The following is a 54802-nucleotide window of genomic DNA, read 5'->3' on the forward strand; positions in this document are numbered from 1 at the left end:
GCGTTGCCGTGAGCGATCTTCTCCCGATCGCCCGCATCTACCGGAGCCGAGCGCAGGTAGCTGGTCGCCCGCGCGCTGTCTCCGAACGGGTGGTCGACCGAGAACATGATGTGGTCGACGCCGAAGGCGGAGAGGGCGCAGAGCAGCGGAGCATCCGTGTTGTAGCCGGATGTCGTGAGGTACAGGTTTCGCCGCAATGTCTCGGCGATGCTGAGCGTGTGCCCGGTGACGACGGGGTTCAGCATGCTCTCGATGCGGTCGAGGTGGAACGGCAGGCCCTCCCCCATGTGGCCGACGATGACCTTGAGATCGGGCAGCTCCTCGAACACTCCGGCCGCCACCATCCGCAGCACGTGCATGCCGCATTCCGCGTGCCAGCCCCATCCGGAGGTCGACAGGCAGGCGGCGACCTCGGGCGCGAGGCCGGAGAAGTACGCCTCCTGCACGACGAGCGGCGCCGGCGCCGGGTGGAGGTAGATCGGAACGTCGAGTCGTGCTGCGGCCGCCAGGATGGGGCGTACGGATCGATCGTCGAGGAAGACCCCGTTGGTCTGACCGTGGATCATGGCGCCGACGAAGCCGAGCTCGTCGACGCAGCGCGTGAGCTCGTCGACGGCTTTGGCGGTGTCGGTCATGGGCAGGGCGGCGAACGCGCGAAACCGATACGGATGCTCGGCGACCGCGCTCGCCAATCGATCGTTCAGCCCGCGGTGAAGCGGCACGGACTGCTCCGGCTCGAGATCCTGCACGAAGTAGCTGAGTGCCGACAGCACCTGCACGTCGATGCCGGCTTCGTCCATGATCCGCAGGCGTCCCTCGCCGACGTCATCGAGCTGCGCCGCTCGTTTCCCAGCGCGGAGCCCGAGGTCGATTCCGGCGGATGCGAGGATGTCGCGTGGCAGCATGTGCTCCTCGATGGCGATGACCTTCACAGAGAACCTTCCCGTCATTGGGCGGCTGGATGGAGCGTGCGACCGAACTTCCGAATCACCGCGCCCGGTGCGACCAGCACCACCGGCTGCGCGCCGTATGCTATATCCTATAGACCTGCCGCAGACGGCGCTCATGCTGGTCGCACTAGGCGACATCGAGTGCTGCGGGAGGTTCGGATCAGCCGAACGAGGGGCGGCGGCAACGATGCGCGCGATCCTCCCCGCATCCCGACCGCGAGTCTGCTGCATGGAGCGGGCATTGGTGCCCCTGGAGGGACTCGAACCCCCAACCCTTTCCTTAGGACGGAACTGCTCTTCCATTGAGCTACAGAGGCCGGCAACCGTCACGAGTTTAGCCGGTGCCGAGTGCTGGCCGAGTCAGCGGCAGGTGGCTGCCGTCGCGATGAGGGAGTCGGCAGGGCGGCCGTAAGCCTGGGTGCCGTTCGCGTCGCTGGTGTGGCCCCAGCTGATCGACCACGCCGTCGCCCAGAGCTCCTCGGTCGCTTCGTCGTCGGGGTAGATGCCGAAGCATTTGGGATGGATCGCGTGGCCGACCTCGTGAGCGACCAGCGACTGCGAACGATCGCTGCCGTCGTTCCACAGCGCGGCGACACTGTTGGTCAGGGTGATGGTCGAGTACACCTCGTCCGGCGTGTACCACGTGTCCTGCGCGGTGCCGGCCATGCTGTCGCCGTCGCCGTACCCGATCACGATGTCGGCCCAGTCGAAGTCGAGCATCACACCGCCTGAGATCGAGCGGGCGAACTCTTCGGCCGCCTGACGATTGGCGAGGAGCGGCCCTTGCTTCTCGGCGAGCTCCGCCTCCTGCGTCGAGCGCAGGTCGTCGACGGCGTGCAGGTAGGACGCGACATCCGTGTCGGCGCTGTCCCAGTACGGAACGCGCAGCACGTCGGATGCGCGATGGAGCTCGTCTCGCGCGGTGTTGCGGGCGGACGGATACGCACCCAGCACCGACGGCAGGCTCTTGCCCACCTCCGTCGCCACGGCGAGGCCGGACTTCTCCACCTCCTTGGCGGAGTCGCGCAACCCCGTGATGGTCCGGCGGCTCTCGGCGGCGTCCGCGTTCGTGCTGGCCAGTCCCCGCTTCATCCGCTCGGAGTCGACCAGGATGTCCCACGGCCAGAACAAGCTCGCCTGCGCAACGTCGACGGCCGTGTGCTTCTGCCTGGCCGCGGCGGTCAGCCGAGTGTCAGCAGCGGCGGTCGCCTTTCCGAGCGCGGCTAGGGAGTTCGCATCCGCAAACGACGAGAGGTCGAGCGATGTCAGGCCGGCGGCGATCTTCTGGGTGTCGGATGCGGCCGTCGTACCGCTCAGCACACCCCGATCGACGACCGCGAGCCGCTGCTCGGCCGTCGCCAGGTCGGCGCCGATGCGCCGATGCGCGTCGGACAGCCCGGTCCAGCCCGTGACGACGAGCGCCACGACTCCCGCCACCGCGGCCGCCGTGCCCACGATGACGAGCGGAGTCTTCCAGCTGCGCCGAGAACGATCGACGGATGGCTGCGCCGATTCCACGGGCGGCGCTGACTCGACGGACGGCGTGTCGGCCGCGACGACGTCGGAGGCAGGCTTGTTCGTCGTGCTCTCCGAGTCAACCGGATCGAGAAGCGGGTCGGAACTCGTCACGCGGCATCCCCCTGATTCAGTGCGTCGGGCAATCCTGCCACACCCGGCCTCCGACGGTCGCGACCCCCGCCCGCGCACCGCCTCCCGTGTCGGCGGGTGGTGAGACGATCTCACCATGAACCCCACGACTGCCTACGTGCCCGCCGGTTCGCTCCGCGCGGGCGATGTGATGGTCAATGCCCACGGAACCGACTTCACCGTCACCAAGGTCACCCGCATCCGCGACGGCCGCAAGGTGTTCGTCGAGCGTCCCGATGGCGCGGCGAGCACCTTCACCGCTCGTTTCGACGCACGCACCCGCGTCACGTTGCCACGGCCGACCCTCGACGAGACGGATGCCGACACGCTCCGTGTGGCGCGCGCCACACCGGGTCGCTGACGTCGATCACCGAGATCGCTGGCAGCAGCTCTTCTCGAGCGCGTCCGCGAGCGGGAGACCTGCGAGTGCCGGTCGGGCGCCGCCGATCAGGTGGGCGGCGGGTAGAGGTAGAGGTCCGCGCCACCAACTGGGATGGTGCGGCGGTGGTAATTGTGATCGGAGTTCTGGTTGTACTCCTCGATCGTGACCGTTCCGTCGCTGTTGACCGACTGCACGTACGCGACGTGGTTGTAGGTGAACCAGGCGACGGCTCCGACGATGGGAGCGTGGCTGACCTGCCAACCGTGCGAGTACCACGCGTCGGGCCACTCCCACGCACTTCCCCCGCCCGGCGTGAGGTTCGACCAGACCCAGCGGAACGGAGAGGTGGCTCCGAGATCGCGGTTCAGGCGCCAGGCGACGAAGTCGACGCACTCGCGGTACTCGTAGTTGAGCGGGGAGAGGCTGCCCACCGAGCCGCCGGGCCACGGGTAGTCGTCGCCCTCCTGACGCGGGCCTGGGGCGGAGTACGCTCCGGCTGCCGCGGACTTCTCCGCAGCGGCCTGGGCTCGGGCAGCTGCTTCAGCCTGCGCGACCTTCTCGCGGATTTCGGCGCCGCTCACCGCGGTGTAGCCGTCACGCGCCACCGTCACGTTGGCCGCGACGCTGGGGACGTCGACGCCCTGCGAATCCTTCTCCGCGACCAGGTGCGACGACGACTCGGCGAACTGCGTCTCGCCGGTGCCGGGAGCGAACGCATAGGCAGGAAGGGCGACCGTCAGGAACAGTCCGGGAACGACGGCCAGGGTGAGGACTCCGCTGAGCAGGCTCTTCTTCTTACGAGCCGGCTTCTTCGAGGCGGGGTGGGTGTTCGGCGCGGTCGCACCGAGCTGCTTGGGCGACGTCGGTTGCGGCTTCGCCGAAGCCGCGGGAGGCGTAGGCCCGACTGGCACCTGCGGCGCCGCACCCGCCGGTACACGGCGAACGGGCACGACATCCGACGATTTCTCGGTGGGAGCGTTCGCGGCAGCCTCACGCTGAGCGCGCAGTTCGCGGCGGGTCGGCAACGACTCCGCGGCACTGCCGCCGGTGGACTCCTGGGGGCCGCTGACGGGCCGCTCGGGGGTACCGGGTTCTGTCACAGCTGTTCCTCCGAGGCACACGAGGTGCGCCGCGTCGTCTGGCAGGGGGTGGTCGTACTGGCTGTTCCGGTGACGCGAGAGGGGGACCCGGGCCGGACAACTCGCCCAAGACTACGTGAGACCGGCCTGATTGTCACGGTGAGGTGACGGCCGGTCGCCGAAGACGATCCATCCACAGGTCAGGCGGCCAGCGCGAGGAATTCGTTCCAGGTCGGTTCCGACCGCTCGAACCCGCGCACCATCCACGCCGTCCCCTGCGGCATCTGCGGTCGCACGCGCAGTTCCCATCCCATCTCGCCCGGTGTCCTGTCGGCCTTCAGGTTGTTGCAACGCACGCAGCACGCCACCAGGTTCTCCCACGAATCCCGCCCTCCCCTGGATCGGGGGAACACGTGGTCGATCGTCGTGGCCGCCTTGCTGCAGTAGCCGCAACGATGATCGTCACGCCGCAGGACACCGCGTCGGCTCACCGGGATCTCCCGGCCGTACGGCACCCGCACGTAGCGCTTGAGGAGGATGACCGACGGTCTGTCCCAGGTTCCGGATGTCGCCCAGACGGGGTGCTCGGCATCCGTGTAGAGAGTGGTCGCCTTGCCGTTCATCACGAGCATGAGGCCCCTCTTGAACGACACGACGGCGAGCGGCTCGTAGCCGGCATTCAGAACCAATGTGCGCATGGTCTCCCTCTCTCCGACGAGACGAGCACTGCGGAAAAGGCGAGAAGGCAACAAAAAAGGGCACTGTCAGACAGACAGTGCCCCTTCACCATGCGGATGATGAAGATGTGCGCGACTCGATTGCCGACACGTGAACGCGCAGCGCTCATCCGTGATGCGGATGGACTGCTGCTCACTCATCGGTTCTCCCGAGGACTCGGATCGTCAGGGTTTCAGGCTAGACCTGTTCCGAGCAACACTCGGGTCGTGGCGCGCCGAGACACGTTTCGATCAGATGAACGATCAGATACCGAGCCGGACGATGTAGTAGTCGCTCGTCCAGATGGGCTGTACGCGAACGGATGACCCCTCGGATGGCGCGTGCAGGATGTTGCCGTTCCCCGCGTAGAACCCGTCGTGGCCCGACATGATGACGAGGTCGCCCGCCTGCGCGTCGGCAAGCGAGATGCGCGTGCCCGCAGCGCCCTGTGCGCTCGCGGAGTGCGCCAAAGAGACGCCGAACTGGGCGTAGACGTACTGCACGAGGCCCGAGCAGTCGAAGCCGGCCGGGGTGTTGCCGCCGTAGACGTAGGGCACACCCTGGTACTGCTGCGCCACGCTGTAGACGGAGGCGAGGTCGAAGCTCGGGTGCGGGGGGTTCGCGAGCAGGTCGCTCACCGAGGGGCCGGAGTACGAGGTGGCGTAGGACGCCATCTGCGTGCGGGCGGTGGCTGCAGCCGTCGCCGCTGCCGCCGCTGCGGCCGCCGCGTCGATGTCGGCCTTGGAGGTCGCGGCGTATCCGTCACGGGAGACCGTGATGGTGGCGGCCCGATCGTCGACCGTCACACTCTGGGCGTCGGCATTGATCTGGTCGGTGGTCGCGGTGCGTTGGTGCGCGGCCTCCTGAGACCCGGGCGCGACGGCGTAGGCCGGCAGGGCGATCGTCGCGACCAGTCCGGCAGCGATCCCCATGACCGTGAGGTTGGCCGCGATGCGGCGGCGTGGGGATCGACGCGATGTCGGGGTGCTCGAGCTCGGGACGGTTCGGGCGGGGGAAAGAGAAGCCAACGTTACCTCCGGCGCCTCCGGCAGCGATGCTGCCCCGTCCCACTGCGAAATCGCGTGCGTACCGGCCTTCAAGAGACGAGGATGGGAGGCGTCTTGATCCGGGTCCTTCGGCCACTTTCCGGCCTGTGGGACCCGATCGACGCTACGTGACGTGGTCGGCCAAGTCACATCGAGAGCATGCGATCGCATGGATTGGGAGCGCTTTCTCAGGGCACGTACCCCCGGCCGGGGTACACGTCACGGCGGCCACCGGATCCTAGGCTGTGGTGGATGATCATCCGAGACGCAACCGAACGGGACTGGCCGCAGGTCTACCCCTTTTTCCGCGACATCGTGGCGGCCGGCGAGACGTACGCCTACCCCGATGGCCTGTCGGAGGAGGAAGCCGCGGCGCTCTGGATGGAGAAGCCGCCCAGCAGCACAGTGGTTGCCGTCGACGGCGATCGAGTGCTCGGCTCAGCGAAGATGGGCCCCAACCGCCCCGGTCGCGGGTCGCACATCGCGACCGGTAGCTTCATGGTCAATCCGTCGGCTGCCGGGCGCGGCGTCGGCCGCGCTCTCGGTCTTTACCTGATCGAGTGGGCCCGACGGGAGGGCTATCACGGCATCCAGTTCAACGCCGTCGTCGCGACCAACGAGCGAGCCATGCACCTGTGGCGGTCGCTCGGATTTCGCCTCGTCGGCACCGTGCCGGGTGCCTTCGAGCATGCAACCCAGGGTCGCGTCGGGCTCAACATCCTGTACCGCGACGTCTGACCGGCGATCAGCGGAAGATCAGGCCTCGACGAAGATGTGGCCGGCCACCTCGCTGGGCAACTCGAGGCCGCCCTCGGCTCCGTCGACCTCGACGCGAACGTACGACCCGGCGGAGGAGAAGACCGCCTCGGCGCCGGGGAGGATGCCGAACTGCTTGAGCTGGCTGAGCAGCTCGGGGTCGAACTGCACGGGCTCCGCCAGACGACGGATGGTGGCCCGGGTCGGCTGCGCATCCGTTGCCACCAGCTGCACGACGTTGACGACGCCGTTCATGAAGGGAATCGCCGGCGCGGCGCCAAGCTCCTCGAGTCCGGGGATGGGGTTGCCGTACGGAGACTCGGTGGGGCTGCCGAGGATGTCGATGAGCTTGCGCTCGACCTGCTCGCTCATCACGTGCTCCCAGCGGCAGGCCTCCTCGTGCACGTACTCCCACTCGAGTCCGATCACGTCGGCGAGCAGACGTTCGGCGAGGCGGTGCTTGCGCATGACGTGCACGGCCTTGCTGCGGCCGGATGCGGTGAGCTCGAGGTGGCGATCGCCCGACACGACGACGAGCCCGTCCCGCTCCATGCGGGCGATGGTCTGCGACACCGTGGGACCGGAGTGGCCCAGGCGCTCCGAGATGCGGGCGCGGAGGGGAACAATGCCCTCTTCCTCGAGGTCGAGGATGGTGCGGAGGTACATCTCCGTGGTGTCGATGAGATCCGTCAACGCGCGCCTCCCCTTCTTCTCGAACGTGCCGCGCTCAGCCTACCCGTCCGGTGGTGACGCCCGACGTCACGCATCGGGCACCGCCTTTAGAATCAACGCATGCCTGAGCTGACCATTCCCTCGTCGCTGCTGCCTGCGGATGGACGGTTCGGCTGTGGGCCGTCCAAGGTCCGTGCCGAACAGCTCGCCTACCTCGCCGGACCCGGGGCCGCGATCCTCGGCACCTCCCACCGTCAGGCTCCCGTCAAGCAGCTCGTCGGCCGGGTGCGCGCGGGTCTCGCCGAGCTATTCCGCGCTCCGGACGGATACGAGGTCGTGCTCGGCAACGGCGGTTCAAGCGCCTTCTGGGATGCTGCGGCGTTCAGCCTCATCGATCAGCGCAGCCAGAACCTCGTGTTCGGCGAGTTCGGCGGAAAGTTCGCCGCTGCGGCTGCGGCACCGTGGCTGCAGGCACCGGATGTCCGCAGCGTCGCTCCGGGAACGCGCACCGAGGCGGAGGCCGTCGAAGGCGTTGACGTCTACGCGTGGACGCACAACGAGACCTCCACCGGCGTGGCCGCGCCGGTCGTGCGCGTCGCAGGCGACGACGGAGCGCTGACCGTGATCGACGCGACGAGTGCCGCGGGAGGAATCAACTTCGACGCGTCGGCCGTCGACGCCTACTACTTCGCTCCGCAGAAGAACTTCGCGTCGGACGGCGGACTGTGGATCGCCCTGCTCTCGCCCGCCGCCATCGAGCGCATCGAGCGCGTCGCGGCATCCGACCGTTACATCCCCGAGTTCCTCAGCCTCAAGAACGCCGTCGACAACTCCCGGCTCGACCAGACGCTCAACACGCCCGCCCTCTCCACGTTGCTCCTGCTCGAGAGCCAGGTCGAGTGGATGAACGGCAACGGCGGCCTGGCGTGGACGTCGGCACGAACAGCCGAGTCGTCGGGAGTGCTCTACGAATGGGCGGAGCGCGTCGATTACGCGACGCCGTTCGTGACGGAGGCATCCGATCGATCGCCCGTGGTGGTCACCGTCGACTTCGTCGATGACGTCAAGGCGGCGGACGTGGCAGCCGTGCTGCGGGCGAACGGGATCGTCGATACCGAGCCGTATCGCAAGCTCGGTCGCAACCAGTTGCGCTTCGCGACCTTCGCGGCGATCGAACCCGACGACGTGCGCGCCCTCGTCGCCTCGATCGAGTACGTGGTCGGCGCGCTACGCTGAGGCGATGCGGCTCTGGTTGAAGGACGACGAGCGTCTTCCCGACCCCGAACCGGCTCGGGCGGACGGGCGCAAGGCGGTCGCGGCCGGCACCGCCGCCTGGCTACTCGCTCTCGTCGTCGTGCTGAGCCTGGGCGACGCCATCGACCCCGACGGCTGGTGGTTGCTCACCTGCATCATCGGGTGCGTGATCGGCGTCATCGGCATCGTCGTCGTCCAGGTCATGCGGCGTCGCGCCTGAGCTGACGGCGTCGTCCTCTCCGTCGGCCGCCGGGGACTCGTCGCCGAACACGTCGATGTCCACGTCGTCGTCGTAGTCGTAGTCGGGTTCGTCGTCCGACTCGTCATCATCGTCATCCGATGCGTCGTCGTCATCGTCGTCCGAGTCGTCATCATCGTCGTCGGAATCTTCGTCATCGTCCGACTCGTCATCATCGGATTCCTGCGCCGCGAGGTCGGCGAGACGGTCCGACCACGGCACCCACTCGGGCGCGAGCAAGGCGTCATCGCCCGGCATGAGCTCGGCCTCGAGCACCGTGGGTTCCTCACCGGCGACGCGTCCGACGCTGACCGTCCAGAACCAACCCGGATAGCCGGTCATGGTCGCTTGGAACAGCAGCGACACGGCATTCTCACCCTCGACCAGATGGCCGGCGGGGTCGCCGATGGTGTCTGCGGTGGTGATCTCCAGCAGTGCGGCACGCGCGAGCTCGACGGCGCCGAGGAGCTCCTCGTCGGGCAGGGAGGCTTCGGTCGACAACGCGTCCGAAGACGCTTCGTCGGCCGTCGCCGCGTCGAAGTGCACCGCCGCGGGAGTCGTCTCGTCCTCGGGCTCAGGCATCCAGATCGTCGGCAACCCGGCGCAGCATCGCAGCGATCGTGCGACCCTTGCCCGACTCGGGGTAGCGGCCGCGACGGAGGTCTCCGCCGATGCCGTCGAGCACCTTCACGAGGTCCTCCACGATGATCGCCATGTCGTCGGCCTTCTTGCGGCTCATCTTCACGAGGCTCGGCGGTGCGTCGAGCACGCGCACCGAGAGCGCCTGGGCGCCGCGCTTGCCGTCGGCGATACCGAACTCCAAACGGGTGCCCGCCTTGACGATCGCACCAGCGGGCAGCGCGGAGGCATGCAGGAAGACCTCGGCGCCATCATCAGAGCTGATGAAGCCGAAACCCTTGTCGTCGTCGTAGAACTTGACTTTGCCGGTGGGCATGTTGCACCTCGATCGGTATGCGGGCGCGCCGAGTCGCGGCGCCGTCCACCGTCCAGTTTAGGGGAACGACGGTTCAAGGTAATCTTGATCAAGTGAGCAACCCCTCTCCCGTCGTGGGCCGCAACCGTTCCGAGCGAATCCTGGCGTTCATGATGGCCGGCGTCATCGGCCTGTCGATCCTCGCCTTCATCGCCGTGATCATCGGCACGGCCAGCGGCATGCAGGGTCCGGACTTCACGAGGGGTGTCTGGCCCGCGGTGCTGATCTTCCCGCTCATCGGCTTCCCGATCGGCATCATTCTGCTGATCGTGTTCCTCATCATGTCGAGTGTGCGGCGCAGCCGCGAGATCCGCCAGGAGCGCAGCTGAGCTCCGCCGTCGCATGATCGCGCTCGCGGCGGATGCGCAGGCGCTGAGCGACGAGGCGCTCGCAGACGCCCTGCGCGCCCGTGGAGTGTCTGGCGCCGGCATCCGCGACTTCTTCGACCTCGCCGACGCGCTCCTCACGCCCGAATCCGTACAAGCGGCCCTCGCGCCGTTCGACCGCACCCGGCTCGCGGTGCTCGCCGTCGCAGGCGAGCTGTCGGACGCCGAACGACCCACAGCGGGGCAGGATGTCGCAGCGGTTCCCGTCCATGCGGTGGCGCAGCGACTGAGCGAGCTGCGGAGGTCGACGATCTCCGAGCAGGAGGTTCGATCCCATGCCGAAGCGGCTGCCGCCCTGTTGCTCTGCGGCCTGACCCCGGACGGGATCGTCGCCTACCGCGGCGTGACCGATCAGCTCGGTCGCTGGCCGCAGCTCGGCCTGCCGGATACGGCCTCCCTAGCAGGACCGCTGCCGCCGTCGCCCGTCCAGGCCGCCGGCGTGGACACCCGCATCGTCGACCGGCTGGCTGCCGAGCAGGCCTTCCGGTCGCTCTCGGCGATCGTCGAACTCATCGGGGCCCTCGACGTCGACGGCGCCCGCGAACTCGGCAAGGGCGGCCTGTCACTTCCCGACTCCAAGCGGCTGGCGACCCGGATGGGAGTGCCGCTCGAGCGCGTACCCGACCTGCTGCGAGTTGCCTGGCGCGCCGGACTCGTCGACCGTTCCGGTGCGCTCTGGCTGCCGACGGCCACGGGAACCGACTGGGTCCTGCTGTCCACCCCCGAGCGCTGGGAGAGTCTCGCCGCCGCTTGGTACCGAGCGCTCCCCCTCGATGTGCACCGCATCCTCGCCGATGCCCGGGTGCCGTGGGGTGCGCTGCGGGCAACCGTCGCCTGGCTGTACCCGGCCGCCGGCGAATCGATCCAGACCCGCATCGACGAGTTCGCCGCCGACGCGGAGCTCCTTGGCGTGACCGCGGGTGGAACACCGAGCGCCATCGGTCACGCTCTGGTCACCGGACGCGTCGATGCTGCGCGCGAAGCCCTGGTGCCCCTGCTCCCGCCGGAGGTGTCGTCCGTCTATCTGCAGCACGACCTCACGGTCATCTCGCCGGGTCCCCTCGCGCCGGCCGTGGACGCCCGCCTGCGTACGTTCGCCGAGGTCGAGAGCAGGGAGCTCGCCTCGAGCTATCGCATCACGTCGGCATCACTCGGGCGAGCCTTGGCCGCCGGCGAGACCGCGGCGAGCCTGCTGGAGTTCCTGCGAGGCATCTCCTTGACCGGCATGCCCCAGCCGCTCGAATATCTCATCACCGAGACGGCCGCACGTCATGGCCGGGTGCGGGTGGGAGCCGGCGTCGACGGGGCGGATAAGCGCAGCTACGTGCGTTCCGACGATGAATCCCTCCTGGGGCAGATCCTCGTCGACACGTCTCTGTCCGTGCTCTCTCTGCGTCGCGACGCCGCTGACCGGTTGACCAGTCGCTTCGAGCCGAGCGTCGTCTACTGGGCCATCCACGACGCCCGCTACCCGGTGATCGCCGAGGATGCGGCCCGACAGGTCGTCCACCTCGCGCGCAAGGTCGCGCATCGCCCCGCACCCGATGAGCGGCCCGATCCAGTGCTCGCGCTCGTCGCCCGTCTGCGCGCGTTCGACGCCGACATGGGCGAGACCGGACAGGCGTGGCTCGCCCGTCAGATCGAGATCGCCATCCGCGAGAAGCGCTCGCTCGTCGTCACCGTGAGCATGCCCGGCGGCTCCACCGCGGACTACCTCCTGGAACCGACCGCGGTGGCCAACGGCCGAATGCGAGCCCGAGATCGGCGTGCCGACATCGAACGAACCCTGCCCCTGTCGGCCATTGCGGGAGTACGGGCAGAGTAAACTGGGCAGTCATGCCTGATGGACCTTTGATCGTTCAGAGCGATCGCACCGTTCTGCTCGAAGTGGCGCACCCGCTCGCGGAGGACGCCCGCCATGACCTGGCTGTCTTCGCCGAGCTCGAGCGGGCCCCCGAGCACATCCACACCTATCGCATCACGCGGCTGGGCCTGTGGAACGCACGCGCGGCCGGGCATGAGGCATCCGACATGCTCGGCACCCTCGAGCGTTACAGCAAGTTCCCCGTGCCGCAGACCGTCGCGGTCGACCTCGCCGAGACCGTGGGCCGCTACGGCCGGCTCGTGATCGAGCGGACGGATGACGGCGAGCTCGTGCTGCGATCGACCGACGCGCCCGTCCTGACCGAGGTGGCGAATGCCAAGCGCATCGCCCCCCTGCTCATCGGCCACCCCGCTCCCGACACCTTCCTCGTCGAGCCCTGGGCACGCGGGGCCCTCAAGCAGGAGCTTGTGAAGCTCGGCTGGCCGGCCGAGGACTTGGCCGGGTACACGCCGGGCACTCCGCATCCCATCGAACTCGACGAGAGCGGGTGGGGGCTGCGCGACTACCAGAAGAAGGCTGTCGCCAACTTCTTCGACGGCGGTTCGGGCGTCGTGGTGCTGCCGTGCGGCGCCGGGAAGACCCTCGTCGGCGCGGGTGCAATGGCCACGGCGAAGACCAACACCCTCATCCTCGTCACCAACACCGTCTCAGCGCGCCAGTGGCGCGACGAGCTCATCAAGCGGACGTCACTGACCGCCGACGAGGTAGGCGAGTACTCCGGACAGGTCAAGGAGATCAAGCCGGTCACCATCGCGACCTACCAGATCCTGACGGCCAAACGGAAGGGCGAGTACGCCCACCTCGCCCTGCTCGACGCCCTCGACTGGGGGCTCATCGTCTACGACGAGGTGCACCTGCTGCCAGCCCCGGTCTTCAAGCTCACCGCCGAGTTGCAGGCGCGTCGCCGCCTCGGACTCACCGCGACGCTCGTGCGCGAGGACGGACGCGAGGGAGACGTCTTCAGCCTCATCGGTCCGAAGCGCTTCGACGCACCGTGGAAGGAGATTGAGGCTCAGGGCTTCATCTCCCCCGCCGCCTGCTACGAGGTGCGCATCGACCTTCCTCAGAGCGACCGGCTCTCCTACGCCGCAGCCGCGGACGACGAGCGCTATCGCTTGGCCGCCACCGCTCCTGCCAAGCTGCGCGTGGTGCGCCAGCTGGTGGACAGGCACCCCGGCGAGCGCATCCTCGTCATCGGGCAGTACCTCGACCAGATCGACGAACTAGCCGAGGCGCTGAACGCCCCGCAGCTCACGGGAGCGACCCCCGTCGACGAGCGGGAGCGGCTCTACCAGGAGTTCCGCGAGGGCACGACCCCGGTGCTCGTCGTCTCCAAGGTCGCCAACTTCTCCGTCGACCTGCCCGAGGCGACCGTGGCCATCCAGGTGTCCGGCTCGTTCGGCTCGCGCCAGGAGGAGGCCCAAAGGCTCGGCCGTCTGCTGCGTCCGAAGGAGTCCGGGCTCACCGCCAACTTCTACACGCTCGTCTCACGCGACACGGTCGACCAGGACTTCGCGCAGAACCGCCAGCGCTTCCTCGCCGAACAGGGCTACAGCTACACCATCCTCGACGCTCACGCGCTCGACGCAGAAGCCGCCTGACCGTCCGGTCGGCCCCATCCCGAACAGCCCGAGAGGCCTGCCATGTACACCGTGCCCGATCAGTCCGGACGTCTCATCGTCATCACCGGAGCCAACAGCGGCACCGGCAAGGAGGCAGCTCGGCGCATCGCCGCGGCAGGCGGCGAGGTGATCATGGCCGTCCGCACCCTCGAGAAGGGTGAGACGGCTCGAGCCGAGATCCTGCGTCAGAACCCGGATGCCCGGCTCGACGTGCGCCGCATCGATCTCGCCGATCTCGCGAGTGTCCGCGAATTCGCCGACCGCCTCACGGCCGAGGGTCGTCCCGTCGACGTGCTGGTCAACAACGCCGGGGTGATGGCCCCGCCGACGCGCTTCGAGACCGTCGACGGATTCGAGCTGCAGTTCGGCTCCAACTTCCTCGGCCCGCTCGCCCTGACCAATCGACTGCTGCCGCTGCTGCTGCGCTCCGAGCGCCCCCGGGTGACCTGGATGAGCAGCGTCGCCGCCGTGCCCGGCCGCATCCATTTCGACGACCTGCAGTTCACGCGCTCCTACAGCCCATGGCGGGCGTACGCGCAGTCCAAGCTCGCCGACCTCCTGGCCGGTCTCCACTTGGGCGCGGTCTCCGACGAGCGCGGCTGGGGCCTGACGAGCACCATCGCCCACCCGGGCTTCACGCGCACCAACCTGCAGAGCGCCGGAGCCAACCTCGGTCGCGACAAGCCGCGCCGGTCGCTGTTCGCGGGCAAGAACCCCTTCATCCCGTCGCAGGGGGTCGAGCAGGGCGCCGAGCCGCTCCTGTTCGCGGCGACCTATCCGTATGCACCACAGGGTTCCTATTACGGCCCGAACGGATTCGGCGGCATGACCGGACCCACCACGAAGGTCGCCGTGCCACGCGCCGCACGCGGGGCGGACCTCGGCGCATCGCTGTGGACCGTTGCCGAGGCCCTCACGTCGACGAGCCTGCCGGCGGCCGCCGGCGCCGAGACGACCGACTAGGACAGCGCGACTACACCTCGGCGCGCGCGTAGCGCAGGAACAGCATGCCGGCCTCGCTCGGCAGGGCGTGGAGCAATCGCATCCGTCTCGCTGCCTCGGGCGCACCGCGCACGATGCGGCCCGCCGTCCCCCCGACGACCACCGGGCTGAGTGTGAGGCAGAGCTCGTCGACCAGGTCGGCGGACACGAGATCGCCGAACAGGTGCGGCCCGCCCTCGCAGAGCACCTGGGTCAGGCCGCGTTCCGCGAGCGCGACCAGCGCGCGATGCAGATCGACGGATGCGCTGCCGCACGAGATCACGTCGGCAACCGCGTCGAGAGCCTCTCGGCGAGCGCGGGGAACACCGTCGTGGGTGAGGATCATCACGGGCGCCTTGGCCTTCGTGAACAGTTCCGAGCGGGCGTCCAGGTCGAGGCTCGATGAGACGACGGCCAACGGACGGTCGAGGCCGGAGTACCCCTCGGCCCGCACGGTGCCCGCTCCGACGAGCACGACATCCGCGAGTTCACGCAGCACCCCCATGATGCGCTGATCGTCCTCGTCTCCGAGGCCGCCGCTGCGATCATGCAGGGTGGCCGAACCGTCGATGCTGCTGACGAAGTTCATCCGCACGCGCGGCGTCTCGCGGTCGGGGACGGCGTAGGCCGTCAGCAGGTCGTCACGCTCGAGCATCGACATCGTCATTCCTCTCGTCGGCCTGGGCGACCGGCATGTTGTGCGCGAGGTGGTGCGGTTCCCGCCAGCCCAGGATCGCCTCGGTCATGCGCACCGCGTCGACCGTCTCGCGCACGTTGTGCACCCGCAGGATGCGCGCTCCCTGAAGGACGCAGTAGACGGCGGCGGCCAGCGATCCGCTCAACCGGTCCTCCCGGTCACGATCGATCGCCTCGCCGACGAAGTCCTTGTTCGAGAGCGCCACGAGCGTGGGGTACCCGAGCGACGCGACCTCGCCGAGACGCCGGGTGAGTTCGAGCGAGTGCACCGTGTTCTTGTTGAGGTCGTGGCCCGGGTCGACGATGATCCGCTCCGCGGGCACTCCCCGTTCGAGAGCCAGCGAGACTCGATCGCGGAGAAAGTCGGCGACCTCCGCGACGACGTCGCCGTAGCGCGGGGCCGGATACGCCGTGCGGGGCTCCGCGAGCGAGTGCGTGATCACCAGGCTGACGTCACTGTCTGCGACCACGTCGGCCATGAGCGGGTCGTGGATGCCGGTGGTGTCGTTGATCACGTGGGCGCCGGCGGCGATGGCGGCGCGCGCCACGGCCGGCTCGAAGGTGTCGACCGAGATGACGGCGCCGCATCCGTCCAGTGCGCGCACGACGGGGACGACCCGATCGATCTCGTCCTCGACAGGCACCGCCGGCCCGGGCGCGAACTTGACGCCGCCCACGTCAATCCAGTCGGCACCCTCGCGGATGGCACCGCGTGCGGCGGCGACCGCCGCGTCCAACGCGAACGTGGCCCCGCGGTCGTAGAAGGAGTCGGGCGTGCGATTGACGATCGCCATCACCGCGACCTGGCGGTCGAAGTCGAAGATGCTCGGTCCGATGGCGCGCCTCATCCGCAGCGCGCTGCTGCGCGCGCTAGGCGGCAGCCCCCGACGATGACGATGCGTTCGGTCATGACGCGAGTCTCGCACGCCGAGGTGTTGGCAGCGCCACACCGCAGCGGGGGCTCGCGAGCGCCTCACAGTTGACATTCAGCGAATCTGCAGCAGACTGAGAACATGGCTGACGGACCTCGCATCCTCATCGTCGACGACGAACCCAACATCCGCGATCTGCTCACGACGAGCCTGCGCTTCGCCGGCTTCGCCGTCCGCGCAGTAGGCAACGGCGCGCAGGCCATCTCGGCCGTGCTCGAAGAGGAACCCGACCTCATCATCCTCGACGTCATGCTGCCCGACATGAACGGCTTCGGCGTCACCAAACGCCTCCGCACCGCCGGTTACACAGCGCCCATCCTGTTCCTCACCGCCAAGGACGACACCGAGGACAAGATCACCGGACTCACGGTCGGTGGCGACGACTACGTCACCAAGCCGTTCAGCCTCGACGAGATCGTCGCTCGCATCCGCGCCATCCTGCGCCGCACGATGCACGCCGACGAGGAGGCCGTCATCCGCACCGGCGAGCTCACCATGGACCAGGACACGCACGAGGTGCTCGTGGGCGACGTACCCATCGAGCTCTCGCCCACCGAGTTCAAGCTGCTCCGCTACCTCATGCTCAACCCGAACCGCGTGCTGTCGAAGGCGCAGATCCTCGATCACGTCTGGGAGTACGACTTCAATGGCGACGCTGGCATCGTCGAGAGTTACATCTCCTACCTCCGCCGCAAGCTCGACCAGCACTCGACCGAGCCGCTCATCCAGACCAAACGCGGATTCGGATACATGCTCAAGGCTTCCAAGGGCTGACGTTCAGGCAGGCTGCCTAGACTGGCGCGGTCATGCATGAGTCCGTCCCCGAGCGCCTGAATCGCGTCTCCCTCCGCACCAAGATCACCGGGGTCACGGTGCTCATGCTCACCCTCGGTCTGCTCGTCTCCGGCATCGGTACCGCCGCGATGCTGCGCAACTACGTCGAGCAGCAGGTGGACGGCCGGCTGCAGACCGTCGCGCAGGGCGACCTCAACCCGTTCTTCGACAGCGACAGCGCCTCGACGACGCCCGAGGTGCGGTCCGACGCCGCCAATTCAAATTACTTCGTCGCGGCATTCGATGGCGACGGAAAGTTGCTGACATCCAACTGGCAGTCCAAGAAGCACACGGAAGTGCCGATCATTCCGCGCATGTCGCTCGCGACGGCCTATGTCATCCGCGGCTCGATCCAGCACCTGCATGACGCGACGGGAACCGACTACCACGCGATGGTCGTGCCGATCTCCATCAGCGAGACCGGCGCGAACGGGACGGCGCTCGTGGCGATCTCGATGCGCGAGACCGACAACATCATGACGACCTACCTGTCGATCTTCTTCGGCTTCGGCGTCGGAGTCGTCATCCTCGGCGGTCTCATCACCCGGATGCTCGTGACCACGACCTTCGCGCCACTCCGCGAGGTCGAGCAGACCGCAGCGGCCATCGCCGACGGAGACTTCAGCCAGCGACTCGGCGGCGCGACACCCAATACCGAGGTCGGCCGGCTGAACCGGTCGCTCAACACCATGCTCAACCGCATCGACCGCGCGTTCAAGGATCGCGCTCGATCCATCGAGCAGATGCGCCGCTTCGTCGGCGACGCCAGCCACGAGCTGCGCACCCCGCTCGTCTCCGTTCGCGGATACGCGGAGCTCTACCGCATGGGCGCCCTGCAGACGCCGGAGGAGATCGGCCAGGCGATGGAGCGCATCGAGAAGGAGGCGATCCGGATGGGCGGGCTCGTCGAGGACCTGCTCTCCCTCGCCCGCCTCGACGAGGCGCAGCCGCTCGCCCTCACTCCGGTCGACCTGGTCCCGCTCGCACGCGATGCAGCGCTGGATGCCATGGCGTCATCGCCCGATCGAGCGGTCACCGTCGTCGTGCCTCCCACCGAGGACACCGATCTGTTCGGAGGCGAGCTCACGCCTCAGTTGACCACCAGCACGGTCGGCGCACAGAACTCGACCGGTCCGATCGCCTTCGCCGGCGCCACCCTCGCGCGACTGCGGGGACGCCGGTATCGTCGCGTCGACGCCGAGGCCGTCGCATCCGGCACCATCGTCGCCTCGGTGATGAGCACCATCGAGACGCAGCCGGCGATCGTCTCGGCCGACGAGAACAAGGTGCGCCAGATGCTCACCAACCTGCTCGGCAACGCCATGCGGTACTCGCCGTCCGGCACGCCCATCGAGATCGCCGTCCGCGTCGACGCAGACGGCGAGCGCGCCGTGCTGTCGATCATCGACCACGGCGAGGGCATCCCACCGCAGATCCGCGAGAAGATCTTCCAGCGGTTCTGGCGTGCCGACACCTCGCGCGCCCGCGAGACCGGCGGGAGCGGCCTGGGGCTCGCGATCGTCTCGTCCATCGTGGCCGCCCACAACGGCACCGTCGAGGTCGATGAGACTCCGGGCGGAGGAGCCACCTTCCGGGTGTCACTGCCGCTCGCCTCCTCACCGTCCGCGCCGCAGGCGATCAGCGCTCCCGCGTAGGGCCGCGCGACCTCGCGCATCAGACCCTCACGGATTAGCACCCGCCGGTTGCACGCTCGGTCTCCGCGCCACTTCACCGGCTTTCGCGCCAGTCGAGGTGGCGCGGAGGCCAGTGAGGTGGCGCGTTGCCGACGCTGCCGTGTACGGTACGGCGTGACGTTCGCGTCTTCTGCTCAGGCTGTGACGGGCGTGCGGAATGCACAGACCATCCGACTGAGGTGGGACCGGCGCCGGTCGTGATCTAGCGTCGGGCGTGACCCGATCGAAAGGCGCACCCATGACCAGTTTCCACGTCGACAGCGATGCCGTCATCAACACCACCACGGCGGCGAACGGCTCCATCGAACGCATCCGCAGCGAGGTGCAGGCCCTCCTCAGTCAACTCACCAGCCTCGAGGGATCGTGGAGCGGGCAGGCCGCCGTCGCGTTCCAGTCCGTGGTCTCGGACTGGCGGGCGACCCAGGCGCACGTCGAGCAGAGCCTCGTCGGCATCGCCGCAGCGCTCGGCAACGCGGGCCGACAATATGCCGAGACCGAGCAGGCCAACCTCCACCTGTTCAGCCGCTGAGGTCGACGACACATGCGAAGAAGGGCACCTCCCGCGTGGGAGGTGCCCTTCTTCGTCTACTGCTGAGGACTAGGTTTCGATCGAATCGGCCGGTAGGGCCGATTCACTCAACCTGATCGACTCGGAAGCGACGCTTCCTTCGACGATCAGAAGTCCATGCCACCCGTGGGGTCACCGGCCGGAACCGGGTTCTTCTCGGGCTTGTCGGCGACGACGGCCTCGGTAGTGAGGAACAGGCCCGCGATCGACGCTGCGTTGAGCAGCGCGGAGCGGGTGACCTTCACCGGGTCGTTGATGCCGGCAGCGAGCATGTCGACGTACTCGCCGGTTGCGGCGTTGAGGCCCTGGCCGACGGGGAGGTTGCGCACCTTGTCGACCACGACACCGGGCTCGAGACCCGCGTTGAGGGCGATCTGCTTGAGCGGGGCGTCGATGGCGACGCGCACGATGTTGGCGCCCGTTGCCTCGTCACCGGTGAGCTCGAGCTTCTCGAATGCCGTCTTGCCTGCCTGGATGAGGGCGACGCCACCACCGGCGACGATGCCCTCCTCGACGGCGGCCTTCGCGTTGCGGACGGCGTCCTCGATGCGGTGCTTGCGCTCCTTGAGCTCCACCTCGGTCGCGGCACCCGCCTTGATGACGGCGACGCCACCGGCGAGCTTGGCGAGGCGCTCCTGCAGCTTCTCGCGGTCGTAGTCCGAGTCGGTGTTCTCGATCTCGCCACGGATCTGCGCGACACGGCCGGCGATGGCGTCCTCGTCACCGGCACCCTCGACGATGGTCGTCTCGTCCTTGGTGATGATGACCTTGCGGGCCTGGCCGAGCAGGTCGAGGGTGGCGTTCTCGAGCTTGAGTCCGACCTCCTCGGAGATGACCTGGCCACCGGTGAGGATGGCGATGTCCTGCAGCTGCGCCTTGCGACGGTCGCCGAAGCCCGGAGCCTTGACGGCGACGGACTTGAAGATGCCGCGGATCTTGTTGACGACGAGGGTCGCGAGAGCCTCTCCGTCGACGTCCTCAGCGATGATGAGGAGCTGCTTGCCGGTCTGGATGACCTTGTCGACGACAGGCAGCAGGTCCTTGATGTTGGAGACCTTGCCGTTGACGATGAGGATGTACGGGTCCTCGAAGACCGCCTCCTGACGGTCCTGGTCGGTGACGAAGTACGCCGACAGGTAGCCCTTGTCGAAGCGCATTCCCTCGGTGAGCTCGAGCTCGGTGCCGAAGGTGTTCGACTCCTCGACGGTGACGACACCCTCCTTGCCGACCTTGTCGATCGCCTCGGCGATCAGGGCGCCGATGGTCTCGTCGGCAGCGGAGATGGATGCGGTGGCAGCGATCTCCTCCTTGGTCTCGACCTCCTTGGCGTTCGCGACCAGCTCGGCCTCGACGGCCGCGACGGCCTTCTCGATGCCACGCTTGAGGGAGATGGGGTCGGCGCCAGCGGCGACGTTGCGGAGGCCCTCGCGGACGAGCGCCTGGGCGAGCACCACCGACGTGGTGGTTCCGTCGCCGGCGACGTCATCCGTCTTCTTGGCGACCTCCTTGACGAGCTCCGCGCCGATCTTCTCGTACGGGTCGTCGAGCTCGATCTCCTTGGCGATGGAGACGCCGTCGTTCGTGATGGTGGGGGCGCCCCACTTCTTCTCGAGCACGACGTTGCGGCCACGCGGGCCGAGGGTCACCTTGACCGCGTCAGCCAGCGTGTTGAGTCCACGCTCGAGGCCGCGGCGGGCCTCCTCGTTGAAAGCAATGATCTTTGCCATGTGTGATTCTCGTCCCTTCCCGGACGTTCAAAGATGCGTCAGTTTTAGCACTCGAATCAGAGGAGTGCTAAAGCGATTCTGGCACTCTGGTGACCCGAGTGCAAGCCAGCTCGACCCGCTCGCGGCGAACGCCCCGTAGGCGCGCGACAACGCCGCCAGCATTCACGCTGACGGCGTTGCGCGGGTGACGCCGTTCAGGCCAGTCGCACGGACTCCGCCTGCGGACCCTTGTTGCCGGTGCCCACCTCGAACACGACCTGCTGGCCCTCTTCGAGCACCTTGTAGCCCGCCATGTCGATGGCGGAGTAGTGGACGAAGACGTCCTGCCCTCCATCGACGGTGATGAACCCGTAGCCCTTCTCCGCGTTGAACCACTTGACGGTTCCGTTCGCCATTGCTGCTCCCATTGCTGTGTAACTCTCGATGCCGGGTCGACACCCGGCGGTCGAAATGATCGACAGGAACGAGAATTACCGATCAGCGAGCCCGCTACAAGGGCTGGAACGCTGTTTCATGTCGCGGATTGGCAACGATTCGCAAGAATCAGGCGGCGGGCTTGTAGTCCGCGCCCAGCACGACGACGATCTGCGCTCCCGAGTCCGCGAAATCGGACGACAGCGCGACGGATGAGCCCGGCAGCGTCCCGGACACTCCGCGGGCCGCCCCCTCGAGGGTCGGATCGGCGTAGTACACGGTCGTGGTCTTCACGTCCGACGCGCTCGCGTTCGACGTGGCACCGACCGTCCAGCCCGCGCCCGTCAGGGCGGTTGCGGCCTTGGCGGCCAGTCCCGCGGTGTCCGTGCCGTTCAGGACCGTCACGCTGAGCGACGGGTCGACGGTGGGAGCGGCGGTGGGAACAGCGGATGCCGGCGGCGTCGCCGACGAGGAGGACGCGGGCCCCGCCGTGAAGTCGAGTCCGTTGTTGAGCACCATGATGCCGATGGCACCGGCGGCGATGAGCACGACGGTCGCGAGCGCGGCCCAGCCGAAGGCGATCCACCCGCGACCACGCTTGCGGGGCGCCCGGTGGGCACCCACCCGGTCGAGGTCGCCGGGGATCTCGTCGAAGCGGTCGGGCGGGAAGGAGGCTGGCATGGAAGTCCGGTCCGGTCGGTGGTCAGAGCGAGCGACGGGCTCGGGCAGCTGCCCTGGCCTCTCGCATGCGCTGCAGACGCTTGATCAGCATGGGGTCGTGCGCGAGCGCGACGGGCGAGTCGATGAGAGCGCCCAGCAACTGATAGTACCGGGCGCTCGAGAGGCCGAATTCATCGCGGATGGCCTGCTCCTTGGCCCCGGCATGCGACCACCACTGACGCTCGAAGGCGAGGATGGCGGCATCCCGTTCCGACAGGGGCGCTCCGTGCGCGGAGCCGTTGGGGCGGGCGGATGCTGCCATGACCCGATCCTAGGCTGGGGCTTCCGGGGAATCCTCGGAGGGCTCGGTGTGTTGGGTCCCCCGACCCTACGATGAGTGGGGACCGGCGAGAGAGAAGGACCGCGGATGGCCTACGAGGTTTCCAAGAGCGAGCAGGAGTGGCGCGACGAGCTCGGCGACGAGCAGTATGCGGTACTGCGCGAGGCTGCGACCGAGCGGCCGTGGACGGGCGAGCTGCTCGACGAGGATCGCGGCGGCATCTACGCGTGCGGCGCCTGCGGGGCCGAGCTCTTCCAGAGCGGCACGAAATTCGACTCCGGATGCGGCTGGCCGAGCTTCTACGAGTCGGTGCGTCCCGAGGCGGTCGAGCTCATCGAGGACGACAGCCTGGGCATGTCCCGCACCGAGGTGCGCTGCGCCAACTGCGGTTCGCACTTGGGGCACGTCTTTCCCGACGGCTTCGGCACCCCGACGGGCGACCGCTACTGCATGAACTCGCTCGCGCTGGACTTCACGCCCGAGTCCTGAGTCGCGGCGCGCTGGCCACCGCCACCGCGAGGAGCGCGAGCGCCGTTCCGACGATCGTCGATACGCTCAGCGCGGCCGCGTGGGGCAGTGTGGCGTCGAGCACGAGGGCGCAGACCAGTTGTCCGGCGATCATCCCCAGGCTCAGCACGAGTGCGCCCGTGATGCGCACCAGGACGGCGGATACCGCGATGAACACGCATCCGACCGCTCCCCCGGTGTAGAGCCACCACTGGCCCGGAAGGGCGGCGGGCGGCCCGGCGATGGCGAGATGCAGGAGGAATGCCACCAGGAGCACGACCGTGCCGACGCCGAAGTTGCCGATGGTCGCCGTGAGCGCACTACCAGCCTCATCCCGGACACGGCCGTTGACCGCCTGCTGCCACCCCAGGCCGAGCCCGGCCAAAAAGGGCAGAATCAGCATCCACGGCGGCACGTCCCCACGCAGTTGAGCGGCGACCGCCACCACGACCGCGACGACCGCCAGAGCCGACCCCATCACGCGCCGGACGGTGAGGGGACGCGGTCCGCCCGACACGATGCCGGATCGGTCGACGATGAGTCCGCCCAGCGTCTGACCCGCGACGGTGGCCACGCTGAACAGGGCGACGCCGAGCGTTGCAGCCACCAGCCCCTGCGTCAGGACGAGGAAGGCACCGGCGGTGCCCCCGAGCAGCATCCACCAGCGCAGCCGTCCAGCGCGTAGCGCGGCTGCGACGCGGGGGAATCCGGCGCGGCCGGGAGCGAACAGCGCGACCGCCACGAGCAGGATGACCAGGCCGCTCCCGAACGAGATGGCAGCCGCGGCGAACCCGTCGTGCAACTGCCGTCCGAGTTCACCGTTGATACGGGCCTGGACGGCGACCATCGCGCCCGCCACCACGGCGATCGCCAGCGCCGCCCACAACGGGAAGTGGCGGGTGCGCCGTCCATCCGTCGTCTCGGTCAAGGGCCGGCTGCGGGACTTGAACCCGCAACCCCCGCTTTACAAGAGCGGTGCGCTACCAATTGCGCCAAGCCGGCGTGGGGCCGGAGCCCCGTGAAGGATTCTAGCCTCAGCCCGCCGGCGTGGCCGTGGGGCTCGGAGTGGGCGTCGACGTCGAGTAGGTGTCACCGGCGGCCTGGATCACGAAGGCGCTGAACTCCTTGGGATCGGTGAGCGAACCCTTGTACTGCTTGCCGTTGACCAGGACGGTCGGCGTGCCACCGACGGCCTTGAGGTCCGAGTTGGGAAGGGGCTCGGTGAGCGCGCGATTGGTGGACGCGTTCACCCAGGTCTTGAAGTTCGTGCCGGTGATGCACGGCTCGATCTTGGACATGCTGCCGACGCCGGCGCCCTTGACCACCTTGACGATCTCGGGATCGCTGAGGCCGGCCGTGCCCTCCTCGGGCTGTGAGGCGAACATGGCCGAATTGAACTTCCAGAAGTCGTTCGGCGAGTAGTTCGCCACGCATGCCGCGGCGTTCGCGGCGCGCATGGAGTACTTCGTTCCGAGCGACTTGCCCTCGAGGAGGGCGATGGGGTGCGTCTCGACGGTTGCGGCTCCGGACGTGACCCATTGCTTCATCTGGTCGGCGTTGGTGGTCTCGAACTGGTCGCAGTAGGGGCACAGGTAGTCGAGGTAGACCCGGATGTTGGCGACGTTGCCCGTCTGGTCCGGCTTGGTGGGAGTCGGGTCGGCGCCGGCAGCGAGCGCGGGCGTCGGAACGACCTTCAGACCCTCACCGATGACGATGCCGTCACTGGCCATGTTCTTGGGGCCGGGACCGGCCGGCCGCACCGACTGCACGATGATGACGACGACGATCGCGATGACCGCGATGAGCGCGATGCCGATGCCGGCCTGGAGGAACACGCGGTTGCGCCGCTCCCGCTTCTTCTGCTCCTCGCGGAGCAGTCGAGCCTTCTCGCGTGCCGCATCGCGCCGCTGGTTCTTGCTGGGACGGGGGTCGTTCCCGTTCGTCATAGGTCCTCGCTCGACAGGTTGAAAAGGCGCAATCGCACGTGATCCCGTGGAGGCACACGCAAGGAAAGATAGTAGGCCGCGTGTCTGGGAAATGCCCAAACGAGCGCTGGATGCGCGCGGACGATCTTCCGATGCGAGCGCCCGGGCGTGTCATACTGACAGTCGGTCGCCGTCGATCGACGGCGACACATCCATTCACTACGGATCGTCCGGCACGTACCTGCCGGTGAAGGAGAAGATCAACCATGGCATCCGTCACTTTCGACAAAGCCACCCGCCTCTACCCCGGTGGCACCCGCCCCGCGGTGGACCAGCTCGACCTCCAGGTCGCCGACGGCGAGTTCCTCGTCCTCGTCGGACCCTCGGGATGCGGCAAGTCCACGTCCCTCCGCATGCTCGCCGGCCTCGAAGAGGTCAACGAGGGCAACATCTTCATCGGAGAGCGCAACGTCACCGACGTTCCCCCGAAGGACCGCGACATCGCCATGGTCTTCCAGAACTACGCGCTATACCCGCACATGACCGTCGCCGAGAACATGGGCTTCGCGCTCAAGATCGCCGGCGTCGGCAAGGACGAGCGTGCCGCTCGCGTTCTCGAGGCCGCCAAGCTGCTCGACCTCGAGCCCTACCTGGGCCGCAAGCCGAAGGCCCTCTCCGGTGGTCAGCGTCAGCGCGTCGCGATGGGTCGCGCGATCGTGCGTCAGCCCCAGGTCTTCCTCATGGACGAGCCGCTGTCGAACCTCGACGCCAAGCTGCGCGTGCAGACCCGCACCCAGATCGCATCGCTGCAGCGCCGCCTCGGCGTCACCACGGTCTACGTCACCCACGACCAGACCGAGGCGCTCACCATGGGCGACCGCATCGCGGTGCTCAAGGACGGCATCCTGCAGCAGGTCGGCACCCCCCGCGACCTGTACGAGTCCCCGAACAACGTGTTCGTCGCGGGCTTCATCGGCAGCCCTGCCATGAACCTGTTCGCGGCCGACGTCGTCGACGGCGGCATCCGGTTCGGAACCGCGACCGTGCCGGTCGAGCGTCAGGCGCTCGACAGCGCGAGCGGCAAGAGCGTCACCGTCGGCGTACGCCCTGAGGACATCACGGTCTCGACCACCGCGGGCGAGGGCCTGCAGGTCGACGTCGATCTCGTCGAGGAGCTCGGAGCCGACGGCTACCTCTACGGTCACTCCACCATCGAGGGCAAGCGCACCGACATCGTGGCTCGCGTCGACGGCCGCATCCACCCGAACGCCGGCGAGAAGGTCTACCTGACCCCGACGCCCGGTCACGTGCATGTCTTCGACTCCGAGAGCGGCGAGCGCATCATCCACGCCGCGATCGCGCACTGAGGACGAGCGAAGCGTCGCCCGAAGGTCGCGTAGCGCCCGAGCGCAGCGAGGACGCGACTCGCCCGAAGGTCGAGTAGCGCCTGAGCGCAGCGAGGACGCGAATCGAGACCATCGCATCCGACCGGCCGGCACCCCCGTGGTGCCGGCCGTTCGGCGTTCCACGCCGAGCGGTAGGCTCGTCACATCATGAGAGGCTCGCTCAACATCACCTCCGCGACCGCGGATCCGGCTCTGCTGGACCTGCCGTGGGACCAGCCGCTCGACGACTGGTCGAACGAGTACATCGCGGCCCTTCCCAAGGGAATCTCGCGTCACCTCGTGCGTTTCGCCCACCTCTCGGGTCGTGTCGTCGCCATCAAGGAGACCACCGAGGTGATGGCAAAGGGCGAGTACGAGATGCTGCGTACCCTGCAGCGCCTCGAGGTGCCCTGCGTCGAGCCGGTGGCCGTGGTGTCGAATCGCACGGACCCCGAGGGTGATCTGCTCGCCCCTGCTCTCGTCACGCGCCACCTGCGGTTCTCATTGCCCTACCGCGCCCTGTTCTCGCAGACCCTGCGCCCCGAGACGGCCACCCGCCTCGTCGATGCGCTGGCTGTGCTGCTCGTCCGGCTGCACATCATCGGCTTCTTCTGGGGCGACGTCTCGCTTTCCAACACCCTCTTCCGTCGCGACGCGGGAGCCTTCGCCGCGTACCTCGTGGACGCCGAGACCGGCCAGCTCTACTCCGGCGGACTCTCGAACGGGCAGCGTGAGAACGATCTCGAGATCGCCCGCGTCAACATCGCCGGCGAACTGATGGACCTCGAGGCCGGCGGCAAGGTCGCGGACGAGCTCGACCCCATCCGCATCTCGAACGGCATCGTCGACGCCTACCGCAGCCTGTGGACGGAGCTCACGGGCTCCGAGTCGTTCTCCTCCTCGGAGCGTTGGCGCATCAACGAGCGTGTCGACCGCCTCAATGCGCTCGGGTTCGACATCGACGAACTGGCCATCCGCACGACGGATGAGGGCTCGACCGTGCGCATCCAGCCCAAGGTCGTCGACGCCGGGCACCACCAGCGCCGCCTCCTGCGGCTGACCGGGCTCGACGCCGAGGAGAACCAGGCTCGGCGCCTGCTCAACGACCTGGACTCGTACAGTGCCAGCTACGGCAAGAGCGACCTCGACGAGGAGATGGTCGCCCATGAGTGGCAGGCCCGCGTGTTCGAGCCGGTGGTGCGCGCGATCCCCGTCGAACTCCGTGGCAAGCTCGAGCCCGCCGAGGTCTTCCACCAGCTGCTCGAGCACCGCTGGTATCTCGCCCAGAATGCGGGCCACGACATCCCGCTCGCCGAGGCGGTCACGAGCTACATCAACGATATCCTCCGTCACCGTCGCGACGAGGCCACCATGATCGACCCGCCGACCGGCACGTTCACGGTGCCCATCGACGTGATCGACGACCCTGAGACCGAGCCCGACGCCGACTGGAGACTGACCGTATGAGCGAGAACCACCGATTGATGCTGGTCGTCGGAAGCGTCCGCCCCGGACGCATCGGCCTTCCCATTGCGGAGTGGGTGCGCGGCGTCGTCGAGGAGCACGGCGGCTTCGACATCGACTTCGTCGACCTGGCCGAACTCGCCCTGCCCTTCATGGACGAGCCCCGGCATCCGCGGCTGCACGAGTACACGCAGCCGCACACCATCGCCTGGAGCGAGCGGGTCGCCGCTGCGGACGCCTTCCTGTTCGTGACGCCGGAGTACAACTACAGCTACTCCCCCGCACTCAAGAACGCCCTCGACTTCCTCAACCAGGAATGGTGGCGCAAGGCCGTCGGCTTCGTCAGCTACGGCGGTGTGTCATCGGGCACGCGTGGGGTCGCGGCGCTGCTGCCGGTGACCACCGTGCTCGGCCTCGTCCGTGTCGGCGCCAACGTCGAACTGAGCTTCGCCGGCCAGCGCGTCGATGACGAGGGCTTCCACCCCGACGACCGCGAGGTCGCGCTGCTGGGGCGGGAACTGGACGAGCTCGAGAACCTCTCGACCGCCCTGCGTCAGGCGAGGCTCAGCCCCCTGACCTGATCGTCAGCGCTCGGCGCGCAGCCTGGCGATCTCGTAGAGGGTGACGGATGCGGCGATGCCCGCGTTCAGCGACTCGGTCGCCGAGCTGATCGGAATCGACACGACGGCGTCGCAGGTCTCGGTGACCAGGCGCGAGAGGCCCTTGCCCTCGCTGCCGACCACCACCACGATCGGTCGGTCGGCCAGCTCGAGGCCGGGTAGTGACACGTCGCCCCCACCGTCGAGGCCCAGCACGAAGACACCGGCATCCTTGAATGCCTTCAGCGTCTGGGTGAGGTTGGCGGCCATCGCCACGGGCGTTCGGGCGGCGGCGCCGGCCGACGTCTTCCACGCGGAGGCGGTCAGTCCGACGGAGCGACGCTGCGGAACGATCACGCCCTGGCCGCCGAAGGCCGCCGTCGAACGGATGATGGCACCCAGGTTGCGCGGATCCGTGATGCCGTCGAGGGCGACGAACAGCGGAGTCTGGCCGCGCGAGACGACCGTTTCGAGCAGGTCGATCGGGTGGGCGTACTCGTAGGCCGGCACCTTGATGGCCACGCCCTGGTGGACGGCGTCGCGACCGGCGAGACGGTCGAGCTCAGGACGCATCACCTCGAGGATCGGGATGTCGCGGTGATTCGCGATCGAGATGATCTCCCTCATCCGCTCGTCCATCTCGACGCGCGCGGCGACGTACAGCGTCGTCGCCGGGATCTTCGCCCGCAGTGCCTCGACCACCGAGTTGCGCCCGGTGACGATCTCGAACTCGTCGTTCTTGGACTTGGTGCGCTGGGTGCCCCGGTTGTCGGGGCGCGAGCCACGGGGCTGGCCGCCCGCTGCGACGCGACGCTCCTCGGCCGCCTTGCGCTTTCCCGCAGGGTGGTACGGGCGATCCTCGGCCTTCGGGGTGGGCTTGCGACCCTCGAGCGCCTGAGCGCCCTGTCCGCCCGACCCGACCTGCTTCTGCTTGGTGCCCCGCGACTTGCGGACGGCACCGGCACGCGAGTTGCCGCCGACCTTCTTCATGATTCAAGACTCCAATGCGCACCCGTCGGGGTGTCTTCGATGGTGATGCCCGCGGCGGTGAGTTCGCCGCGCACGCGGTCAGCCCGCGCCCAGTCCTTCTCGGCCCTGGCTGCCGCCCGCTCGGAAATGAGGCGACCGACGAGCATATCAAGCGCGCGCCGGGCCGCGTGATCCTCGGTGCTGTTCCACAGGGGCGAGAGCGGGTTGATGCCGAGCACCTCGGTCATCGCCGTGACCGCCCCGCGCAAGGTGGCCACCTCGCCGAGGTCCTCGTGGTCGAGGGCGGCATTGCCCGCGCGGATGGCGTCGTGCAGCACAGCGAGCGCCTGGGGAACGGCGAGGTCGTCGTCCATCGCATCGATGAAGGCGTCGGGCACGACCTCGAGGCCGGTCGACGCGAACCGGGTGTCGGCCAGGCGTCGCGTCGCGCGCTCGAGAAATCCCTCGATGCGGTCGACGGCGGCCTGCGCCTCGGCGAGCGAACCCGGCGAGTAGTCGAGGGTGGACCGGTAGTGCGCAGCACTCAACAGGTACCGCACGGCGAGCGGGGAGGCCGACTCCAGCAGCTCCGAGGCGAACACCGAGTTGCCGAGCGACTTCGACATCTTCTGACCACCGATGTTGACCAGTCCGTTGTGCACCCAGTAGTCGGCGAAGGCTCGGCCGGCAGCGGTGGACTGCGCGAGTTCGTTCTCGTGATGGGGGAAGCGCAGGTCGAGGCCGCCGCCGTGGATGTCGAACTGCCTGCCGAGGTAACGCTCCGACATGGCCGAGCACTCGATGTGCCAACCCGGACGACCGGCGCCCCACGGAGACTCCCACTGGGCATCGGCCGGCTCGCTGGGCTTGGCACCCTTCCAGAGCGCGAAGTCGCGTGGGTCGCGTTTGCCGCGGGGATCGGCGTCCGTCGCGGCCTCCATGTTTTCCCGCCGCTGCCTCGTGAGGGAGCCGTAATCGGGCCAGCTGTCGGTGTCGAAGTAGACGTCGCCCGATCCGTCGTCGGCCGGATAGGCGTGGCCGCCGTCGATCAGCTCGGCGATGAGTCGCTGCATCTCGGTGACGGATGCCGTTGCTCGTGGCTCGTAGGTCGGCGCCAGGATGCCGAGGCGCTGGTAGCCGGCGGTGAACTCGAGCTCGACCCGGTAGGCGAGCGCCCACCACGGCTCGGAGCCGCCTTCCACGCCCGCCAGGATCTTGTCGTCGATGTCCGTGACGTTCCGGACGAAGGTGACGTCGTTGCCGCGGTAGGAGAGCCAGCGACGCAGGAGGTCGTAGACCAGGGCGCTGCGCAGGTGCCCGATATGCGGGCTCGACTGCACGGTCGGACCGCAGACGTAGATGCCGACCCGACCCGGTGTGATGGGGACGAATTCGCGCAGCGCCTGGGCCTTCGAGTCGTAGAGTCGCACGGACTCAGACTACCGGCGACCTGGTTGGCGGAGGCGGCGGATGACGCGCCGCACGGCCGCGCATCCACCCGGCGTGTCGGGCCTGGGCTCCGCGGACCGGTCGTCGTTCGGCCGGTCGCCTTTCGGCCGGACGCTAGTCGAGAGCCGGAAGCCGGGGGCGCCCTCCCGCGACGGGGACGAGCACCGCCGTCGCGATCGCCATGACGCCCTCACCGCGCCCCGTGAAGCCGAGACCGTCGGTCGTGGTGGCCGAGACGCTCACCGGCGCGCCGAGGGCCCGGGTCAGCGTCGCAACCGCCTCGTGACGTCGCGCGGAGAGTCGCGGGCGATTGCCGATGACCTGCACGGAGACGTGCTTCACGCGCCAACCGGCGCCGTCGGGGTCGTTCTGCCCGATGTGGTCGGCGGTCGCCCGAAGGAACACGTCGCCGTGTGCTCCGGCGAACCTCGGGTCATCGGTGCCGAACACGCTGCCGATGTCTCCCCTGCCCGCAGCCGAGAGGATCGCATCGCAGATGGCATGGCTCACCGCGTCTCCGTCGCTGTGGCCGGCCAGCCCACGCTCGCCCGGCCACAGTAGACCGGCCAACCAGAGCTCATCGGCGGGGTCGTCGCTGAAGGCGTGCACGTCCACGCCGATGCCCACGCGGGTGTCGAGGACGTCCCGGTCCGTCCCGAAGAGGAGCGCGGCGCGGTTGAGGTCCCAAGCGGTCGTGATCTTGAAGGCGAGTTCGTCGCCGGCGATCACTCGCACGGGATGACCGATCGCCGAGACCAGGCCGGCGTCATCCGTCGCCTCGTGCCCGGCCTCGGCGTATGCCCGCTCGAGAATCGCCCGCGGGAAGCCCTGCGGGGTCTGGACCGCGGTCAGGTGGGAGCGGTCCACCGTCTCCTGGACCACGTCGACGGTCACGCGCTTCACCGTGTCGGCCACCGGCAATCCGGGGATGACGCCGTCGCCGCTCGCCCGCACCTCGGCGATCACGCGGTCGAACTGGCTGCTGGGGGTGAGGGCTCGAGCCGCGTCGTGCACGAGGACGGTGCCCACAGACGGGGACAACGCGGCGAGACCGTTCTGCACGGATTGCTGCCGGGTGTCGCCTCCCGCGACCACGGCGACGAGTGCCTCCGACTGTCCGGCGGCCAACCCCAGCAGCTCTCGGGCGCTCTCGTCGTACTCCGGCGGTGCCACCACGACGACCTGCACGGGCTCGGCGATTCCGAACACGCGGGTCAGCGTATGCGCGAGCATCGGCCAGCCGGCAAGGTGCACGAAGGCCTTCGGTATGCCGGCGCCGAGGCGTGTCCCGCTGCCGGCCGCGACGACGATGACGGCGACATCCGGCTGCGATTCCATGCGTTCAGGCTATCGAAACGCCGACGAGGGCGGTGCCGCAACGGCACCGCCCTCGGCGTCAAGCAGTGACTAGGAGGCGAGGACCTCGTCGAGGACGGTCGACGCCTTCTCCTCGTCGGTCTTCTCGGCGAGCGCGAGCTCGGAGATGAGGATCTGACGTGCCTTGGCGAGCATGCGCTTCTCGCCGGCGGAGAGTCCGCGATCCTGGTCGCGGCGCCACAGGTCGCGGACGACCTCGGACACCTTGATGACGTCGCCGGATGCCAGCTTCTCGAGGTTCGCCTTGTAGCGGCGCGACCAGTTGGTCGGTTCCTCGGTGAACGGAGCACGCAGCACCTCGAACACGCGGTCGAGGCCCTCCTTGCCGATGACGTCGCGAACGCCGACCAGGTCGACATTCTCAGCAGGGACCTCGATCGTCAGATCACCCTGGGTGACGTTCAGCTTGAGGTAGACCTTCTCTTCGCCCTTGATGATCCTGGTCTTGACTTCGGTGATGGTTGCCGCACCATGATGCGGGTAAACGACGGTTTCGCCGACCTCGAAAAGCATGAATAGTTGTCCCTTCAGCAGCGTCCAGTTTACCACAGCGGATCGCGTGGTAAGGTTCGCCTCCGCCCGGCCGGCCACGGGGGCCCGCGATGCATGCAGTAGGCTTTCAGCGGGTTTTCGAGTGATCTGTGGAGGGCACTGTGAGAGGGCGTATCGCGTCATCGGTCGTCATTGCGGCGGCCATTCTGGTCGGTACGGCCGGCTGCAACATGCTGGCCCCGCAGACCACCACCAAGCAGTACACCGCGAGCGACGGGATCAACACGAACGTCGGCTCGCTCGACGTCCGCAATGTCGTGATCATCTCCGACGATGGAGAGCGCGGCAACCTCGTCTTCACGGTCATCAACAACTCCGACCAGAAGGCCGCGCTGCGGGTGCAGTACGAGTCCCATGGGTCGAAGGACGCGATGACGGTCGCCGTCGACGCCCACGAGACCAAGCAGGTCGGCACCCCCGATGCGACGCGCACCCTCACGCTCGAGGGCATGGGCTCGCAGCCGGGATCGCTGTTCTCCGTCTACTTCCAGACGGGCCAGAAGCCGGGGAGCCAGATCCTCGTCCCCGTGCTCGACGGCGGCCTGCCGGAGTACGCCGACCTGGTCCCCGCCGGCTGAGCCTCTACTCCTCGAACCGGTAGCCGAGACCCCGCACGGTCACGAGCATCTGCGGCTCCGACGGGGTCCGTTCGATGCGCGACCGGATGCGCTTGATGTGCACGTCGAGCGTCTTGGTGTCGCCGAAGTAGTCGCTGCCCCAGACCCGGTCGATGAGCTGGCCGCGGGTGAGGACGCGCCCGGCGTTCCGGAGCAGGAACTCGAGCAACTCGTATTCCTTGAGGGGCATGGGGGTGTCGACGCCGTCCACGGCGACGGTGTGGCGTTCGACGTCCATGCGCACCGTACCGGCCTCGAGGACGTTGTCCTCGTCCTGACCGGTGTCTACCTGTCGGCGGAGGACGGCCCGGATTCGGGCGAGCAGCTCGCGGGTCGAGTACGGCTTCGTCACGTAGTCGTCCGCTCCGAGCTCGAGGCCGACGACGATGTCGACCTCGGAGTCCTTGGCGGTGAGCATGATGATCGGCACGCCGGAACGCTGCCGGATCTCACGGCAGACCTCGGTGCCCGAGAGTCCCGGGAGCATGAGGTCGAGGAGGATCAGGTCGCTGCCGACGCGGTCGAACTCCGCCAGGGCGGCAGGTCCATCTGCGGCGATGGTGACGTCGTAGCCCTCGCGTTCCAGTAGGAAGGCCAGCGGCTCGCTGAGCGCGGTCTCGTCCTCGACGAGCAGGATGCGGGTCATCGTGATTCCTTTCCGGATGCGGTGCTGCTGGACTCGGCTTCTGGCAGACGGATGGTGAACGTCGATCCGCGGCCCGCCTGGGACCACACGCGAACGTCGCCGCCGTGGTTCTGCACGGCGTGCTTGACGATGCTGAGGCCGAGGCCGGTGCCGCCCGTGTTGCGGGCTCGGGCCTCGTCGACGCGGAAGAAGCGCTCGAAGACGCGCTCGAGATCCTCTTCGGGGATGCCGACGCCCTGGTCGGTGACGGTGATCTCGACCACCCCGGCGTCACTGCGCACTCCGACGCCCACCCGGGTGCCGGGGAGCGAGTAGTTGATGGCGTTGGACACGAGGTTGTCGATCGCCGTAACCAGCAGCGTCTCATCGCCCCACACCTCGGCCCTGCTCTTGTTGCGTACGGCCAGGCCGACCTCGCGCGCCTCGGCGACGACGCGATTCTGGTCGATGGCCGCGGCGACGAGATCGTCGACGCGGAGCAACTCGGGAGTGGCCAGGGCGTCCTTGGCCTGCAGCCGGGACAGATCGATGATGTCCTGCGTGATGCGGGCCAGCCGCGCGGACTCCTCGCCCAGCCGGCGGGCGAAGCGGCGCACCTGGAGCGGTTCGTCCGCCGCCATCTCGAGGGCCTCGGCGAGAAGGCCGACAGAGGCGATGGGCGTCTTCAACTCGTGCGAGATGTTCGCGATGAAGTCGCGGCGAACCTCCTCGAGCCGGAGCGACTCGGTGTGGTCGTCGGCGATCAGCAGCACGTAGCGCGAGCCGAGGCGGGATGCCCGAGCCTCCAGCAGCAGGCTGGCGTCGCCGAATCGACCGCGCGCGACGGTGAGCGTCTCCTGCTCCGGCTCGCCCGTCGAACGGACGCGAGCGAGGAGGTCGACGACCTCGGGATGCACCAGCACGTCGTTGCGTACGAGGCCGAGCGAGATGGCGCGAGCCGAGGCCTTGAGCACGTTGTTGGACGGATCGACCACGAGCGCGGCGGTGTCGAGCGCATCCAGAACCTGTCCGATGCCGTCGGGGACGCCGGGATTGACCACCGTCGCTGCGTGCTCCCCGCGCCGCGCGGCCACGAGCAGCAGGGCGACGACGCCGGCGCCGATCACCAGGCCGAGTGCCAGGGAGATCAGCACCAACCAGGTGGAATCCATGGGATCAGAGTAGTGTCTGCATCCGGAGCGGCTCGGCGGCACCGGCCATCACGGCCGTCTCCTTCAGTCAATGTTCAAGGTCACGGCACCGGGCGTTAACCTGACGGCGGCAACATGGCCCGCGGGGCTCGCCCGGGTTCCGATACCCGCACGCCCGCCGTGCGACGCAGCAGAAATGGGTCACGACAGTGCGTGAAGTCTTCCAGGCCGAGCTCCGCGAATTGCAGGACGGACTCGTGCAGATCGCCGAGCTGGTCGCCTCGTCGATCGACAAGGCGACGCGTGCGTTCAACGAGTCGAACGTCACGCTCGCCGAGGAGACCATCGGAGACGACGACCGCATCGACGGTCTCGCGCTGAAGCTCGACGAGCTCGCGATCACGATCCTGGCGCGCCAGAACCCGGTCGCACGCGACCTGCGCATCGTCGTGAGCGCGCTGCGCATCAGCGCCTCGCTCGAGCGAATGGGAGATATGGCGGCGCACATCGCGCAGCTCGCGCGGTACCGGTTCCCCGACAAGGTGGTGCCGAAGAGCCTGCGTCCGACGTTCGCCGAGATGGGCAGGCTCGATGTCGAGATCGCGCACATGCTCGCCGAGCTTCTTCGCACGCAGGATGTGGAACTCGCCGAGACGATCCGCAACGAGGACGACAAGGTCGACGCGCTCCACCTGGCCGTGTTCGACAAGGTGCTCGGTGAGACCTGGAAGGGCGGCACCGTCGACACGGTCGACGCCACCCTCGCCAGCCGCTACCACGAGCGGTTCGCCGACCACGCCGTCTCGATCTCCAAGAAGGTGCAGTACCTGGCCACCGGCGACTGGGTGCCGGAGAGCTAGCTCTTCTTGCCCTGGTTGGCCACTGCGGCCGCGCCGGCAGCTGCCGCCTCGGGGTCGAGGTACACCGCGGGCTCGGTGGGCATCAGGTCGTCGCCCAGCTTGTAGACCAGCGGGATGCCCGTCGGGATGTTCAGTTCGGCGATGTCGTCGTCGCTGATGCCGTCGAGGTGCTTGACGAGCGCGCGCAGCGAGTTGCCGTGCGCGGTGACGAGGACGACCTTCCCGTCGCGCAGGTCGGCCGAGATGTCGGACTCCCAGTAGGGCAGCATGCGCGCGATGACGTCCTTGAGGCACTCCGTCCTCGGGAGTTCGGCATCCGTCAGGTTCGCGTAGCGCGGGTCCCCGACCTGGGAGTACTCGGCGTCGTCCTCGAGCGGGGGCGGGGGGACATCGAACGAGCGCCGCCACAGCATGAACTGCTCCTGGCCGTACTTCTCGAGCGTCTCCGCCTTGTCCAGCCCCTGCAGGGCGCCGTAGTGGCGTTCGTTCAGCCGCCAGCTGCGCCGCACGTCGATCCACAGCCGGTCGGCCTCCTCCAGCGCGATGTCGGCGGTCTGGATGGCGCGGGTGAGAACGGAGGTGTGGAGCACGTCGGGTAGCAGGCCGGACTCGGCGAGGAGCTCGCCGGCACGTTTCGCCTCGGCGCGGCCCTGATCGGACAGCCGCACGTCGACCCATCCGGTGAAGAGGTTCTTCTGGTTCCAGTCGCTGTTCCCGTGACGGAGCAGGATGAGGGAGTGAGGCGCAGTCATGCCTCCAACCTAGCGCTCCCGAGCATCGCGCCTCAGGCTGCCGGAAGCAGCGCTCGAGCCTCGTCGGCGGGCAGGCCCGTCGCGACGAGCGCATCGACCAGATAGGGCCGCACGCCCTGCACGAGGTTGCGGTCGGCGAAGTCGGCGTCCGGGAGCATGGCGACCGGGTCGAGGTGGCGGGCGAGCTCCGCGAAGGACTGGCGGGCGACCGGCTGCTGGGCGACATCCGTCAGCGAATCCCTGAGCAACGACACGCACAGCGCCATGCGATCGAACAGGTCGGCGGCCGCCGGCCGCTCGTCGCCGTCACGCACGACGTAGAGCGCACGCCGCGCGATCACGCGCAGGCTGCGGGTGCACAAGTCGAGCGAGTCGACCATGGTGGCCTGGCGCGCGAGGTCGAATCGACTGCGGCGCAAGAACGGCGAGAGCCGCACGATCGCGAGTCCGGACTCGACGGATGCCTTCCAGTCCGCACTCACCGGGTCGAGCGAGCGTGCACGTGCCAGAGCGCCCGCTGCGATCTCCCCCGATCCCGTGCGTGCCGAATCGGCGAGCTCCCGGAGAACGCGTTCGTGCGAGCCGATCAGGCGGCGACCCGCTCGAGTGGCGGCCCGACGGGGATCCCTCGGAATCAGCGCCGTCGCCAACAGCGCGAACACGCCGCCGATGAGAGCGTCGATGGTGCGCGTGAACGGTCCGCCCGCGGGGATCGGAGAGAGCATGACGAGCGAGCACTGCACCGCAGCCGCGACGGCGAAGGAGGCAGCGGGCGAGAGGAAGCGGGCGATGAGCATGGTGGCCGCCAGCGCTATCGCGTACTGCACCACCCCCGCACCGAAGCCCAGCAACAGCACCTCGGCGAGGGCGATGCCGAGCGTCATTCCCAGAACGGTCTCCAGCACCCGGACGGGCCGGGCGTCGCGCACGAACCCGAGGGCCGAGATGGCGACGATCGCCGCGAGGAGCGGGGAGGCGTGCCCGACCACGAAGTAGGCGAACGACCACGCCGCGATGGCCGTCACCGTGATCTGGAGCACGGCGGGCAGGCTGTCAACCAGCCGGCGCCCGGCCGACGCCGCGTCGAGGCGGCGGAAGATCACCGACGAACGCCGAGGCGTGGCAGCCGCGGAATGCCGGCGGTCGCCCCGGCCTCGGGCGGAACGACGACGACCTGCGCTGCGGCGACGGTCTCGCCGGTCTCGGCCGTGCGGACCTCGAGCGGTGCGTCAGCGGGGACGCCGCGACGGATGACCGCGAGCGCGATCGGCCCGAGCTCATGGTGGATGGCGCTCGAGGTGACCGAACCGCACACCCGCCACCCCGCCTCGGACTCGGGTCGCGTGCGCTCGGCGAGCACCTCGTCTCCGTGGGCCGGAAGCACGGTGTCGGATCCGTCCAGGTGCAGCATGACCATCCGGCGGGGCGGGTGGCCCAGGTTGTGCACCTTGGCCACCGTCTCCTGACCGCGATAGCAGCCCTTGTCGAGGTGCACGGCGGTGCGCAGCCAGTCGAACTCGTGCGGGATGGCCTTCTCGTCGCCCTCGGTGCTCAGCCGCGGCCGCCAGGCGGCGATGCGCAGGGCCTCGAGTGCGAGAATTCCCGCTGCGGTCCGGCGGCCGTCGGCGACCTCGGCCGCCAGCTGCGTCAAGCGTTCTCGCGTGACGATGGCCAGGCTGAGGGCCCAGTCGGCGGCCGGGTGGTCATCGGGGATGGCGTACTGCCATCCGCCTCGGACGCCCTGCGCCCACGGGTCGCTCCAGACCAGCGGAACTTCACCCTCGACCACCGCGCCGACGCTGGACGCGTCAGCCGCCATGGTTCCGATGACGGCGAGGTCGACGCTGCGGTCGGCCAACTCCACGCGCAGCATGAAGCGCATGCGGCCGAGCCAGGCGTGCAGGGCAGGCGACTCGGCCCCCTCGGTCACGAGCCACGTCGTCGCGCCGTCGTCGAGCACGCGGACGTCGAATTCGATGTGACCGTTGGGGTCGAGGAAGAGCGTCTCGGCGCTCTCGCCCGGCGCGAGCCGATCGAGCTTCTGGCTGGCGAGCGAGTTGAGCCAGCTGAGGCGGTCGGGGCCGGCGACGGAGAGGATGCCGTAGGTCGAGAGGTCGACGATCGCCGAGCCGTCCTCGAGTCGGCGCTGCTCGACCAGCGGATTGCCGTAGTGGGCGACCAGCCCCTCGTCGATGCCGCCGGCGGCCACGGCGCCCGGCAGGCTCAGGAACGGGGATGTCAGCATCATTCGACCTTCGCCAGTCGTGCGGAGGCGTGCGTGCGCAGCTCCTGGCCGAGAGCAGCGATGTCCCACGCCCAGAGCAGGTGGGAATCGACGAGGCCGTACAGGCGCGTCGCGGCCGCATAGGGCTTGGCGCCCTGCGTGCGCATCACGGCATCCGTGGCCAGGTCGACGCGCGGACCCTTCACCTGACCGAGATAGAGCTCGGACACTCCGTCCGGGTGAACCAGCGAGACCTCGATGTCGAACCCGCCTGCGCCGTTCCGGAGCGTCTCGACGGCGGCCGGATTGGTGAACGGGCGGGTGCCGGTCGCGGGAAGCATCCCCGGGCCCGCGTCGCCGTCGCCCAGGGGCCGGCTGATGCGCCAGTAGCCCATCTCGTCGACCAGCGGAGTGGTCTCCGTGTCGGGATCGACGGGGAACAACCACGTTGACGAGGTGTAGTTCAGGTGCGACAGGCCGTCGTGGCTGAAGCTGATGCGCTGGCCGAACTCGTGGGTGACGGAGTCATCGCCGATGACGTAGTCGATGACTCCCGAGCCCTCCCAGACGCCGAGCAGCCAGGACAGCGGCACGAGCTCGGCCGGAAGGTCGACGGGAAGCTCGATCATCGTCGGTTACCGCTGCCCCCGGAAGAGCTTGTAGACGACGACGGCCGACGTCCACGCGATAGCGAGGCTCGCGAGCCCGAGGAGCCCGAGGTAGAACAGTTCAAGAGCGGCCATGATGCCAGTTTAGGGCACGCCTCAGAGCGTGATCGCGATGACGATGGCACCGATCGCGCTCACCACGACCGCGCCGACGATGGACAGGGTGACCCGATCGACGAATCCGTCGCGTCGACGCGTCGCCAGTTGGATGCAGAAGGCGATCAGCGTGCAGATCGCGAGCGAGAGGGCGAGGCCTCCGAAGCGCTCCGACGGGGCGAGGACGGTGCCGGAGACGACCGCCCCGACGGCGGCGAGCAACCAGACGGGCACGACGCTCGCGAGCGTGAGCGTTCGCGTCATGGGTGATTCGACATCCGTCATGAACCCATTGTGACGGGTCTGTGACGCTTCGACGACGCGTGGGGGACGCCAGATGTCGTTCAGGTGTCGAGGAGTGTTCCCGTAGGATGGCGCTACGAACGAGCTGGAGGATGCGCGTGGCGCAGTTGTTGATCCTGACGTCGGCAGTCAACAATGAAGTTCTCCCCGCCCTCGGCCTGCTGAGCCACCGGGTCCGACAGATTCCCGCGGACCCGCAGCAGCTCGTCACGGCGCCCGATTCCGATGCCATCGTTGTCGACGCTCGCGTCAACCTGGCCAGCGCCAAGGCCCTCTGCCAGATCCTGCGGACCACCGGCATCTCCGTTCCCCTACTTCTCGTGCTCACCGAGGGAGGCATGAGCGGCGTCAGCCCCGACTGGGGAGTCGACGACATCATGCTCGAGACGGCCGGTCCGGCCGAGGTGGAGGCCCGCATCCGTCTCGCCCTGGGTCGGGTCGCTCCCGAGACCAACAGCCGCATCCAGACCTCGGGCGTCGTCATCGATGAGGCCAGCTACTCCGCCAAGGTGCGCGGCAAGCCGCTCGACCTCACGTTCAAGGAGTTCGAGCTTCTGCGCTTCCTCGCGACGCATCCATCGAGGGTGTTCACGCGGGAGCAGCTGCTCAGCGAGGTCTGGGGTTACGACTACTTCGGCGGCACGCGCACCGTCGACGTGCACGTGCGGCGTCTGCGGGCCAAGCTCGGCGACCTGGAGAGCCTCATCGGCACGGTTCGGAACGTCGGCTACCGCTTCAATGTGCACGAGGAGGACGAGGAGCCGGCTCCCACCCGGTGAGCGCCGTCATCCGGTAACCCGAGCGTCACCTCGTGATGCCAAGATGGGTGGATGGACGTCGACAACCTCATCGATACCGACCTGGCAAGCGAGGTCGACGACGACTTCGAGCCCCTCGACCCCGCCGGCGACGCCTCCCTCCCCGAGGAGCGCTACCTCGACCGCGAGCTGAGCTGGCTCGCCTTCAACCAGCGCGTGCTCGAGCTGGCGGAGGATCCCGACCTGCCTCCGCTGGAGCGGGCCAACTTCCTCGCCATCTTCGCCACCAACCTCGACGAGTTCTTCATGGTGCGGGTGGCCGGGTTGAAGCGTCGCATCCTGACCGGCCTCGCGGTTCCGACGAACGTGGGAAGGGCGCCCGTCGACGTGCTCTCCGACGTGTCGGCGAAGGCCCACGAGCTCCAGGAGCGGCACGCTCAGGCCTACAGCGAGCTCGTCCGGCCGGCACTCGCCGAGAACGGCATCGTCATCGTCACGTGGGACGAGCTCGACGAGGACGAGCGCCAGCGGCTGCACGACTACTTCTCCCGGCAGATCTTCCCGGTGCTGATGCCTCTCGCCGTCGACCCGGCGCATCCGTTCCCCTACATCTCCGGGCTCTCGCTCAACCTCTCGGTGCGGGTGCGCAACTCCAAGACCGGCAAGCAGGAGTTCGCCAGGCTCAAGGTGCCCCAGATGCTCCCGCGCTTCCTCGAGATCGCGTTCGACGGCGGGGGGCAGCGGTTCATCGCTCTCGAGGAACTCATCGCCAACTTCCTCGGCGACCTCTTTCCCGGCATGGAGATCCTCGACCACCACGTCTTCCGTGTGACCCGCAACGAGGATGTCGAGGTCGACGAGGACGAGACCGAGAACCTCATCAAGGCCCTCGAGAAGGAGTTGCTGCGGCGGAGGTTCGGGCCCCCCATCCGACTCGAGATCAGCAATGACATGGACGACCTGACGCTCGGCCTGCTCGTGCGCGAGCTCGACGTCACCGACAAGGAGGTCTACCGCCTCCCATCGCCGCTCGACCTGGGCGGCCTGTTCGACATCGCCAAGATCGACCGCCCCGACCTGCACTACCCGACCCACGTTCCGACGACGAGCGCCCGGCTCATGCCGAGCGAGCCGAACATGCGGCCAGACATCTTCGCGGCCATCTCACGTGGTGACGTGCTGCTGCACCACCCGTACGAGTCGTTCGCGACGAGCGTGCAGGCGTTCATCGAGCAGGCCGCCGCCGACCCCGACGTCCTGGCCATCAAGCAGACGCTGTACCGCACGTCGGGTGACTCCCCCATCGTCGAGGCGTTGATCGACGCAGCCGAGTCGGGCAAGCAGGTGCTCGCCCTGGTGGAGATCAAGGCCCGCTTCGACGAGCAGGCCAACATCAGCTGGGCGCGCAAGCTCGAGAAGGCCGGCGTGCACGTGGTCTACGGCCTCGTCGGCCTCAAGACGCACTGCAAGCTCGCTCTCGTCATCCGTCAGGAGAAGGGCGAGTTGCGGCACTACAGCCACATCGGCACGGGCAACTACAACCCCAAGACGAGCCGCATCTACGAGGACCTCGGACTGCTCACGGACGACGACCAAGTGGGCAAGGACCTCACGCGCCTGTTCAACGAGCTGTCGGGCTACGCGATCGAGAAGAAGTTCAAGCGCCTGCTCGTCGCTCCGCTGCACCTGCGCAAGGGACTGCTGCGTCACATCGCGCAGGAGACCACGAACGCCCTCGACGGCAAGCCGGCACGCATCCGCATCAAGGTCAACTCGATGGTCGACGAGGCCATCATCGACGCGCTCTACCGTGCGTCGAACGCGGGCGTGCCCGTCGACATCTGGGTGCGGGGCATCTGCAGCCTCATGCCGGGCGTCGAGGGGATGAGCGAGAACATCCGGGTGCGTTCCATCCTCGGCCGCTACCTCGAGCACTCCCGCATCTTCTCGTTCGAGAACAACGGCGACCCCCACGTCTTCATCGGCAGTGCGGACATGATGCATCGCAACCTCGACCGTCGCGTCGAGGCACTCGTGCGCCTGATCGACCCCAGCCAGTTGGACGAGATCGACAGCCTGTTCAGCAGGGCGATGGACGACAAGACCTCCTCGTGGTGGCTCGGCAGCGACGGCGTGTGGGTGCGCCACAACCTGGCCGACGACGGCACCCTGCTCGACGACATGCAGAACACCCTCATGAAGGAGATCAGCCTGCGGCGTCGACCCGGGAGGACGCGGTGACGGCGACTGCCGTCTACGCTGCCGGCGCCGTCTGCTGGCGTGAGGTCGACGGAAAGCTCATGATCCTCGTCGTCCACCGCACGGTGCACGGCGATGTGACCATCCCCAAGGGCAAGGTCGACCCCGGCGAGTCGCTGCCTCAGACTGCCGTGCGCGAGATCGAGGAGGAGACCGGCCTCTCCGTCGCCCTCGGCGTTCCCGTCGGAATCTCGCGCTACCCGCTCTCGGGCGGGCGCAGCAAGATCGTGCACTACTGGTCGGCCGAGGCGACGGATGACGCCATCCGTCGCTCCACCTTCGTCCCCAACGGCGAGATCGCGGCGCTCGAGTGGGTGAGCATCAAGAAGGCCCGCGGCTACCTCTCCTATGCGACCGACGTGGAGATCCTCGAGAACTTCGCCGCCCTCGTCGAGTCGGGCGTGACGCGCACCTTCGCCATCATCGCGCTCCGTCACGCCAAGGCCCTTCCGCACGAGGCATGGGACGGGACGGATGCCACCCGCCCCCTCTCGGAGCGCGGGGTGCGGCAGGCGGCGTCGATCGTCGACACCCTCGCCGCGTTCCGCCCCAAGCGCATCGTCACGAGCGACGCCACCCGCTGCGTCACGACCGTCACGCCCCTGTCGGTGGCGAGCGGCATCGAACTCAAGCGCACCGCGTCGATCAGCCAGGACGCCTACGACGCTGGCGAAGCCGACATCCGCGCCGTGGTGGGCAAGCGCGTGCGCTCGCGCAAGACTGCCGTGCTATGCAGTCACGGCCCTGTGCTGCCGACCCTCATGAGGGAGATCGCGCTCGCCACCGGGACCCCGGTCGGCGCGTACGTGACGGATGCCGCCGCCCTCGAGACCGCCGCGTTCTCCGTCGTGCACCTCTCGCAGACGAATCCCTCCTCCGGCATCATCGCGATCGAGACGCACGCACCACGGGTCTGACGGGCGCTCCCGTGTGCGAAGGCGTCCGGCGGCGTTAAGCATCCGTTCACCTTGCAGGGGTCTGTGCTTAACGCACCGCGCCTACCTTCGAGACGAGCCGGAACCGGCTCTCCCCCAAGCACCAGCACCCTTGAAAGGGACCTCAGTGAACCTCAAGCGTCTCGGCGCCCCGATCGTCCTCGCGGTCGTCGCCACCATCGCTCTGTCTTCGTGTGCAGCCAACGAAGCACCCGCCGAATCCGGCAGCACCACCACCGCAGCAGCCGAGAAGTTCTCCGGAACGCTCAACGGCATCGGATCCTCCGCCCAGGGCGCCGCGCAGACCACCTGGGTCGCCGGCTTCCAGCAGAACAACCCCGACGCGACCATCAACTACGACCCGCAGGGCTCAGGCGCCGGTCGCACGAGCTTCATCTCGGGCGCAGCCGACTTCGCCGGCTCGGACGCGGCCCTCAAGGACACCGAGCTCGCCGGAGCGTTCGCGCTCTGCGCAGCCGGCACCAAGGGCATCGACCTGCCGGTCTACATCTCCCCGATCGCCATCGCGTACAACGTCGACGGTCTCAAGGACCTGAAGCTCGACGCCGACACCATCGCGGGCATCTTCAGCGGTGCCATCACCACGTGGGACGACGCCAAGATCAAGGCCCTGAACAAGGACGCCACCCTGCCGTCCGCCCCCATCACGGTCGTGCACCGCTCCGATGACTCGGGCACCACGCAGAACTTCACCGAGTACCTCGCGGCCAACGCGAAGACCGTGTGGACCTCGCCGGCATCGCAGACCTTCCCCTTCCAGGTGGGCGACGCGGCCAAGGGCACCTCGGGTGTCGCCGACGCGACCAAGAACGCGGCCAACTCGATCACCTACATCGACGAGTCCGGTTCGGCCGGTCTCTCGATCGCGCAGCTCAAGGTCGGCGACTCGTTCGTCAAGCTGAGCGCTGCCGGTGCCGCGGATGTCGTCTCGAAGTCCCCGATCGCCAGCGGCCGTGAGGACAACGACCTCGCCATCGCGATCGACCGCACCAACACCGACAAGAACGCCTGGCCGCTCGTGCTGGTCAGCTACGTCATCGCCTGCCAGCAGTACCAGGACGCCGACAAGGCCGCCCTGGTCAAGGGCTACGTGAACTACATCGTCACCGATGCAGCTCAGAAGGCCGCGGCAGAGCAGGCCGGTTCGGCTCCGCTGTCCGCCGACCTCGCCAAGAAGGTCGCTGCGGCAGCCGCCACCATCAAGTAGCATCACCCCACACCATTCGGCCCGAGCGGAACTCCGCTCGGGCCGAATGGCCGGTTCACCACCCGATCTGCCGAGACCACGGAAAGTGCGGTAATGACCAGCGCAACACTGTCGACACCGAAGGCGAAGGCCCGTCTCGGCGACCGCGTCTTCTCCGCGAGCACCGTCGTGGCGGGGTCCCTCATCCTGGCGACGCTGGCCGCCGTCGCGATCTTCCTCGTCGTCCAGAGCCTGCCGGCGATCTTCGCGAAAGCGGGAACGCTCCCCAACGACGCGGCCAACTTCTGGACGTACGTCTGGCCGCTCGTCTTCGGCACCATCTGGGCGGCACTCCTCGCCCTCATCGTCGCGACCCCGCTCTCCATCGGCATCGCGTTGTTCATCTCGCACTACGCCCCGCGTCGCGTCGCTCAGAGCCTGGGCTACATCATCGACCTCCTCGCGGCGGTGCCGTCCGTGGTCTTCGGACTCTGGGGCATCGCGACCCTGTCCGGTTTCGTCCAGCCGTTCTACACCTGGCTCGGCGCGAACCTGGGTTGGTTCCCGTTGTTCGCCCCGCCGATCTCCGGCACCGGCCGCACCATCCTCACCGCTGCGCTCGTGCTCGCCGTCATGGTCATCCCGATCATGACCGCCATCTGCCGCGAGGTCTTCCTGCAGACGCCGCGCCTCCACGAGGAGGCCGCCCTGGCGCTCGGAGCCACGCGCTGGGAGATGGTGCGGATGGCCGTCCTGCCGTTCGCGCGGTCCGGCATCATCTCGGCCATCATGCTGGGCCTCGGTCGCGCACTCGGTGAGACCCTGGCGATCGCGATGGTGCTCTCGCCCGCGATCGTCGTCAAGTTCGCCGTGCTGCAGGCGCAGAGCCCCAACACCATCGCCGCGAACATCGCCCTGCAGTTCCCCGAGGCGACCGGCGTCTCCGTGAACGCGCTGATCGCATCCGGTCTCGTCCTCTTCGTCGTGACACTGTTGATCAACATGCTCGCGCGCTACATCGTCAACCGCCGCAAGGCCTTCTCGGGAGCGAACTGATGACAACGGCCACCCTGCGGGCGACCTCCCTCCCCAACTCGCTCACCGCCGGCAAGCTGCCTCGCGGCACCACCTGGATGGTGCTCGTCGGCAGCTGGATCGTCTTCGGCGCCATCTTCGGCGTCATCGCCGCGGCGGGCGGCGGTGCCAAGAGCTTCAACATCGTCGGGGCCGTCTTCTTCGGAACGGTCCTGTTCGATGTCGTGATCTTCGTCATCTCCCTGCTCGTCGAGGGCATCCGCAAGGCGCAGGACCGCTTGGTGACCTCGCTCGTGGCCACCGCGTTCATCATCGCGCTGCTGCCGCTGATCTCGCTGGCGTGGACCGTGGTCAGCAACGGCCTGGCCCGATTCGACATCGCCTTCTTCTCCCAGTCCATGCGCAACGTCATCGGTGAGGGCGGCGGCGCGCTGCACGCCATCGTCGGCACCCTGCTCGTCACGCTGGCGGCGGCGATCATCTCGGTGCCGATCGGCCTGCTGACCTCGATCTACCTGGTCGAGTACGGTCGCGGCATGCTCGCCCGCGGCATCACGTTCTTCGTGGATGTGATGACCGGCATCCCCTCGATCGTGGCCGGCCTGTTCGCCTACGCCCTGTTCGCGCTGTTCTTCGGGCCGGGCATCCGCAGCGGCTTCATGGGAGCGATCGCGCTCTCGGTGCTCATGATCCCGGTGGTCGTGCGCTCGAGCGAGGAGATCCTGCGCCTCGTGCCCAATGAGCTGCGCGAGGCCTCCTACGCGCTAGGCGTGCCCAAGTGGCTCACCGTGCTGCGCATCGTGCTGCCGACCTCGCTCGCCGGCCTCACCACAGGCATCATGCTGGCCATCGCGCGCGTCATCGGCGAGACCGCGCCGCTGCTCATCGTCTGCGGCTTCACCACCAGCATGAACTACGACCTGTTCAAGGACCGGATGATGACCCTCCCGGTCTTCGTGTACACGCAGTACACGCAGGCGGCCGGCCTCAACGCGCAGGCCTCGATCGATCGCGCCTGGACGGCTGCGCTCGCCCTCATCCTCATCGTGATGCTGCTCAACCTCGCCGGCCGCATCATCGCCAAGATCTTCGCCCCCAAGTACGGCCGCTGAGCCGACCGCCGATCCAAGGAATCCACACGTGTCCAAGCGCATCGAGGTCAACGACCTCAACGTCTACTACTCCAGCTTCCTGGCCGTCGAGGACGTGTCCCTGACCATCGAGCCCCGCACCGTGACGGCCTTCATCGGGCCGTCAGGATGCGGCAAGTCGACCTTCCTCCGCACGCTCAACCGCATGCACGAGGTGATCCCCGGTGCTCGCGTCGAGGGCGAGGTGCTCATCGACGGCAACAACCTCTACGGCGCCGGCGTCGACCCGGTTCTCGTGCGGCGCCAAGTGGGCATGGTCTTCCAGCGGCCCAACCCGTTCCCCACCATGTCGATCGGCGACAACGTGCTCGCGGGCGTCAAGCTCAACAACCGACGCATGTCCAAGAGCGACTCCGAGGCGCTCATCGAGCAGTCGCTGCAGGGCGCCAACCTGTGGAACGAGGTCAAGGACCGCCTCGGGCAGCCGGGCTCCGGCCTCTCGGGCGGCCAGCAGCAGCGCCTCTGCATCGCCCGCGCGATCGCGGTCTCCCCCGAGGTGATCCTCATGGACGAGCCGTGCTCGGCGCTCGACCCGATCTCGACGCTCGCCATCGAGGACCTCATCGAGGAGCTCAAGCAGGAGTACACGATCGTCATCGTGACGCACAACATGCAGCAGGCCAGCCGCGTGTCCGACAAGACCGCCTTCTTCAACATCGCGGGAACCGGCAAGCCGGGCAAGCTCATCGAGTACAGCGACACGACGACGATCTTCTCGAACCCGACCGTCCAGGCCACTGAGGACTACGTCTCCGGCCGCTTCGGTTGATTCCGGCCGCCCGAGCGGTTCCGGTCTTTCCGGCTGCGGTCGTTCCTGATCAGTTCCGCGGGCTCAGCAGGTAACGGGTGAAGGCATCCGTCGGCTCGGCGTCGATCGCGAGCGGCACGCCGTCGAGCTCGACGACGGGTGCTGCCAGGCGCACGCTGGACACCAGCCAGATCGCCTCGGCGCTCCGCAGTTCGTCGATCGTCATGTCCCGCTCGGCGACGGGATAGTCGTGAACGCGGATGTATTCGAACAGGCTCGCCTGCGTCGTGCCGGCGAGGATGGACCCGGAGGGCCGCGGGGTGACGAAGACGCCGTCGATGCGCGCGATGACGCTCGACGTCGGGCCCTCCATGACGAACCCGTCACTCGTCACGAAGATGGTGTCGTCTGCGCCGCGGCGACGCGCCTCACGCAGCGCGGCCATGTTCACCGCGTAGCTCAGGGTCTTGGCGCCCAGCAGCAGCCACGGCGCCCGCTCGGCCACGCCGTGGTCATAGCCGCGGTCGAGCGTGACGACACGGATGCCCTGAGTGCGCGCAGCGGTCGAGTCCGCCGCGGGGTTCACGCTCAGCCACGCAGTCGGCGCCGGACCGTGCTCGACGCCGCGGCTGAGCACGAGCTTCATGGCGAGTTCGCCCTCGGCCGGTACCTGCTCGAGGGCGAAGGAGATGGCCGCACGCCACTGGCGCAGGTTGGGTACCGGGAGCTCGCAGATCTCGGCGGAGCGCACGAGGCGGGCGAGGTGCGCCTCGGACTCCTGTACGTGCCCGTCGACGACGGCGATGGTCTCGAAGATGCCGTCGCCACGCTGCGTGCTGAGCTCGCCGACGCGGAGCGCCGGGGCATCCGCCGGCACGGCCCGGAAGGTTCCGTCCACCTCCGCATCGTCGTCGGCGGCGAGCGGATCGATGATGAGCGTGTACGGAAGGGCCATGCGACCGAGCCTACGCGGCGGCGGGCATGAGGATGGCCGGGCCGCAGAACGCCTCTCGGCGCGAGGCCGCTCGGAGCGGCGAATATTGGAGCCCGGGGTTACTGCGGCCCGGCCACGCTCCAGTGTAACCATCCGTCGCGTGCGGTATTCCCGCGGTCGGCGACGTCAGTCGGCCGGCGACGGCGGGGCGTCACTCGCGGCCGATGACGAGGCGGAGCGATCCGTCGAAGGTCGGCTGGGAGCGCAGGTCTCCACGACGATCGTCCCATGCTCCTGACGCGAGGTCGTCGCCGAGACGCCGCACGGCGAGTTCGGCGGCGTCGGCGGCGATGAAGCTCCACGCCGAGTTCGCCAGCCGTGCGCCCGGCTCGAGCAGCATCTCGGGACGACCGTAGTAGGCCTCGCCGAACCCGTCGGTGCAGTCGAGCGGAATCGGCACGGGCTCGATGACGCTCCGCCCACCCAATGCGGAGGCCAGGAGCTCGATGGAGGGATAACGAGCCGCCTCGGTCGCGATCACCTCGGGAGCGTACTCGGCCAGCCAGAACCGGTCGAGCGCCGTCGGGTCGCAGCTGAGGACGAGAACCGGGCCACGCGTCACTCGCCTCAGCTCGGCGAGCCCCGCGTCGAGGTCGCTCCACTGATGGACGGTGAAGGTGGCCAACGCAGCGTCGAAGCTGCCGTCGTCGAACGGCAGGTCCTCCGCCGTCGCGTCGATGGCCGGGGGCAATCCGGACGGTCGTTGCGCGCGCATGGTCGCCGACGGCTCGACCGCGGTCACGTGACGGTCACGGGGCTCGTACGATCCGGCCCCCGCCCCGACGTTGAGCACGGTGCGGGCCTCACCGAGGGCACGGATGATCTGCGTCGCGATGCGCGGATCGGGTCGTCGATAGCTCGCGTATCCCTCCCCGATCGTTCCGTAGTCGGCGTCGCCGGCGCTTCCATCGGCCGCTCGCGGTGACATCAGTCGAGCGAGTCCGTTCGCCACAGGCGTGCGCACGCCGAGAACTCGTCGGCCAGCTCCGCGAAGCGCAGTGCGCGTGTGGTGAGCTCGGTGGCACGCTCGGGGGCGGTGGCATCCGTATCATCGGCGAGGCTCGTGGCACCCGCGGCCATCACGCGGCAGAAGGCGCCCGCCCGGTCGAGGGCGACACCGAAGTCGCCCGCGAAGATGCCGCGGAGGATGGCGTCGGCGAGCGTGACGATGTCGTCGGGACTGGTGGGGTTCGGTGCTCCGGCCACCACCTGGTCGATGGTCGTGGAGACCTCGGTGCCGCGCTGGTACAGGAAGCTCGTTCCGGTCGGATCTTGGCGGATCAGCAGACGCACGAGGTACAGGCGCCACAGGGCGCCGGGCAGACTCCGGGCCGAGGCGCGCGACCAGAGCTCGGCGACCGCGTCGATGCCGTGCTCGTCGGTGTAGCCGACCAGCCGTTCGACGATCTCCGGGTCGGGATTCTCCCGCACGCGGCTCAGGAGCGCGTTCGCGGTCTCGTGCGCGACCCGGCTGAGCTGGGCGGGATCGTCTCCGCCGTGGAATGACTCGAAGACGCGCGAGGGGAACTTGGTGGGCTTGTGGATGCGGTCGGCCATCGGGCTCCTTCCGGTGCGTGTTCGCACAACGCTACGCGCATTCGCGGGCGGATGATCCGCGATAGATTGGGTGTTGCGGGCCTCTAGCTCAGTTGGTAGAGCAAGGGACTTTTAATCCCTGGGTCGTCGGTTCGAGCCCGACGGGGCCCACCTTGTTGGCAGTCAGGACTTCTGTTCCTTGCCCTTGTACAGTCCCCAGACGCCGTCGCCCCGTCGGCCGTGCGAGTCGACGAACGCCATGTGCACCCGGAAGCAGGCGGCGCGCAGAGTGAGGAAGTAGCCGACCAGCTCACCGCGGAATTCCGCGCGATAACCGACCTCCGAGCCCCGACGGACGAGTCGCACCCGGCCGTACTCGCGCTGGAAGGAATCGACCAGCAGCCACAGCCCGGGGATCGGTTCCACGGTCTCGAGCATGGGGTGCCAGTCGGCCATGACTAGAACATACGTTCGAATCTCTGCGACGGCAACTCGCCGCGGACAGTTCCCGGTCGGTCAGGTGGTGATGACGGCGATCGGATCCGTGGTCGGCTGCTTGGAGCCGCCAGCCGGTTCGACGGTGATTCCGACCTTGGCTCCGCTCGGGAGATTGCCGTCGAGCACGCGCCAGCTCGAGCCGTCGCTGAACAGCCCGGCGGATGTCGCGCCCGACGCGTCGATGTACCAGAGTTCGTAGGTCTTGTCCGAGGCCAGCGTGGACAGGCCCTTCGCCGTCACAGCCGATCGACCCTTCTCGGCCGACCAGGTGAGCGTCACCGTGCCGCCGCCGGACACCTCGGTGGTCGTCGTCTGCGCATCCGGGGCGTCCGTGATCGACGCCAGGACCCGCTGGGCGCTCCACCCGTTGGGGCCGGCGAACCCGGCGCCGACGAGCACCCCCGCCACCAGCAGTACCGCGGCAGCCGCCACGCCGATGATGCCGCCGGGGCGCTGGAACCAGCGCCGACGGGCTTCGCTCTCGCGGGGTCCGACGGGCGGCGGTTCGGCGCTCTCGGCAGCAGATGCATCCGTGGCCGGCAGCTCGGCGACGGGAGCCAGGTGGCGTCCCGTGGGCTGTGCCGGCACCTGCGGCGTCTCATCGAGCATCGCCATCAGGCGGTTCTTCAGCTCAGGCGGAGGCGAGACCGGCTCGATCTGCTCGGCGAGTCGGGCCGACGTGCCGGCGAACCCGTCGGCCTCGACACGCAGCTCGGGGAACTCGGCGAGTGCGCGCTCGTACTCGGCCTGCTCCTGATCGCTCAGGGCATCCAAGGCGTAGCCCGCGGCCAGGCCCTCCGCATTCTCACGGCTTGTCGCATCCGTCATGTCGTCACCCCCAGCACGTCTCTCAATCGAATCATTCCGTCGCGCAATCGCGTCTTGACGGTCCCCAGAGGAACCGAGAGCTTCGCGGCGATCTCGGTATGCGTGAGGCCGCTGTAGTAGGCAAGGGACACGCATTCGCGTTGCAGGTCGCTCAACTTCGACATGGCCTCGTGCACCTTCTCGTGCTCGATGCGCACCTCCGCCTCCTCGGCGACGGTGTCCACCGGCACGCCCAGGTCACGGACTCCGATGCGCATGTCGCGGTCGCGTGATGCCTGCGCGGAGCGGATGCGGTCGACGGCACGTCGGTGCGCCAGCGTGAACATCCACGACAGCGCGCTCCCCTTGGCCTGGTCGAATCGGGTCGACGTCTGCCAGATCTCGAGATACACGTCCTGCATCACCTCCTCCGATTGCGCCGGATCGACGATGAGGCGACGGATGAGGCCGAACAGACGGGAGGACGTCGCGTCGTAGAGATCGGAGAACGCACCACGATCGCCCGACGCGACGCGCTGCAGCAGGTCGTCTGCCGTGAGCGCGGCGACGGGCGCCTGGTCGAGGTCCTCTTCCACGGGCACCAGTCTTGCAGACGTGCGTCGCCAAGCCCGCCGGGTTGCGGGATGTCGCGTAAGGAGTACATGGCTCATCCCAACGTGAAGTGGTCGTCAGACAGGCCGGGGAGACCATTCGGTGAGGAGCCGATGCGTGAGCCACCGAGGTGGCCGGTGATTGCGGATGCGTTCACGGTGACCTCGGCTTTCTGATCTCACGAGGTATTCGTCGTCCTCGCGGGAACGGATTGGCGCCAGTGCGACTTTCTTGCGAGTCGCTCAGTCGACGGGCGCATCAGCCCACCAGCGCACGGAAGCCTCCCACCAGACGGATGCGCTGCTCGCTGGTCTTGGCGAGCGGCGTGACGGCCAGCGTCGTCACTCCCGCCTCGGCGAAAGCGGCGACGCGCTCCGCGACCTCGGCCGGCGAGCCGATGAGGTTGATGGCCTTGGCGAGCTCGTCGGGGACGGCGGCAGCCGCCTCGTCCTTGCGTCCGTCGAGGTACAGGTCCTGGATGAGGGCGGCCTCCTTCTCGAAGCCGTACATCGACACGAGGTCGTTGTAGAAGTTCTTGTCGCGCGCCCCCATGCCGCCGACGTACAGCGCGATCTGCGGCTTCACGAGCGGCAGCAGCGCATCCGCGTCATCGCCGATGTAGAGGGCGGGGCTGGCGAAGACCTCGAGGGCGGCGAGGGCGGGGTCGCGCTTGGCGGTTCCCGCGGCGATGGAGTCTCCCCAGACGTCCGCGGCGCGCTCGGGGTGGAAGAACATCGGCATCCATCCGTCGGCGATCTCGGCGGTCTGGCGGACGCTCTGCGGGCCGAGGGCGGCGATGACGATGGGGATCGAGTCGCGCACGGGGTGGTTGATGAGCTTCAGCGGCTTGCCGAGGCCGGTTCCCTTCTCGGCGGGAAGGGGGATCTGGTAGCTGCGGCCGTCGTACTCGAGGCGCTCCCGGCGCCAGACCATCCGGCAGATCTCGACGAGTTCCCTGGTGCGGCGCAGCGGCGCGTCGTACGGCACCCCGTGGAAGCCTTCGATGACCTGCGGACCCGATGCGCCGATGCCGAGAGCGAAACGTCCGTCGCTGACGTAGTCGAGTCCGGCAGCGGTCATCGCCGTGAGCGAGGGGGTGCGGGTGTAGATCTGCAGGATGCCGCTGGCGATCGTGATGGTCGACGTCGATGCGGCGAGGTAGCCGAGCTGGCTGACCGCGTCGAAGGAGTACGCCTCGGGCACGATGATGATGTCGAGGCCGGCCTTCTCGAGCTCGCCGACCTCGGCAGCGGTCTCGCGGAACCCACCGGCGTAGTTGAGCATCATTCCGATACGCATCTGTTGTTCGTCCTCACGTCGTCGTGGCGCGCCGATCTGCGCAGACCAGCGTCCAGTATCCCCCGCGCGCGCTGCCATCGCCGCACCGGAGAACGGATGCGATGTGTCGAGGGTGAGCCTGGTGGCTACGAGGCCTGAGTCGGGAACCCCGAGAAGCGGATGCCCCACCGCACGGTCCACGATGCGCCGGGCGCGAGGCGATGGAGCCCGGCACCCGAGTTGAAGGAGTTGGCCGGGCCGGTCATCGGTTCGACGGCCACCGCCCAGACGGCGCCGTCCTGCCCGGGAAAGGCATCCGTGTTGTAGACCTGCACGTAGCCGAAGTGCTCATCGGCCCACATCGCCACGGAACGGCCGTCGTCGGCGGTGATGGAGTGGCTGGACCGGCCGTCGACGATGTGCACGTCGGCCCAGGCGTCGTCGAGGTCGACGGCCCCGACCTTGACGCCTTCGCGGAGGTCGAAGCGGGTCCCGTTCACGGCAGTGGTGCCCGTGGGGTTCAGCCGCTCGTCGACGTCGATGTGGGTGTCGGCTGCGACGCGCACCGTGAGGTCGGCCGCCGAGAGGTCGCCGATGGTGAGGAACGGATGCGTGCCCACCGCGACCGGGGCCTCGCCCTCGCCGAGGTTGCGCAGCGTATGGGTGACCGTGATGCCGTCGTCGACGAGCTCGTAGGTGACCGACGTGTCGAGGTGGTACGGGTAGCCCAGCTGCGGGAACACCGGCGCCTCGAGCGTCACCGACGCATCGGAGTGCGCTGCCACCGTGTATGGCGAGTAGCGAAGAAGCCCGTGGATGGCGTTGTTCTTGGGGGGCTCGGTGATGGCGAGCTGCCGTTCGACGCCACCGTCGTCCCACCGGCCGTCGGGGATGCGGTTGGGCCATGGCACGAGCACGACCCCGGCGCACGACGGCGTCGGCGCATCCTCGGCGTAGCTCTGCACGATCTCGACGTCGCCGACACTC

58 protein-coding genes, 3 tRNA genes and 1 pseudogene (2 of these 62 cut by a window edge) are annotated in these 54802 nt (G+C 68.3%); 25 read left to right on the forward strand and 37 right to left on the reverse strand.

Features of this window, described 5'->3' with window-relative positions:
* From E6C70_RS06765 to E6C70_RS06775, 3 genes are all read right to left on the reverse strand, one after another.
* Nucleotides 1–932 carry the 5' portion of an amidohydrolase family protein gene (locus E6C70_RS06765; protein WP_136423442.1) on the reverse strand. The gene continues 22 nt to the left of window position 1, outside the view, so the window shows 932 of its 954 coding nt (coding positions 1–932); its start codon is at nt 930–932; its stop codon lies off the left edge, out of view.
* A gap of 260 nt (nt 933–1192) precedes the next feature.
* Nucleotides 1193–1267: transfer RNA gene (locus E6C70_RS06770), tRNA-Arg, on the reverse strand.
* Between the two features lie 43 nt (nt 1268–1310).
* On the reverse strand, nt 1311–2579 hold the full coding sequence (locus tag E6C70_RS06775; protein ID WP_136423444.1) for a hypothetical protein: 1269 nt from the start codon (nt 2577–2579) through the stop codon (nt 1311–1313).
* Nucleotides 2580–2694: 115 nt separating this feature from the next.
* On the opposite strand from E6C70_RS06775, the gene E6C70_RS06780 reads away from it, so the two are divergent.
* Complete coding sequence (locus E6C70_RS06780) at nt 2695–2958, forward strand: hypothetical protein (RefSeq protein WP_136423447.1); 264 nt, start codon at nt 2695–2697, stop codon at nt 2956–2958.
* A gap of 86 nt (nt 2959–3044) precedes the next feature.
* Here E6C70_RS06780 and E6C70_RS06785 read toward each other — a convergent pair whose 3' ends face one another.
* The 3 genes from E6C70_RS06785 to E6C70_RS06795 all read right to left on the reverse strand — a co-directional run bounded on the left by E6C70_RS06785 (nt 3045) and on the right by E6C70_RS06795 (nt 5707).
* Entirely contained in the window at nt 3045–4079 is a 1035-nt protein-coding gene (locus E6C70_RS06785) for a CHAP domain-containing protein (RefSeq protein WP_168770871.1), read from the reverse strand.
* Nucleotides 4080–4258: 179 nt separating this feature from the next.
* A complete protein-coding gene (locus E6C70_RS06790; protein ID WP_136423451.1) occupies nt 4259–4756 on the reverse strand; it encodes an HNH endonuclease in 498 nt (165 codons plus the stop codon).
* 282 nt (nt 4757–5038) lie between these two features.
* Nucleotides 5039–5707: a C40 family peptidase gene (locus E6C70_RS06795; protein WP_136423453.1), complete on the reverse strand. Its 669-nt coding sequence runs from the start codon at nt 5705–5707 to the stop codon at nt 5039–5041.
* Nucleotides 5708–6073: 366 nt separating this feature from the next.
* On the opposite strand from E6C70_RS06795, the gene E6C70_RS06800 reads away from it, so the two are divergent.
* Nucleotides 6074–6559 carry a GNAT family N-acetyltransferase gene (locus E6C70_RS06800; protein ID WP_136423455.1) on the forward strand — a complete coding sequence of 162 codons (486 nt, stop codon included), beginning with the start codon at nt 6074–6076 and terminating at the stop codon, nt 6557–6559.
* A gap of 18 nt (nt 6560–6577) precedes the next feature.
* Here the strand turns inward: E6C70_RS06800 and E6C70_RS06805 are convergent, their stop codons facing one another.
* Entirely contained in the window at nt 6578–7270 is a 693-nt protein-coding gene (locus E6C70_RS06805; protein WP_136423457.1) for an iron-dependent transcriptional repressor DtxR, read from the reverse strand.
* Between the two features lie 99 nt (nt 7271–7369).
* Here E6C70_RS06805 and serC point away from each other — a divergent pair, with 99 nt between their 5' ends.
* Entirely contained in the window at nt 7370–8485 is a 1116-nt protein-coding gene (gene serC, locus E6C70_RS06810; protein WP_136423458.1) for a phosphoserine transaminase, read from the forward strand.
* 4 nt (nt 8486–8489) lie between these two features.
* Nucleotides 8490–8654, forward strand: a pseudogene (locus tag E6C70_RS17285) (DUF2530 domain-containing protein); the annotation flags it as partial.
* Here E6C70_RS17285 and E6C70_RS06815 read toward each other — a convergent pair.
* Both E6C70_RS06815 and E6C70_RS06820 read right to left on the reverse strand, forming a co-directional pair.
* On the reverse strand, nt 8586–9323 hold the full coding sequence (locus tag E6C70_RS06815) for a DUF3027 domain-containing protein (protein WP_136423460.1): 738 nt from the start codon (nt 9321–9323) through the stop codon (nt 8586–8588). The pseudogene E6C70_RS17285 and the gene E6C70_RS06815 sit on opposite strands and share 69 nt — an antisense overlap.
* Entirely contained in the window at nt 9316–9696 is a 381-nt protein-coding gene (locus tag E6C70_RS06820; RefSeq protein WP_136423462.1) for a cold-shock protein, read from the reverse strand. Before E6C70_RS06820 ends, E6C70_RS06815 begins: the two co-directional genes overlap by 8 nt.
* 92 nt (nt 9697–9788) lie before the next feature.
* Between E6C70_RS06820 and E6C70_RS06825 the strand changes: the two genes are divergently transcribed.
* Genes E6C70_RS06825 through E6C70_RS06840 form a run of 4 tightly spaced genes read left to right on the forward strand, consistent with a single transcriptional unit; the run spans nt 9789 to nt 14591 of the window.
* Nucleotides 9789–10064 carry a DUF2207 domain-containing protein gene (locus E6C70_RS06825; protein ID WP_136423464.1) on the forward strand — a complete coding sequence of 92 codons (276 nt, stop codon included), beginning with the start codon at nt 9789–9791 and terminating at the stop codon, nt 10062–10064.
* A gap of 13 nt (nt 10065–10077) precedes the next feature.
* A complete protein-coding gene (locus E6C70_RS06830) occupies nt 10078–11946 on the forward strand; it encodes a helicase-associated domain-containing protein (protein ID WP_136423466.1) in 1869 nt (622 codons plus the stop codon).
* 11 nt (nt 11947–11957) lie between these two features.
* Nucleotides 11958–13607 (forward strand): DNA repair helicase XPB, encoded by a 1650-nt coding sequence (locus E6C70_RS06835; RefSeq protein ID WP_136423467.1) that lies wholly within the window; start codon nt 11958–11960, stop codon nt 13605–13607.
* Between the two features lie 42 nt (nt 13608–13649).
* Nucleotides 13650–14591: an SDR family oxidoreductase gene (locus tag E6C70_RS06840; RefSeq protein WP_136423469.1), complete on the forward strand. Its 942-nt coding sequence runs from the start codon at nt 13650–13652 to the stop codon at nt 14589–14591.
* A 10-nt stretch (nt 14592–14601) separates the two neighbouring features.
* Here the strand turns inward: E6C70_RS06840 and E6C70_RS06845 are convergent, their stop codons facing one another.
* Complete coding sequence (locus E6C70_RS06845; RefSeq protein WP_207670045.1) at nt 14602–15270, reverse strand: pyrimidine reductase family protein; 669 nt, start codon at nt 15268–15270, stop codon at nt 14602–14604.
* Nucleotides 15251–16153, reverse strand: coding sequence for a dihydropteroate synthase (folP, locus tag E6C70_RS06850; protein WP_136423474.1), 903 nt, complete (start codon nt 16151–16153; stop codon nt 15251–15253). Before folP ends, E6C70_RS06845 begins: the two co-directional genes overlap by 20 nt.
* Nucleotides 16154–16318: 165 nt before the next feature.
* Between folP and E6C70_RS06855 the strand changes: the two genes are divergently transcribed.
* The 3 genes from E6C70_RS06855 (at nt 16319) to E6C70_RS06865 (ending at nt 19294) form a co-directional block, all read left to right on the forward strand.
* Nucleotides 16319–17011, forward strand: a complete 693-nt coding sequence (locus E6C70_RS06855; RefSeq protein ID WP_136423476.1) for a response regulator transcription factor — start codon at nt 16319–16321, stop codon at nt 17009–17011.
* Between the two features lie 32 nt (nt 17012–17043).
* Nucleotides 17044–18726 carry a sensor histidine kinase gene (locus tag E6C70_RS06860; protein ID WP_136423477.1) on the forward strand — a complete coding sequence of 561 codons (1683 nt, stop codon included), beginning with the start codon at nt 17044–17046 and terminating at the stop codon, nt 18724–18726.
* Between the two features lie 277 nt (nt 18727–19003).
* Nucleotides 19004–19294, forward strand: coding sequence for a WXG100 family type VII secretion target (locus E6C70_RS06865; protein WP_136423479.1), 291 nt, complete (start codon nt 19004–19006; stop codon nt 19292–19294).
* A gap of 146 nt (nt 19295–19440) precedes the next feature.
* On the opposite strand, the gene groL is transcribed toward E6C70_RS06865, so the two are convergent.
* From groL to E6C70_RS06885, 4 genes are all read right to left on the reverse strand, one after another.
* A complete protein-coding gene (gene groL / locus E6C70_RS06870; protein ID WP_136423481.1) occupies nt 19441–21060 on the reverse strand; it encodes a chaperonin GroEL in 1620 nt (539 codons plus the stop codon).
* A gap of 194 nt (nt 21061–21254) precedes the next feature.
* Nucleotides 21255–21455 (reverse strand): cold-shock protein, encoded by a 201-nt coding sequence (locus E6C70_RS06875; protein WP_136423483.1) that lies wholly within the window; start codon nt 21453–21455, stop codon nt 21255–21257.
* A 148-nt stretch (nt 21456–21603) separates the two neighbouring features.
* Complete coding sequence (locus E6C70_RS06880) at nt 21604–22155, reverse strand: LytR C-terminal domain-containing protein (RefSeq protein WP_136423485.1); 552 nt, start codon at nt 22153–22155, stop codon at nt 21604–21606.
* A gap of 22 nt (nt 22156–22177) precedes the next feature.
* Nucleotides 22178–22456 carry a DUF3263 domain-containing protein gene (locus tag E6C70_RS06885; protein ID WP_136423487.1) on the reverse strand — a complete coding sequence of 93 codons (279 nt, stop codon included), beginning with the start codon at nt 22454–22456 and terminating at the stop codon, nt 22178–22180.
* A gap of 105 nt (nt 22457–22561) precedes the next feature.
* Between E6C70_RS06885 and msrB the strand changes: the two genes are divergently transcribed.
* Nucleotides 22562–22963 carry a peptide-methionine (R)-S-oxide reductase MsrB gene (gene msrB, locus E6C70_RS06890; protein ID WP_136423488.1) on the forward strand — a complete coding sequence of 134 codons (402 nt, stop codon included), beginning with the start codon at nt 22562–22564 and terminating at the stop codon, nt 22961–22963.
* Here msrB and E6C70_RS06895 read toward each other — a convergent pair.
* The 3 genes from E6C70_RS06895 to E6C70_RS06905 all read right to left on the reverse strand — a co-directional run bounded on the left by E6C70_RS06895 (nt 22947) and on the right by E6C70_RS06905 (nt 24927).
* Nucleotides 22947–23909, reverse strand: coding sequence for a DMT family transporter (locus tag E6C70_RS06895; RefSeq protein WP_235833303.1), 963 nt, complete (start codon nt 23907–23909; stop codon nt 22947–22949). The genes msrB and E6C70_RS06895 overlap by 17 nt on opposite strands.
* A gap of 1 nt (nt 23910) precedes the next feature.
* Nucleotides 23911–23983, reverse strand: a tRNA-Thr gene (locus E6C70_RS06900).
* A 32-nt stretch (nt 23984–24015) separates the two neighbouring features.
* Nucleotides 24016–24927, reverse strand: a complete 912-nt coding sequence (locus tag E6C70_RS06905) for a DsbA family protein (protein WP_136423490.1) — start codon at nt 24925–24927, stop codon at nt 24016–24018.
* Between the two features lie 245 nt (nt 24928–25172).
* On the opposite strand from E6C70_RS06905, the gene E6C70_RS06910 reads away from it, so the two are divergent.
* The 3 genes from E6C70_RS06910 (at nt 25173) to E6C70_RS06920 (ending at nt 28336) form a co-directional block, all read left to right on the forward strand.
* Nucleotides 25173–26273: an ABC transporter ATP-binding protein gene (locus tag E6C70_RS06910; protein WP_136423491.1), complete on the forward strand. Its 1101-nt coding sequence runs from the start codon at nt 25173–25175 to the stop codon at nt 26271–26273.
* A 186-nt stretch (nt 26274–26459) separates the two neighbouring features.
* Nucleotides 26460–27758 carry a DUF4032 domain-containing protein gene (locus E6C70_RS06915; protein ID WP_136423493.1) on the forward strand — a complete coding sequence of 433 codons (1299 nt, stop codon included), beginning with the start codon at nt 26460–26462 and terminating at the stop codon, nt 27756–27758.
* Nucleotides 27755–28336 carry an NADPH-dependent FMN reductase gene (locus E6C70_RS06920; protein WP_136423495.1) on the forward strand — a complete coding sequence of 194 codons (582 nt, stop codon included), beginning with the start codon at nt 27755–27757 and terminating at the stop codon, nt 28334–28336. The genes E6C70_RS06915 and E6C70_RS06920 overlap by 4 nt, the downstream gene beginning before the upstream one ends.
* A 3-nt stretch (nt 28337–28339) precedes the next feature.
* Here the strand turns inward: E6C70_RS06920 and rlmB are convergent, their stop codons facing one another.
* From rlmB to E6C70_RS06940, 4 genes are all read right to left on the reverse strand, one after another.
* Nucleotides 28340–29344, reverse strand: a complete 1005-nt coding sequence (rlmB, locus tag E6C70_RS06925) for a 23S rRNA (guanosine(2251)-2'-O)-methyltransferase RlmB (RefSeq protein WP_136423497.1) — start codon at nt 29342–29344, stop codon at nt 28340–28342.
* Complete coding sequence (cysS, locus tag E6C70_RS06930; RefSeq protein ID WP_136423499.1) at nt 29341–30753, reverse strand: cysteine--tRNA ligase; 1413 nt, start codon at nt 30751–30753, stop codon at nt 29341–29343. The genes rlmB and cysS overlap by 4 nt, the downstream gene beginning before the upstream one ends.
* Nucleotides 30754–30886: 133 nt before the next feature.
* Nucleotides 30887–32110 carry a 2-C-methyl-D-erythritol 4-phosphate cytidylyltransferase gene (ispD, locus tag E6C70_RS06935; protein ID WP_136423502.1) on the reverse strand — a complete coding sequence of 408 codons (1224 nt, stop codon included), beginning with the start codon at nt 32108–32110 and terminating at the stop codon, nt 30887–30889.
* Between the two features lie 69 nt (nt 32111–32179).
* The gene (locus E6C70_RS06940) at nt 32180–32662 is read right to left on the reverse strand and encodes a CarD family transcriptional regulator (protein WP_136423504.1); all 483 of its coding nucleotides are present in this window, start codon (nt 32660–32662) and stop codon (nt 32180–32182) included.
* A 140-nt stretch (nt 32663–32802) separates the two neighbouring features.
* Between E6C70_RS06940 and E6C70_RS06945 the strand changes: the two genes are divergently transcribed.
* The gene (locus tag E6C70_RS06945) at nt 32803–33279 is read left to right on the forward strand and encodes a hypothetical protein (RefSeq protein ID WP_136423506.1); all 477 of its coding nucleotides are present in this window, start codon (nt 32803–32805) and stop codon (nt 33277–33279) included.
* Nucleotides 33280–33283: 4 nt separating this feature from the next.
* On the opposite strand, the gene E6C70_RS06950 is transcribed toward E6C70_RS06945, so the two are convergent.
* Together E6C70_RS06950 and E6C70_RS06955 are read right to left on the reverse strand one after the other, a co-directional pair.
* A complete protein-coding gene (locus E6C70_RS06950; RefSeq protein ID WP_136423508.1) occupies nt 33284–33964 on the reverse strand; it encodes a response regulator transcription factor in 681 nt (226 codons plus the stop codon).
* Nucleotides 33961–35115, reverse strand: a complete 1155-nt coding sequence (locus tag E6C70_RS06955; RefSeq protein WP_136423510.1) for a sensor histidine kinase — start codon at nt 35113–35115, stop codon at nt 33961–33963. The genes E6C70_RS06950 and E6C70_RS06955 overlap by 4 nt, the downstream gene beginning before the upstream one ends.
* A 188-nt stretch (nt 35116–35303) precedes the next feature.
* Between E6C70_RS06955 and phoU the strand changes: the two genes are divergently transcribed.
* A complete protein-coding gene (gene phoU / locus E6C70_RS06960; protein ID WP_136423512.1) occupies nt 35304–35954 on the forward strand; it encodes a phosphate signaling complex protein PhoU in 651 nt (216 codons plus the stop codon).
* On the opposite strand, the gene E6C70_RS06965 is transcribed toward phoU, so the two are convergent.
* The 5 genes from E6C70_RS06965 to E6C70_RS06985 all read right to left on the reverse strand — a co-directional run bounded on the left by E6C70_RS06965 (nt 35951) and on the right by E6C70_RS06985 (nt 39979).
* Nucleotides 35951–36706, reverse strand: coding sequence for a phosphoglyceromutase (locus tag E6C70_RS06965; RefSeq protein WP_136423514.1), 756 nt, complete (start codon nt 36704–36706; stop codon nt 35951–35953). The genes phoU and E6C70_RS06965 overlap by 4 nt on opposite strands.
* 32 nt (nt 36707–36738) lie before the next feature.
* The gene (locus tag E6C70_RS06970; protein WP_136423516.1) at nt 36739–37809 is read right to left on the reverse strand and encodes an FUSC family protein; all 1071 of its coding nucleotides are present in this window, start codon (nt 37807–37809) and stop codon (nt 36739–36741) included.
* Nucleotides 37806–38951, reverse strand: coding sequence for a CAF17-like 4Fe-4S cluster assembly/insertion protein YgfZ (ygfZ, locus tag E6C70_RS06975; RefSeq protein ID WP_136423517.1), 1146 nt, complete (start codon nt 38949–38951; stop codon nt 37806–37808). The genes E6C70_RS06970 and ygfZ overlap by 4 nt, the downstream gene beginning before the upstream one ends.
* Nucleotides 38951–39559: a nitrobindin family protein gene (locus E6C70_RS06980; RefSeq protein ID WP_136423519.1), complete on the reverse strand. Its 609-nt coding sequence runs from the start codon at nt 39557–39559 to the stop codon at nt 38951–38953. Before E6C70_RS06980 ends, ygfZ begins: the two co-directional genes overlap by 1 nt.
* 135 nt (nt 39560–39694) lie before the next feature.
* The gene (locus E6C70_RS06985) at nt 39695–39979 is read right to left on the reverse strand and encodes a hypothetical protein (protein WP_235833304.1); all 285 of its coding nucleotides are present in this window, start codon (nt 39977–39979) and stop codon (nt 39695–39697) included.
* 116 nt (nt 39980–40095) lie between these two features.
* Here E6C70_RS06985 and E6C70_RS06990 point away from each other — a divergent pair, with 116 nt between their 5' ends.
* The 7 genes from E6C70_RS06990 to pstB all read left to right on the forward strand — a co-directional run bounded on the left by E6C70_RS06990 (nt 40096) and on the right by pstB (nt 48111).
* Nucleotides 40096–40776 (forward strand): winged helix-turn-helix transcriptional regulator, encoded by a 681-nt coding sequence (locus tag E6C70_RS06990; protein ID WP_235833305.1) that lies wholly within the window; start codon nt 40096–40098, stop codon nt 40774–40776.
* 51 nt (nt 40777–40827) lie between these two features.
* A complete protein-coding gene (locus tag E6C70_RS06995) occupies nt 40828–42996 on the forward strand; it encodes an RNA degradosome polyphosphate kinase (RefSeq protein WP_136423523.1) in 2169 nt (722 codons plus the stop codon).
* The gene (locus E6C70_RS07000; protein ID WP_136423525.1) at nt 42993–43931 is read left to right on the forward strand and encodes an NUDIX hydrolase; all 939 of its coding nucleotides are present in this window, start codon (nt 42993–42995) and stop codon (nt 43929–43931) included. Before E6C70_RS06995 ends, E6C70_RS07000 begins: the two co-directional genes overlap by 4 nt.
* A gap of 145 nt (nt 43932–44076) precedes the next feature.
* Nucleotides 44077–45177, forward strand: coding sequence for a phosphate ABC transporter substrate-binding protein PstS (pstS, locus tag E6C70_RS07005; protein WP_136423527.1), 1101 nt, complete (start codon nt 44077–44079; stop codon nt 45175–45177).
* Nucleotides 45178–45270: 93 nt separating this feature from the next.
* Nucleotides 45271–46212, forward strand: coding sequence for a phosphate ABC transporter permease subunit PstC (gene pstC / locus E6C70_RS07010; RefSeq protein ID WP_136423529.1), 942 nt, complete (start codon nt 45271–45273; stop codon nt 46210–46212).
* Complete coding sequence (gene pstA, locus E6C70_RS07015) at nt 46212–47303, forward strand: phosphate ABC transporter permease PstA (protein ID WP_136423531.1); 1092 nt, start codon at nt 46212–46214, stop codon at nt 47301–47303. The genes pstC and pstA overlap by 1 nt, the downstream gene beginning before the upstream one ends.
* 28 nt (nt 47304–47331) lie before the next feature.
* Entirely contained in the window at nt 47332–48111 is a 780-nt protein-coding gene (pstB, locus tag E6C70_RS07020; RefSeq protein ID WP_136423533.1) for a phosphate ABC transporter ATP-binding protein PstB, read from the forward strand.
* Nucleotides 48112–48160: 49 nt separating this feature from the next.
* On the opposite strand, the gene E6C70_RS07025 is transcribed toward pstB, so the two are convergent.
* The 3 genes from E6C70_RS07025 to E6C70_RS07035 all read right to left on the reverse strand — a co-directional run bounded on the left by E6C70_RS07025 (nt 48161) and on the right by E6C70_RS07035 (nt 50641).
* The gene (locus tag E6C70_RS07025; protein WP_136423535.1) at nt 48161–49045 is read right to left on the reverse strand and encodes an aminodeoxychorismate lyase; all 885 of its coding nucleotides are present in this window, start codon (nt 49043–49045) and stop codon (nt 48161–48163) included.
* Between the two features lie 190 nt (nt 49046–49235).
* Nucleotides 49236–50048 (reverse strand): class I SAM-dependent methyltransferase, encoded by an 813-nt coding sequence (locus E6C70_RS07030; RefSeq protein ID WP_235833306.1) that lies wholly within the window; start codon nt 50046–50048, stop codon nt 49236–49238.
* Complete coding sequence (locus tag E6C70_RS07035) at nt 50012–50641, reverse strand: DNA-directed RNA polymerase subunit beta (protein WP_136423537.1); 630 nt, start codon at nt 50639–50641, stop codon at nt 50012–50014. The genes E6C70_RS07030 and E6C70_RS07035 overlap by 37 nt, the downstream gene beginning before the upstream one ends.
* Before the next feature lie 77 nt (nt 50642–50718).
* On the opposite strand from E6C70_RS07035, the gene E6C70_RS07040 reads away from it, so the two are divergent.
* A tRNA-Lys gene (locus tag E6C70_RS07040) sits at nt 50719–50791 on the forward strand.
* Between the two features lie 12 nt (nt 50792–50803).
* Here the strand turns inward: E6C70_RS07040 and E6C70_RS07045 are convergent.
* The 5 genes from E6C70_RS07045 to E6C70_RS07065 all read right to left on the reverse strand — a co-directional run.
* Entirely contained in the window at nt 50804–51076 is a 273-nt protein-coding gene (locus E6C70_RS07045) for a hypothetical protein (RefSeq protein WP_136423539.1), read from the reverse strand.
* A 60-nt stretch (nt 51077–51136) separates the two neighbouring features.
* Nucleotides 51137–51946, reverse strand: a complete 810-nt coding sequence (locus E6C70_RS07050) for an anti-sigma factor (RefSeq protein WP_136423541.1) — start codon at nt 51944–51946, stop codon at nt 51137–51139.
* Nucleotides 51943–52521 (reverse strand): ECF RNA polymerase sigma factor SigK, encoded by a 579-nt coding sequence (gene sigK, locus E6C70_RS07055; RefSeq protein WP_235833307.1) that lies wholly within the window; start codon nt 52519–52521, stop codon nt 51943–51945. Before sigK ends, E6C70_RS07050 begins: the two co-directional genes overlap by 4 nt.
* A gap of 274 nt (nt 52522–52795) precedes the next feature.
* Nucleotides 52796–53836, reverse strand: coding sequence for an LLM class F420-dependent oxidoreductase (locus tag E6C70_RS07060; protein ID WP_136423546.1), 1041 nt, complete (start codon nt 53834–53836; stop codon nt 52796–52798).
* A 125-nt stretch (nt 53837–53961) separates the two neighbouring features.
* Nucleotides 53962–54802 carry the 3' portion of an aldose 1-epimerase family protein gene (locus tag E6C70_RS07065; RefSeq protein ID WP_136423548.1) on the reverse strand. It continues 101 nt past the right edge of the window, so only the last 841 of its 942 coding nucleotides appear in the window; its start codon lies off the right edge, out of view — the gene reads right to left on this strand; its stop codon occupies nt 53962–53964.

The organism is Orlajensenia flava (assembly GCF_004801905.1).
Classification (GTDB): Bacteria; Actinomycetota; Actinomycetes; order Actinomycetales; family Microbacteriaceae; genus Orlajensenia; species Orlajensenia flava.

Bases quoted from the DNA above. Each gene is read 5' to 3' on its own strand.
- E6C70_RS06780 (WP_136423447.1), top strand. From the start codon at position 2,695: ATGAACCCCACGACTGCCTACGTGCCCGCCGGTTCGCTCCGCGCGGGC.
- E6C70_RS06790 (WP_136423451.1), bottom strand. From the start codon at position 4,756: ATGCGCACATTGGTTCTGAATGCCGGCTACGAGCCGCTCGCCGTCGTG.
- E6C70_RS06795 (WP_136423453.1), bottom strand. From the start codon at position 5,707: ATGGGGATCGCTGCCGGACTGGTCGCGACGATCGCCCTGCCGGCCTAC.
- E6C70_RS06800 (WP_136423455.1), top strand. From the start codon at position 6,074: ATGATCATCCGAGACGCAACCGAACGGGACTGGCCGCAGGTCTACCCC.
- serC (WP_136423458.1), top strand. From the start codon at position 7,370: ATGCCTGAGCTGACCATTCCCTCGTCGCTGCTGCCTGCGGATGGACGG.
- E6C70_RS06815 (WP_136423460.1), bottom strand. From the start codon at position 9,323: ATGCCTGAGCCCGAGGACGAGACGACTCCCGCGGCGGTGCACTTCGAC.
- E6C70_RS06820 (WP_136423462.1), bottom strand. From the start codon at position 9,696: ATGCCCACCGGCAAAGTCAAGTTCTACGACGACGACAAGGGTTTCGGC.
- E6C70_RS06830 (WP_136423466.1), top strand. From the start codon at position 10,078: ATGATCGCGCTCGCGGCGGATGCGCAGGCGCTGAGCGACGAGGCGCTC.
- E6C70_RS06835 (WP_136423467.1), top strand. From the start codon at position 11,958: ATGCCTGATGGACCTTTGATCGTTCAGAGCGATCGCACCGTTCTGCTC.
- E6C70_RS06840 (WP_136423469.1), top strand. From the start codon at position 13,650: ATGTACACCGTGCCCGATCAGTCCGGACGTCTCATCGTCATCACCGGA.
- E6C70_RS06845 (WP_207670045.1), bottom strand. From the start codon at position 15,270: ATGTCGATGCTCGAGCGTGACGACCTGCTGACGGCCTACGCCGTCCCC.
- folP (WP_136423474.1), bottom strand. From the start codon at position 16,153: ATGAGGCGCGCCATCGGACCGAGCATCTTCGACTTCGACCGCCAGGTC.
- E6C70_RS06855 (WP_136423476.1), top strand. From the start codon at position 16,319: ATGGCTGACGGACCTCGCATCCTCATCGTCGACGACGAACCCAACATC.
- E6C70_RS06860 (WP_136423477.1), top strand. From the start codon at position 17,044: ATGCATGAGTCCGTCCCCGAGCGCCTGAATCGCGTCTCCCTCCGCACC.
- E6C70_RS06865 (WP_136423479.1), top strand. From the start codon at position 19,004: ATGACCAGTTTCCACGTCGACAGCGATGCCGTCATCAACACCACCACG.
- groL (WP_136423481.1), bottom strand. From the start codon at position 21,060: ATGGCAAAGATCATTGCTTTCAACGAGGAGGCCCGCCGCGGCCTCGAG.
- E6C70_RS06875 (WP_136423483.1), bottom strand. From the start codon at position 21,455: ATGGCGAACGGAACCGTCAAGTGGTTCAACGCGGAGAAGGGCTACGGG.
- E6C70_RS06880 (WP_136423485.1), bottom strand. From the start codon at position 22,155: ATGCCAGCCTCCTTCCCGCCCGACCGCTTCGACGAGATCCCCGGCGAC.
- E6C70_RS06885 (WP_136423487.1), bottom strand. From the start codon at position 22,456: ATGGCAGCATCCGCCCGCCCCAACGGCTCCGCGCACGGAGCGCCCCTG.
- msrB (WP_136423488.1), top strand. From the start codon at position 22,562: ATGGCCTACGAGGTTTCCAAGAGCGAGCAGGAGTGGCGCGACGAGCTC.
- E6C70_RS06905 (WP_136423490.1), bottom strand. From the start codon at position 24,927: ATGACGAACGGGAACGACCCCCGTCCCAGCAAGAACCAGCGGCGCGAT.
- E6C70_RS06910 (WP_136423491.1), top strand. From the start codon at position 25,173: ATGGCATCCGTCACTTTCGACAAAGCCACCCGCCTCTACCCCGGTGGC.
- E6C70_RS06915 (WP_136423493.1), top strand. From the start codon at position 26,460: ATGAGAGGCTCGCTCAACATCACCTCCGCGACCGCGGATCCGGCTCTG.
- E6C70_RS06920 (WP_136423495.1), top strand. From the start codon at position 27,755: ATGAGCGAGAACCACCGATTGATGCTGGTCGTCGGAAGCGTCCGCCCC.
- rlmB (WP_136423497.1), bottom strand. From the start codon at position 29,344: ATGAAGAAGGTCGGCGGCAACTCGCGTGCCGGTGCCGTCCGCAAGTCG.
- ispD (WP_136423502.1), bottom strand. From the start codon at position 32,110: ATGGAATCGCAGCCGGATGTCGCCGTCATCGTCGTCGCGGCCGGCAGC.
- E6C70_RS06940 (WP_136423504.1), bottom strand. From the start codon at position 32,662: ATGCTTTTCGAGGTCGGCGAAACCGTCGTTTACCCGCATCATGGTGCG.
- E6C70_RS06950 (WP_136423508.1), bottom strand. From the start codon at position 33,964: ATGACCCGCATCCTGCTCGTCGAGGACGAGACCGCGCTCAGCGAGCCG.
- E6C70_RS06955 (WP_136423510.1), bottom strand. From the start codon at position 35,115: ATGGATTCCACCTGGTTGGTGCTGATCTCCCTGGCACTCGGCCTGGTG.
- E6C70_RS06965 (WP_136423514.1), bottom strand. From the start codon at position 36,706: ATGACTGCGCCTCACTCCCTCATCCTGCTCCGTCACGGGAACAGCGAC.
- ygfZ (WP_136423517.1), bottom strand. From the start codon at position 38,951: ATGCTGACATCCCCGTTCCTGAGCCTGCCGGGCGCCGTGGCCGCCGGC.
- E6C70_RS06980 (WP_136423519.1), bottom strand. From the start codon at position 39,559: ATGATCGAGCTTCCCGTCGACCTTCCGGCCGAGCTCGTGCCGCTGTCC.
- E6C70_RS06985 (WP_235833304.1), bottom strand. From the start codon at position 39,979: ATGACGGATGTCGAATCACCCATGACGCGAACGCTCACGCTCGCGAGC.
- E6C70_RS06995 (WP_136423523.1), top strand. From the start codon at position 40,828: ATGGACGTCGACAACCTCATCGATACCGACCTGGCAAGCGAGGTCGAC.
- pstC (WP_136423529.1), top strand. From the start codon at position 45,271: ATGACCAGCGCAACACTGTCGACACCGAAGGCGAAGGCCCGTCTCGGC.
- pstA (WP_136423531.1), top strand. From the start codon at position 46,212: ATGACAACGGCCACCCTGCGGGCGACCTCCCTCCCCAACTCGCTCACC.
- E6C70_RS07025 (WP_136423535.1), bottom strand. From the start codon at position 49,045: ATGGCCCTTCCGTACACGCTCATCATCGATCCGCTCGCCGCCGACGAC.
- E6C70_RS07035 (WP_136423537.1), bottom strand. From the start codon at position 50,641: ATGGCCGACCGCATCCACAAGCCCACCAAGTTCCCCTCGCGCGTCTTC.
- E6C70_RS07045 (WP_136423539.1), bottom strand. From the start codon at position 51,076: ATGGCCGACTGGCACCCCATGCTCGAGACCGTGGAACCGATCCCCGGG.
- E6C70_RS07050 (WP_136423541.1), bottom strand. From the start codon at position 51,946: ATGACGGATGCGACAAGCCGTGAGAATGCGGAGGGCCTGGCCGCGGGC.
- E6C70_RS07060 (WP_136423546.1), bottom strand. From the start codon at position 53,836: ATGCGTATCGGAATGATGCTCAACTACGCCGGTGGGTTCCGCGAGACC.